General features: G+C 72.8%; 38 protein-coding genes, 1 tRNA gene and 5 pseudogenes (1 of these 44 only partly in view). 27 read left to right on the plus strand and 17 right to left on the minus strand.

Annotation, left to right across the window (positions count from 1 at the left end; all coding sequences use genetic code 11):
* The 4 genes from AB0N31_RS08260 to AB0N31_RS08275 all read left to right on the plus strand — a co-directional run.
* Positions 1-747, plus strand: partial view of a zf-HC2 domain-containing protein gene (locus AB0N31_RS08260; RefSeq protein WP_366057577.1) — the 3' portion only. Its footprint begins 306 nt before the window's first position; only the last 747 of its 1,053 coding nucleotides appear in the window; its start codon lies beyond the left edge, outside the window; the stop codon is at positions 745-747.
* Between the two features lie 146 nt (positions 748-893).
* Positions 894-1,679: an ABC transporter ATP-binding protein gene (locus AB0N31_RS08265; protein ID WP_366057578.1), complete on the plus strand. Its 786-nt coding sequence runs from the start codon at positions 894-896 to the stop codon at positions 1,677-1,679.
* Positions 1,676-3,010, plus strand: coding sequence for a hypothetical protein (locus AB0N31_RS08270; RefSeq protein WP_366057579.1), 1,335 nt, complete (start codon positions 1,676-1,678; stop codon positions 3,008-3,010). Before AB0N31_RS08265 ends, AB0N31_RS08270 begins: the two co-directional genes overlap by 4 nt.
* Positions 3,007-3,612 carry a hypothetical protein gene (locus tag AB0N31_RS08275; protein WP_366057580.1) on the plus strand — a complete coding sequence of 202 codons (606 nt, stop codon included), beginning with the start codon at positions 3,007-3,009 and terminating at the stop codon, positions 3,610-3,612. Before AB0N31_RS08270 ends, AB0N31_RS08275 begins: the two co-directional genes overlap by 4 nt.
* 71 nt (positions 3,613-3,683) lie before the next feature.
* Here AB0N31_RS08275 and AB0N31_RS08280 read toward each other — a convergent pair whose 3' ends face one another.
* Positions 3,684-4,220 (minus strand): HNH endonuclease, encoded by a 537-nt coding sequence (locus AB0N31_RS08280; protein WP_067244152.1) that lies wholly within the window; start codon positions 4,218-4,220, stop codon positions 3,684-3,686.
* Between the two features lie 315 nt (positions 4,221-4,535).
* On the opposite strand from AB0N31_RS08280, the gene AB0N31_RS08285 reads away from it, so the two are divergent.
* The 14 genes from AB0N31_RS08285 to AB0N31_RS08350 all read left to right on the plus strand — a co-directional run bounded on the left by AB0N31_RS08285 (position 4,536) and on the right by AB0N31_RS08350 (position 23,823).
* The gene (locus AB0N31_RS08285; RefSeq protein WP_366057581.1) at positions 4,536-5,642 is read left to right on the plus strand and encodes a mechanosensitive ion channel family protein; all 1,107 of its coding nucleotides are present in this window, start codon (positions 4,536-4,538) and stop codon (positions 5,640-5,642) included.
* Positions 5,643-5,911: 269 nt separating this feature from the next.
* A complete protein-coding gene (locus tag AB0N31_RS08290) occupies positions 5,912-7,123 on the plus strand; it encodes an ROK family transcriptional regulator (RefSeq protein ID WP_366057582.1) in 1,212 nt (403 codons plus the stop codon).
* A 73-nt stretch (positions 7,124-7,196) separates the two neighbouring features.
* On the plus strand, positions 7,197-8,540 hold the full coding sequence (locus AB0N31_RS08295; RefSeq protein ID WP_366057583.1) for an ABC transporter substrate-binding protein: 1,344 nt from the start codon (positions 7,197-7,199) through the stop codon (positions 8,538-8,540).
* Positions 8,541-8,542: 2 nt separating this feature from the next.
* Positions 8,543-9,484 carry a sugar ABC transporter permease gene (locus tag AB0N31_RS08300; protein ID WP_366057584.1) on the plus strand — a complete coding sequence of 314 codons (942 nt, stop codon included), beginning with the start codon at positions 8,543-8,545 and terminating at the stop codon, positions 9,482-9,484.
* Positions 9,485-9,488: 4 nt separating this feature from the next.
* Positions 9,489-10,379, plus strand: a complete 891-nt coding sequence (locus AB0N31_RS08305; protein WP_366057585.1) for a carbohydrate ABC transporter permease — start codon at positions 9,489-9,491, stop codon at positions 10,377-10,379.
* Between the two features lie 7 nt (positions 10,380-10,386).
* Positions 10,387-11,652, plus strand: coding sequence for a 6-phospho-beta-glucosidase (locus tag AB0N31_RS08310; protein WP_366057586.1), 1,266 nt, complete (start codon positions 10,387-10,389; stop codon positions 11,650-11,652).
* Positions 11,643-12,614, plus strand: coding sequence for a BadF/BadG/BcrA/BcrD ATPase family protein (locus tag AB0N31_RS08315; RefSeq protein ID WP_366057587.1), 972 nt, complete (start codon positions 11,643-11,645; stop codon positions 12,612-12,614). Before AB0N31_RS08310 ends, AB0N31_RS08315 begins: the two co-directional genes overlap by 10 nt.
* A 292-nt stretch (positions 12,615-12,906) precedes the next feature.
* On the plus strand, positions 12,907-14,262 hold the full coding sequence (locus AB0N31_RS08320) for a hypothetical protein (protein ID WP_366057588.1): 1,356 nt from the start codon (positions 12,907-12,909) through the stop codon (positions 14,260-14,262).
* Positions 14,263-14,276: 14 nt separating this feature from the next.
* Positions 14,277-15,305 (plus strand): glutamate ABC transporter substrate-binding protein, encoded by a 1,029-nt coding sequence (locus AB0N31_RS08325; RefSeq protein ID WP_366057589.1) that lies wholly within the window; start codon positions 14,277-14,279, stop codon positions 15,303-15,305.
* 60 nt (positions 15,306-15,365) lie between these two features.
* The gene (locus AB0N31_RS08330; RefSeq protein ID WP_366057590.1) at positions 15,366-16,697 is read left to right on the plus strand and encodes a hypothetical protein; all 1,332 of its coding nucleotides are present in this window, start codon (positions 15,366-15,368) and stop codon (positions 16,695-16,697) included.
* Positions 16,694-19,300, plus strand: coding sequence for a tetratricopeptide repeat protein (locus AB0N31_RS08335; protein WP_366057591.1), 2,607 nt, complete (start codon positions 16,694-16,696; stop codon positions 19,298-19,300). Before AB0N31_RS08330 ends, AB0N31_RS08335 begins: the two co-directional genes overlap by 4 nt.
* Before the next feature lie 3 nt (positions 19,301-19,303).
* Positions 19,304-20,662 (plus strand): protein phosphatase 2C domain-containing protein, encoded by a 1,359-nt coding sequence (locus AB0N31_RS08340; RefSeq protein ID WP_366057592.1) that lies wholly within the window; start codon positions 19,304-19,306, stop codon positions 20,660-20,662.
* A gap of 144 nt (positions 20,663-20,806) precedes the next feature.
* Positions 20,807-22,153 carry a VWA domain-containing protein gene (locus AB0N31_RS08345; RefSeq protein WP_366057593.1) on the plus strand — a complete coding sequence of 449 codons (1,347 nt, stop codon included), beginning with the start codon at positions 20,807-20,809 and terminating at the stop codon, positions 22,151-22,153.
* A gap of 47 nt (positions 22,154-22,200) precedes the next feature.
* On the plus strand, positions 22,201-23,823 hold the full coding sequence (locus AB0N31_RS08350; protein WP_366057594.1) for an FHA domain-containing protein: 1,623 nt from the start codon (positions 22,201-22,203) through the stop codon (positions 23,821-23,823).
* A gap of 43 nt (positions 23,824-23,866) precedes the next feature.
* Here AB0N31_RS08350 and AB0N31_RS08355 read toward each other — a convergent pair whose 3' ends face one another.
* Entirely contained in the window at positions 23,867-24,877 is a 1,011-nt protein-coding gene (locus tag AB0N31_RS08355; protein WP_366057595.1) for a methyltransferase domain-containing protein, read from the minus strand.
* 128 nt (positions 24,878-25,005) lie between these two features.
* Here AB0N31_RS08355 and AB0N31_RS08360 point away from each other — a divergent pair, with 128 nt between their 5' ends.
* Complete coding sequence (locus AB0N31_RS08360) at positions 25,006-25,419, plus strand: globin (RefSeq protein WP_366057596.1); 414 nt, start codon at positions 25,006-25,008, stop codon at positions 25,417-25,419.
* A 52-nt stretch (positions 25,420-25,471) separates the two neighbouring features.
* Here AB0N31_RS08360 and AB0N31_RS08365 read toward each other — a convergent pair whose 3' ends face one another.
* From AB0N31_RS08365 to AB0N31_RS08395, 7 genes are all read right to left on the minus strand, one after another.
* Positions 25,472-26,149 carry a hypothetical protein gene (locus AB0N31_RS08365; RefSeq protein WP_366057597.1) on the minus strand — a complete coding sequence of 226 codons (678 nt, stop codon included), beginning with the start codon at positions 26,147-26,149 and terminating at the stop codon, positions 25,472-25,474.
* Positions 26,146-26,556: a thioesterase family protein gene (locus AB0N31_RS08370; RefSeq protein ID WP_366057598.1), complete on the minus strand. Its 411-nt coding sequence runs from the start codon at positions 26,554-26,556 to the stop codon at positions 26,146-26,148. The genes AB0N31_RS08365 and AB0N31_RS08370 overlap by 4 nt, the downstream gene beginning before the upstream one ends.
* 6 nt (positions 26,557-26,562) lie before the next feature.
* On the minus strand, positions 26,563-28,227 hold the full coding sequence (gene ettA, locus AB0N31_RS08375) for an energy-dependent translational throttle protein EttA (RefSeq protein ID WP_363088315.1): 1,665 nt from the start codon (positions 28,225-28,227) through the stop codon (positions 26,563-26,565).
* A 336-nt stretch (positions 28,228-28,563) separates the two neighbouring features.
* Complete coding sequence (locus AB0N31_RS08380; RefSeq protein ID WP_366057599.1) at positions 28,564-29,976, minus strand: TQXA domain-containing protein; 1,413 nt, start codon at positions 29,974-29,976, stop codon at positions 28,564-28,566.
* Between the two features lie 261 nt (positions 29,977-30,237).
* Positions 30,238-30,702 (minus strand): single-stranded DNA-binding protein, encoded by a 465-nt coding sequence (locus AB0N31_RS08385; RefSeq protein ID WP_366057600.1) that lies wholly within the window; start codon positions 30,700-30,702, stop codon positions 30,238-30,240.
* A 301-nt stretch (positions 30,703-31,003) separates the two neighbouring features.
* On the minus strand, positions 31,004-33,532 hold the full coding sequence (locus AB0N31_RS08390) for a GTPase (RefSeq protein ID WP_366057601.1): 2,529 nt from the start codon (positions 33,530-33,532) through the stop codon (positions 31,004-31,006).
* A 3-nt stretch (positions 33,533-33,535) separates the two neighbouring features.
* Positions 33,536-35,143, minus strand: a complete 1,608-nt coding sequence (locus tag AB0N31_RS08395; RefSeq protein WP_366057602.1) for a dynamin family protein — start codon at positions 35,141-35,143, stop codon at positions 33,536-33,538.
* 321 nt (positions 35,144-35,464) lie between these two features.
* On the opposite strand from AB0N31_RS08395, the gene AB0N31_RS08400 reads away from it, so the two are divergent.
* Positions 35,465-35,537 (plus strand) — tRNA-Arg (locus AB0N31_RS08400).
* A gap of 191 nt (positions 35,538-35,728) precedes the next feature.
* On the opposite strand, the gene AB0N31_RS08405 is transcribed toward AB0N31_RS08400, so the two are convergent.
* Positions 35,729-36,283, minus strand: a complete 555-nt coding sequence (locus AB0N31_RS08405) for a hypothetical protein (RefSeq protein WP_366057603.1) — start codon at positions 36,281-36,283, stop codon at positions 35,729-35,731.
* Positions 36,284-36,285: 2 nt separating this feature from the next.
* Entirely contained in the window at positions 36,286-36,441 is a 156-nt protein-coding gene (locus AB0N31_RS08410) for a hypothetical protein (RefSeq protein ID WP_366057604.1), read from the minus strand.
* 208 nt (positions 36,442-36,649) lie between these two features.
* On the opposite strand from AB0N31_RS08410, the pseudogene AB0N31_RS08415 reads away from it, so the two are divergent.
* Both AB0N31_RS08415 and AB0N31_RS08420 read left to right on the plus strand, forming a co-directional pair.
* A pseudogene (locus tag AB0N31_RS08415) lies at positions 36,650-36,799 on the plus strand (transposase); the annotation flags it as partial.
* A 1,103-nt stretch (positions 36,800-37,902) separates the two neighbouring features.
* Positions 37,903-38,511 (plus strand): hypothetical protein, encoded by a 609-nt coding sequence (locus tag AB0N31_RS08420; RefSeq protein WP_366057605.1) that lies wholly within the window; start codon positions 37,903-37,905, stop codon positions 38,509-38,511.
* 230 nt (positions 38,512-38,741) lie between these two features.
* Here AB0N31_RS08420 and AB0N31_RS08425 read toward each other — a convergent pair whose 3' ends face one another.
* From AB0N31_RS08425 to AB0N31_RS08440, 4 genes and pseudogenes are all read right to left on the minus strand, one after another.
* The gene (locus AB0N31_RS08425) at positions 38,742-38,867 is read right to left on the minus strand and encodes a hypothetical protein (RefSeq protein WP_258572997.1); all 126 of its coding nucleotides are present in this window, start codon (positions 38,865-38,867) and stop codon (positions 38,742-38,744) included.
* A gap of 459 nt (positions 38,868-39,326) precedes the next feature.
* Positions 39,327-39,629 carry a hypothetical protein gene (locus tag AB0N31_RS08430; RefSeq protein ID WP_366057606.1) on the minus strand — a complete coding sequence of 101 codons (303 nt, stop codon included), beginning with the start codon at positions 39,627-39,629 and terminating at the stop codon, positions 39,327-39,329.
* A pseudogene (locus AB0N31_RS08435) lies at positions 39,626-40,080 on the minus strand (UTRA domain-containing protein); the annotation flags it as partial. The pseudogene AB0N31_RS08435 and the gene AB0N31_RS08430, both read right to left, overlap by 4 nt.
* Positions 40,081-40,086: 6 nt before the next feature.
* A pseudogene (locus tag AB0N31_RS08440) lies at positions 40,087-40,341 on the minus strand (hypothetical protein); the annotation flags it as partial.
* 10 nt (positions 40,342-40,351) lie between these two features.
* Here AB0N31_RS08440 and AB0N31_RS08445 point away from each other — a divergent pair.
* Positions 40,352-40,678, plus strand: a pseudogene (locus AB0N31_RS08445) (UTRA domain-containing protein); the annotation flags it as partial.
* Positions 40,679-41,158: 480 nt separating this feature from the next.
* On the plus strand, positions 41,159-41,461 hold the full coding sequence (locus AB0N31_RS08450; RefSeq protein WP_366057607.1) for a hypothetical protein: 303 nt from the start codon (positions 41,159-41,161) through the stop codon (positions 41,459-41,461).
* 64 nt (positions 41,462-41,525) lie between these two features.
* Here AB0N31_RS08450 and AB0N31_RS08455 read toward each other — a convergent pair whose 3' ends face one another.
* Positions 41,526-42,245 (minus strand): 4'-phosphopantetheinyl transferase superfamily protein, encoded by a 720-nt coding sequence (locus AB0N31_RS08455; protein ID WP_366057608.1) that lies wholly within the window; start codon positions 42,243-42,245, stop codon positions 41,526-41,528.
* A gap of 202 nt (positions 42,246-42,447) precedes the next feature.
* On the opposite strand from AB0N31_RS08455, the pseudogene AB0N31_RS08460 reads away from it, so the two are divergent.
* Together AB0N31_RS08460 and AB0N31_RS08465 are read left to right on the plus strand one after the other, a co-directional pair.
* Positions 42,448-42,795: pseudogene (locus AB0N31_RS08460) on the plus strand (alpha/beta fold hydrolase); the annotation flags it as partial.
* Between the two features lie 142 nt (positions 42,796-42,937).
* Positions 42,938-43,087: a hypothetical protein gene (locus AB0N31_RS08465; RefSeq protein ID WP_366057619.1), complete on the plus strand. Its 150-nt coding sequence runs from the start codon at positions 42,938-42,940 to the stop codon at positions 43,085-43,087.
* 104 nt (positions 43,088-43,191) lie between these two features.
* Here the strand turns inward: AB0N31_RS08465 and AB0N31_RS08470 are convergent, their stop codons facing one another.
* A complete protein-coding gene (locus tag AB0N31_RS08470; protein ID WP_366057609.1) occupies positions 43,192-43,572 on the minus strand; it encodes an S-adenosylmethionine decarboxylase in 381 nt (126 codons plus the stop codon).
* Between the two features lie 397 nt (positions 43,573-43,969).
* Here AB0N31_RS08470 and AB0N31_RS08475 point away from each other — a divergent pair, with 397 nt between their 5' ends.
* Positions 43,970-45,421 carry a bis-aminopropyl spermidine synthase family protein gene (locus AB0N31_RS08475; protein ID WP_366057610.1) on the plus strand — a complete coding sequence of 484 codons (1,452 nt, stop codon included), beginning with the start codon at positions 43,970-43,972 and terminating at the stop codon, positions 45,419-45,421.
* The last annotated feature ends 17 nt before the right edge of the window (positions 45,422-45,438 follow it).

Below are 45,438 nucleotides of genomic sequence, written 5' to 3' on the forward strand. Positions count from 1 at the left end.
GCCCCCTCCCCCCGCGCCCGCCTGTGGTCGTCGCGCGCCGTCGGCCGCCTCGCCGCGCGCCGCACCGGCCGCTTCTCCCGCCGGGCGGCGAGCGCCGAACCCGCGCCGGTCCGCGTCCCCCGTCTCGCCCGCGTCCTGTGGGCGGCGGGCCCCGCCGTGCGGGGGGCCTGGTCCGTCGCCGTGGTGGTCGTGGCGCTGGGGGCGGTCGCGTTGGCGTACGGGGCCGGGGTGACCGGCGTGCGGCCGTTGCTGCTGACCCTCGCGCCGGTCGTGCCGGTCCTCGGGGTGGCCCTGTCGTACGGGCCGCACGCCGACCCGGTGCACGAGATCGCCGCGGCCTCACCCGGCGGCGGGCTGCGGCTGCTGCTGACCCGGACGGCCGCCGTACTGCTGGTCTGCCTGCCGGTGCTGACGCTGGCCGGACTGCTGCTGCCCGGCTCGGGCGCGCCGGGCGCGGCGGCCTGGCTGCTGCCGGGGCTCGCGCTGACGCTGGCCTCGCTGGCCCTGGCCGGGTACGTCGGTTCCCGGCCCGGTGCGGCGGTGACCGGCGGGGGCTGGCTGTGCGCGGTGCTCGCACCGGCGCTGGCCTCGCCGTCCGGTGCCCCGCCCGCCCGACTGGCCCGGCTGGCCGAACAGCTCACCGTCGTCCTCGACGGCCCCCACGCCCAGGGCGCGTGGGCGGCCGCGGCGGTGCTCTCCGCCGCCGCGCTGGTCGCCCGGCGTTCCGTCTACGACCGGACGCCCTGACGCACATCCGCTCACGGACCGGCCACCCCGACGCACATACGGTCACCGACCGGCCACCCCGGCACATCCCCCACCCGTCCGACCGGCCACCCCGCCCCACACCCACCGACCGGCACACCTCTGCCCGTCCGCCCGATGGAGATCCCTTGAGCACGATACGAGTGACCGGGCTGCGTGTCCGGCACCGCCGAACCGTCGCCCTCGACGGGGTGGACCTCACCCTGGACCGGGGGGTGCACGGCCTGCTCGGGCCGAACGGCGCCGGGAAGACCTCCCTGATCCGGGTGCTGGCCACGGTCGCGCCGCCCGCCGAGGGGCGGGTGGAGATCCTCGGCGAGGACGTCGGCGAGGCCGGACGGCGCGGCCCGGTCCGCCGCCGACTGGGCTACCTCCCGCAGGAGTTCGGGTACTACCCGGGTTTCACGGTCCGCGAGTTCGTCGCGTACGTGGCCTGGCTGAAGGAGTTGCCCGTCGCCGGCACCCCGGCCGCCGTCGAGAGGGCCGTCGAACGGGTCGGCCTCGGCGACCGCATCGACACGAAGGTGCGGACGCTGTCCGGTGGCATGGTCCGCCGGCTCGGCATCGCGCAGGCCCTCGTCAACGACCCCGACGTGCTGCTCCTGGACGAGCCCACCGCGGGCCTGGACCCCGAGCAGCGGGTGGAGTTCCGGGCGCTGCTGCGCGGACTGGGAGCCTCCGCCACGGTGATCGTCTCGACGCACCTGGTGGAGGACGTGGCCGCCGCCTGCACGGAGGTCACCCTGCTCGACGCGGGCCGGGTCGCCTACCGCGGCACCCCCGGGTCGCTGAGCGCGCTGGGCGAGGAGGGCACCGGCGGCGGGGTCGGCGACAACCCGATCGAGCGCGGCTACACGGCGGCGCTGCGGGCCCACCGCGCCTGCGCCGCACCCCGGGAAGGGGCGGCGCGATGAGCCGCGCGGTCACGGCACCGGGGCGCGCGCCGGTCGCCGTGCACCCGTTGCGCGCCGAGACGCTGCGCGGGTTCGCCCCCTGGGCGGGGCTGGCGGTCCTCGTGACGGCCGCCGGGCTGCTGGCCGCGGTGGCGGACCGCTGGCAGGGCGGCTGGGCCGAGACCCGCGCCGAACTGCACGGCGTCCTGCTGGTCGTCCTGCCGCTGGCCGCGGCGGCGGGCTGTCGGCAGGGCGGGCGGGAGCGCCGGCACCGTACGCAGGAGCTGTGGGGGACGGCCGCGCGCGGGCCGCTGGCGCGGTTCCTCGCGTCGGCGCTGCCGGTGGCCGGGTGGACGACGGCCGGGTACGTGGCGGCGGCGGCCGGGGCACTGCTGGCGACCTGGCCGTACGCCCGGGGGGACGGGCCGGGTCCGGAGCTGCTGCCGGCGGACGCGGTGGCGGTGGCGGCCGCCGCGCTGGTCGGCCAGGTGGTGGGGCGGCTGGTCCCCCTGCGGCCGGCTGCGCCGCTGCTGGCGGTGGGCGGGTACGTCGCGCTGGGCCTGGCGTCGCGGGCGGGCACCGGCGCCGGCCGCTGGCTGAACCCGGCGCTCCCCGTCCCGGAGGACCTGGTTCCGGTGGGGTGGCAGCCCGTGGCCGCGGCGGTGTGGGCGGCCGGCCTCGCGGCGGCCGCCGTCCTGGCGTACGCGGCGCGGCGCCGGTACACCGCCCTGCTGCCGCTCGCGGCGGCGACGGCGGCGGGCGCGCTGCTGGTGCAGGGCGGTGCCGGGCTGTGGCACACCGATCCGGTCGGCGACTGTCAGGTCTGCGACACCTCGACCACGCCGCAGATCTGTGTGAACGCCCGCTACGGAGACCTGTTGCCGCAGGTCAAGGCCGCCCTCTCGGGTGTCACCGGCCGACTGGAAGGCGTACGGAACCTGCCGGTCCGGTTCGAGGACCGGCCGGGAGCGCCCCGCCCCGGGGAGGCGGAGCTGCCCCTGCTGACGCCGATGGGCCGGTCCTTCGTACGGGGCGGGCTGACCGATCCGGAGCAGTACGCGTGGGAGGCCGTGGCGGCGCTCCAGGACCGTGGCGACTGCGAGGGGCCGCCGGACCCGCGGGTGAGCCGCGCGGACGACGCCGTGGAGAACCTCCTCGCGCCGAAGCCCGCGCAGGAGCACTTCGACGCGCTGGACGCCCACGGCGACGAGGCCGCCCGCGCCGGACTGCGCGAGCGACGGGCCGCCCGTGCGCGCCTCGCGTCGATGGCCGCGGACGAGCGCCGCGCCTGGCTGACGGAGTACTTCGCCACGGCGGGCGACTGCGATCCGGACGGGGTGCCCGCACTGTGACCGGAGTCCTGCTGTACGCCCGTTCCCGCGGCCTGTCCTGGACACCGGCCGCGCTCGCCGGGGCGGTCGTCCTCGCCGGGTGGGCGGCGCTGCGGACGGGCGCCGCCGCCCCCGATCCGGCTCGGGTGAGGGTCCTGGTCACCCTGGTCCCGGTGCTGGCCGCCGCGGTGATCGGCGGGAGCCTGTCCACCCCCTTCGACGAGCTGGACCGGACGGCGGTACGCCCGTGGTGGCCCCGCCGGCTGGCCCACCTGCTCGGCCCGGCCGCGCTCGCGGGCGCGCTGCTGGCACTCAGCGTCCTCGGCGCCGGTCCGGCCCTCGGCCCCACTCCCCTGCTCCGCAATCTGCTGGGCTGCACCGGCGTCACGGCCGCCGCGGCGGTCGTGCTGGGCGCCCGCCTGAGCTGGCTGCCGGTCCTCGGCTACGTCGGCGCGGTGATCCCCGCGTCGGCCGGCGTGGCCGGCCGGGCGGTCACGGTGTGGGCCTGGCCGGTGCAGCCGGGCGACCGGCCGTGGTCGTGGGCGGCGGCCGGCACGGCGTTCGTACTGGGCACCGCCCTGTTCGCGGCGCGCGGCGCGCGCCCGGCGGCCGCACCGCGCTGACCGGCGCGGAGCCCGCCCCGAAGGGCCCCGTGGCGTATCGGTGCCACGGGGCATGCAAAAGCCCGGATCGGTCAGGCGGAGATGCCGTCGATCCGGGCCAGGGCGTCGTCCGCGCCGTACGGTTGCAGGTACGGCAGCCAGCGCGGGTCCCGATGGCCGGTCCCGATGATGCGCCAGGCCAGACCGGTGGGCGGGGCGGGTTTGTGCCGCAGCCGCCAGCCGATCTCGACGAGGTGGCGGTCGGCCTTGACGTGGTTGCAGCGCCGGCAGGACGCCACGACGTTGTCCCAGACGTGCTTGCCCCCGCGGCTGCGCGGGATGACGTGGTCGACGCTGGTTGCGACGCCACCGCAGTACATGCACCGGCCCCCGTCGCGGGCGAAGAGCGCCCGTCGGGTGAGCGGAACGGGCCCCCGGTAGGGAACCCGGACGAATCGCTTGAGCCGGACCACGCTGGGTGCGGGTACTGTGACGGTCGCGCTGTGCAGAAAGGCGCCGGACTCCTCCAGGGAGACAGCCTTGTTCTCCAGGACGAGGACGAGCGCGCGGCGGAGCGGTACGACGCCGAGCGGCTCGTACGACGCGTTCAGGACCAGGACATGCGGCACGGATGCCTCCTTGGGCGTCGGCGGCGCGTGGCTCGCGCCGGGACGATCTCAGGTCAGTCTCCCCTCTTGCCTGGTGGACGCGCCACCATGTCCCGGTAACGGGCTGGGAGTGTTTTCGACCACACCTGAACACATCCCCCGCACCCCGACCTGTTCAAGCGCGGGCGGACACGGTCCCTCCTCCGGACATCCCGCCGAAGCACACACGATGCCCCGTTAGTGTGGTGCCCCTGCCCCTGCGGTGACCTTTTCGTGACCTGGACCACCTTGACCGCCGCGCCGGAGGGAGCAGTGCCGCACCTGGAGGTACCTGCCGTGTCCTTGTCCGCCGTCCTGAGGGCCGCCGGTTCGTCGCCGTCGCCGACCCCGTCGGAGTCGCCGACCGCCGTGACCGTCCCGAGTCTCCAGGACGCCCAGGAGAGCGCGACGAACGCCGCCAGCTGGGTCGAGGAGAACTGGTCGACCTGGCTCGCGATCGGCCTGCGGGTCCTGCTGATCCTGGTGATCGCCGCGGTGCTGCGCATGGTGGTGCGGCGGGCCATCACCAAGTTCATCGACCGGATGAACCGCACGGTGCAGGCGGCCGACGGCACGGCGCTGGGCGGTCTGCTGGTCAACGTCGAGCGGCGCCGGCAGCGGTCGCAGGCGATCGGCTCGGTGCTGCGGTCGGTGGCCAGTTTCCTCATCCTCGGCACCGCCGCCCTGATGGTCCTCGGCGCCTTCGAGATCAACCTGGCCCCGCTGCTGGCCTCCGCCGGTGTCGCGGGTGTGGCCATCGGTTTCGGCGCCCGCAACCTGGTGACGGACTTCCTGTCCGGCGTGTTCATGATCCTCGAGGACCAGTACGGCGTCGGCGACAAGATCGACGCGGGCGTCGCCTCCGGCGAGGTCATCGAGGTCGGGCTGCGCGTGACCAAGCTGCGCGGCGACAACGGCGAGATCTGGTACGTCCGCAACGGCGAGGTCAAGCGGATCGGCAACCTCTCGCAGGGCTGGGCGACGGCCGGGGTGGACGTCACGGTCAAGGCGTCCGAGGACCTGGACCGCGTCAAGGCCACCCTCGTCGAGGTCGCCGAGAAGATGAACAAGGAGGAGCCCTGGAACGAGCTCCTGTGGAGCCCGATCGAGGTGCTCGGCCTGGACAGCGTCCTGATCGACTCGATGGTGGTCCGCGTCTCCGCGAAGACGATGCCCGGCAAGTCCCTGACCGTCGAGCGCGAGCTGCGCTGGCGGATCAAGCGCGCGTTCGACGCGGCGCACATCCGCATCGTCGGCGGCGCCACGGTCCCGCCGGAGCAGGACCCGGACAACGACCCGACGGCCGCCGTCGCCGCCCCGTCGGCGTACTCCAACCCGGGTTCGCCGCAGGCGGCGGCGGCCTCCCCGCTGACGCCCCTGGCGCCGCCGGGAGCGCCGAAGTAGCGCAAGACCCGCGGAACGCCCGTCCCCGTCGAGGGGGCGGGCGTTCCGGCGTTCCCGGCCCGGACACGGCGTCCGCTCCTTCGTGTTTCCGTGCCACCGCCGCCCCCTTGACGCCTTCCGGACACCGGGCTTACCTTCCCTGCAGCAGATAGGAAACTTTCCTAACAGTGATCGGTGCGAGGGGCGTCGGGCCTTCGACGGCCCCTCGATGGACTTCGCTCCGGGATCACTGAAAAGCTGGGCGGTCGAGAGAGGCAGGTGCAGACCCCATGGCAGGAACCGCCGGAACGCCGGGCACGCCGCGCGTCCTGCGTGCCATGAACGACCGCGCCGCACTGGACCTGCTGCTGGCCCACGGCCCGCTGTCCCGCACCCGGATCGGCAAGCTCACCGGCCTGTCCAAGCCGACCGCCTCCCAGCTCCTGGCCCGTCTGGAGGCGGCGGGGCTGGTCCTGGCCACCGGCACCACGGAGGGACGGCCGGGACCCAACGCCCAGCTGTACGAGGTGAACCCGGCCGCCGGTCACGCCGCCGGCCTCGACGTCACCCCCGAGCGCGTCCTGGCCGCCGTCGCCGACATCACCGGCCGCACGGTGGGCACGTACGAGGTGCCCACGCCGGGCAGAAGAGGCGCGGGGGCCGTCGTACGGCAGGTCACCGAGGCGCTCGACGGGGCGGTGAAGGCCGCCGGGCTCGCCCGGGACGACGTGCGGCGGCTGGTCGTCGCCACGCCGGGGGCCTTCGACCCCACCACCGGCCGGCTGCGCTACGCCTCCCACCTGCCGGGCTGGCACTCGCCCACGCTGCTCGACGAGCTCGCGGCGGCCCTGCCGATGCCGGTGGAGTACGAGAACGACGTCAACCTGGTGGCCGTGGCCGAACAGCGGCTCGGCGCGGCCCGCGGACACGAGGACTTCGTGCTGCTGTGGAACGAGGGGGGCCTCGGCGCCGCCCTCGTCCTCGGCGGCCGGCTGCACCGCGGCTGGACCGGCGGCGCGGGCGAGGTCGGCTTCCTGCCCGTGCCGGGCGCACCCCTGGTCCGGCAGGTCACCAAGGCCAACAGCGGCGGCTACCAGGAACTCGCCGGTTCCCAGGCCCTGCCGGAGCTGGCCCGCGAACTGGGCGTCACCGGCATTCCCCCGGGCCCGTACGCCGAGACCGCCGCCGCTCTCGTCGCACGGGCCGCCGCCGAGGACGACGGCCCGCTGCGGGAACTGCTGGGCGTCTACGCGACCCGGCTCGCGACCGGTCTCGCCTCCCTCGTCTCCGTCCTCGACCCCGAACTCGTCGTCCTCAGCGGCGCCTGTCTGACCGCCGGCGGCGAGGCGCTGCGCGCCCTCGTCCAGGCCGAGCTGGAGGAGCTGGCCGCGTCCCGGCCGAAGCTCGTCGTCGGCGAGGTCACCGAACGGCCGGTGCTGCGCGGCGCGCTGGAGAGCGCGCTGGCGGCCACCCGCGACGAAGTGTTCGACACCTCGCGCTGACCGGCCCCCCTGCCCATCCCCGCCGTCACCCTCGTCACCCTCATCGCCACGCCCGTCCCTGGGAGGCCCCGTCATGCCCGCACGCATCCCCGAAGCGGCCCGGAAAGCGGCTTTCGCCCTGACCGCGTCCCTGGCCCTGCTCGCCACCGCCTGTACCGGCCAGGTCCCCTCGGGTGCCGACGACGACGCCTCGAAGGAGACCACCCTCACCTTCTGGCACGCCTGGAGCGCGCCCGGCGAGGTGAAGGCCGTGAAGGACCTGGTCGCCGGGTTCGAGAGGACGCACCCCGGCATCCACGTGGACGTCGTCGGCAACATGACCGACGACAAGATCAACCAGGCGCTGCGGGCGGGCGGTTCGAAGGCGCCGGACGTGGTCTCGTCGTTCACCACCAACAACGTCGGCAGGTTCTGCTCGTCGGGCGCCCTGGTCGACCTCGACCCCTTCTTCGAGAAGGCGGGCATCGCCCCGGAGACGACGTTCCCGAAGGCCATGAACGAGTACACCCGGTTCGAGGGCGACCGCTGCGCGGTCCCGCTGCTGGGCGACGCCTACGGCCTCTACTACAACAGAACGGCGTTCGAGAAGGCGGGGATCAGCGGCCCGCCGAAGACCTGGTCCGAGTTCGAGACCGTCGCGAAGAAACTGACGATCCCCCGGGGCGACACCTACCAGCAGCTCGGGTTCATGCCGAACTACCACGGCTGGGAGACCACGACCGAGCACTACCTGGGCCAGTTCTCACCGACCTACTTCGACCGGGACGGCCGGTCGACCATCGCCACCGACCCGGCCGTCGAAGCCGGTTTCGTCCTCCAGAAGAGGCTCGTCGACTCCCTCGGCGGCTACCGGAAACTGGAACGGTACCGGGCCGGCCTCGGCGACGAGTGGGGCACCGAGCACCCCTTCCACACCGGCCAGGTGGCCATGCAGCTCGACGGCGAGTGGCGCCTCGGCATGGCCCTGGACACCGAGCCCGCCTTCGAGATCGGCGTGGCCCCGCTGCCCGTCCCCGACGACCGGGCGGACCAGTACGGCAAGGGCTACATCACCGGCACCATCGCCGGCATCGCCGCGACCAGCAAGAAGCAGAACGCGGCCTGGGAGCTGGTGAAGTACATGACGACCGACACGGACGCGGTGGTCGGCTTCTCCAACGCCATCCACAACGTGCCCTCCACGCTGGCGGCGCTGAAGTCGCCGAAGCTGACGTACGACCCGCGCTTCAAGACCTTCCTGGACATCGCCGCGAACCCGAACTCCACCACCTCCCCGGCCTCGGTCAACGGCGGCGTGTACCTCACGACCGTCCAGCAGGTGGGCTACGACTACGAGAGCGGCAGACTGAAGGACCTGAAGGCGGGCCTGGAGAAGGCGGCCGCGCAGATCGACACGGACATCGCGCAGGCGCGGTAGCCGTGAGCACCCCCACGCTGAGGTCGAAGCGCCGCCGGGCGGCGCTGCGCACCACTGCCTTCCTGTCGCCGTGGCTCATCGGTTTCGCGCTCTTCTTCGCCTACCCGCTGGTCTCCACGCTCTCCTTCTCGTTCATGCGCTACGACGGCTTCCGGCCGCCGACCTGGGCCGGGACGAGGAACTGGACCTACGTCTTCGAGCACTACCCCTACTTCTGGTCCGCGCTGCGCAACACCCTGTGGCTGGTGCTGGTGACGGTCACCCTCCGGGTCGCCTTCGGGCTCGGGATCGGCCTGCTCATCACGAGGATCAAGACCGGCACCGGGGTCTTCCGCACCCTCTTCTACCTGCCCTACCTCGCCCCGCCGGTCGCGGCCACCATGGCCTTCGCCTTCCTGCTCAACCCCGGTACGGGTCCGGTCGACTCGATCCTGGAGGGCATCGGCGTCCCGGCGCCCGGCTGGTTCAACGACCCCGCCTGGTCGAAGCCCGCTCTCACCCTGCTCGCCCTGTGGGGCATCGGCGACCTGATGGTCGTCTTCATGGCGGCCCTGCTGGACGTGCCGAAGGAGCAGTACGAGGCGGCCGGCCTGGACGGCGCGTCGGCCTGGCAGCGGTTCCGCTACGTCACCCTGCCGAACATCTCGCCGATCGTGATGTTCGCCGTGGTCACCGGCGTGATCCAGGCCATGCAGTACTACACGCAGCCGCTGATCGCCGGGAAGGTCGCCTCGGGCGTCATCCAGGGCGCGGGCACCACGTTCGAGCCCGGCTACCCGGACAGGTCGACGCTCACCCTCCCCCAACTCGTCTACAACCTCGGCTTCCAGCGTTTCGACTACGGCTCGGCCTGCGTGGTGGCGCTGGTCCTCTTCGCCCTGTCGACGGCGTTCACCGCGTTGCTGATGCGGCGCCGGGGCGGGCTCGTGCAGGCAGGTGACTGACCCCATGGCGCACGTACCGGACAAGCCGGCGGAGCCGGCCTCCGCCACGCCGGCGGAGCGCACCGCCCGCCGCCGGAGCCTGCTGGAGTGGATCGCCGTCCACTCCCTCGGCGTCGCCGCCGCCCTCTTCTTCACCCTCCCCTTCGTGTTCGTCCTGCTGACCTCCCTGATGAGCGACTCGCAGGCACTCAGCCGAGACCTGGTCCCGGACACCTGGCAGTGGGACAACTACCGGCGGGTCCTCGACACCCCCGGCTTTCTCACCTGGTGGCGCAACACCCTGGTCTACGCCGGCCTCGGCACGGTCCTGACCGTGGTGTCGTCGGTCCCGGTGGCGTACGCGCTCGCCAAGTTCCGCTTCCGGGGCCGCAATCTGACGCTGATGCTGGTCATCTCGATGATGATGCTGCCGCCGCAGGTCGTCGTGATCCCCATGTACCTGTTCTGGGCGAAGCAGCTGGACCTGTCGGGCACGCTGTGGCCGCTGATCGTGCCGATGGCCTTCGGCGACGCGTTCTCCGTCTTCCTGCTGCGGCAGTTCCTCACCACCATCCCCGACGAGTACGTCGACGCGGCCAGGGTGGACGGCTGCGGCGAACTGCGCACCCTGCTGCGGGTGGTGATCCCGATGGCCAGGCCCGGCATCGCCGCCGTCGCCCTCTTCCAGTTCTTCTACGCCTGGAACGACTACTTCGGCCCACAGATCTACGCCTCGGAGAACCCCGGTGCGTGGACACTGAGTTACGGCCTGGAGTCCTTCAAAGGAGCGCACCACACCGACTGGAACCTCACCATGGCCGCCACCGTGCTGGTCATGGCCCCCGTGATCCTCGTGTTCTTCTTCGCGCAGAAGGCGTTCGTCGAGGGCGTCACCCTGACCGGAGTGAAGGGTTAGCACGGACATGAAACTCACCGTGGTCGGCGGAGGCTCGACCTACACGCCCGAACTGATCGACGGCTTCGCCCGCCTGCGGGACATCCTGCCGATCGAGGAGCTGGTCCTCGTCGACCCGGCGGCCGAGCGGCTGGAGCCGGTCGGCGGGCTCGCCCGGCGCATCTTCGCCCGGCAGGGCCATCCCGGCCGCATCGTCACCACCGCCGACCTGGACGCGGGCGTCGACGGCGCCGACGCGGTCCTGCTCCAGCTCCGCGTCGGCGGTCAGGCCGCCCGCGCACAGGACGAGACCTGGCCCCTGCAGTGCGGCTGCGTCGGCCAGGAGACGACCGGCGCCGGCGGCCTGGCCAAGGCACTGCGCACGGTCCCCGTGGTCCTCGACATCGCCGAGCGGGTCCGCCGCGCCAACCCCCGCGCCTGGATCATCGACTTCACCAACCCGGTCGGCATCGTCACCCGCGCCCTGCTGCAGGCCGGGCACCGGGCGGTCGGGCTGTGCAACGTGGCCATCGGCCTCCAGCGCAGGTTCGCCGGCCTGCTGGGGGTCGCCGCGTCCGAGGTCCATCTCGACCACGTGGGCCTCAACCACCTCACCTGGGAGACGGCGGTGCGCCTCGGCGGCCCCGGGGGCGAGGACGTCCTGCCCGCGCTGCTGACCGGCCACGGCGACGCGATCGCCGCCGACCTGCACCTGCCACGCCCCCTGCTGGACCGGCTCGGCGTGGTCCCGTCGTACTACCTGCGCTACTACTACGCCCACGACGAGGTCGTGCGCGAACTGCGCACCAAGCCCTCGCGGGCCGCCGAAGTGGCGGCCATGGAGCGCGAGTTGCTGAAGATGTACGGCGATCCGACGCTGGACGGGAAACCGGCGCTGCTCGCGAAACGGGGCGGCGCCCACTACTCCGAGGCGGCCGTGGACCTGGCGGCCGCGCTGCTCACCGGCTCCGGCAGCCCCCACCAGGTGGTGAACACCCGCAACAACGGCACGCTGCCCTTCCTGCCCGACGACGCGGTGATCGAGGTCCAGGCCGCGGTCGGCCCCGGGGGCGCCTCCCCGCTGCCGGTGACGCCGGTGGACCCGCTGTACGCGGGCCTGACGGCGAACGTCACCGCCTACGAGGACCTCGCCCTGGACGCGGCGCTGCGCGGCGGCCGCGACCGCGTCTTCCGGGCCCTCCTCGCCCATCCCCTGATCGGCCAGTACGCGTACGCCGAGACGCTGACCGACGAACTCCTCGCACACAACCGGGAGTACCTCGCGTGGGCCTGACCGCACGTGTCCTCGCCATCGACGCGGGCAACAGCAAGACCGACGTGGCGGTCGTGGCGGCCGACGGGGAGGTGCTCGCCACGGCCCGCGGCGGCGGCTTCCGGCCGCCCGCGGTGGGTGTGGGTCCCGCCGTGGACGCCCTCGCGGACGCCGTGACGCGCGCGTACGCCGCCGCGGGCGTCACCTCGGTGGCCCACGTCTCGGCCTGCCTCGCCAACGCCGACCTGCCCGTCGAGGAGGAGCAGCTGGCGGCGGCGCTGCACGAGCAGGGCTGGGGCGGAACCGTCGAGGTCCGCAACGACACCTTCGCGATCCTGCGGGCGGGCGTCGCCGAGCCTCGGGGCGTGGCCGTCGTCTGCGGCGCCGGCATCAACTGCGTCGGCCTGCGCCCCGACGGCCGCACCGCCCGCTTCCCGGCACTCGGCCGGATCTCCGGTGACTGGGGCGGCGGGTGGGCCCTCGCGGAGGAGGCCGTGTGGCACGCGGCCCGGGCCGAGGACGGCCGGGGTCCCGCCACCGCCCTGGCGCGCACCCTCCCGGCCCACTTCGGCCTCTCCACGATGTACGCCCTCATCGAGTCCCTCCACCTGGAGCGCGTCCCCGCGTCCCGCCGCCACGAGCTGACCCCGGTCCTCTTCGCGACGGCCTCCGGCGGTGACGCGGTGGCCCGCGCGATCGTCGACCGCCTGGCGGCGGAGGTCGTCGGCATGGCCGCGGTCGCCCTGGCCCGCCTGGACCTCCTGGAGGAGGAGACCCCGGTGCTCCTGGGGGGCGGAGTCCTCACGGCGGGCCACCGCCTGCTCGACGACGGCATCGGCGAACTGCTGGCCGCCAGAGCGCCGAAGGCGGTCCCGAGGGTGGTACGGCAACGCCCGGTGCTGGGAGCCGCGCTGCTGGGCCTGGACGGACTGGAAGCGGGCCCCGCCGCACAGGCGAGGCTCCGCGCCCACTTCGAGGACTGACCGGTGCGGGGTCTCCCGACGGTCCGCACGCCCGCGGCAGGCGGACCCGGCCCTCCCCGCACACGTGACCGCCGCCACCGCCGGGGCGGGGAACTGCGCGACCGGCCACGAACGACCCGCACCCGCCCACAGCCCCGCCCCGCCCCGCCCCGGAACCGAACACGCACCCAGGACGTGTTCACCGGCAGGGGTGAGCCGCGATCCGGTCGGGATCCGGCGGCGCCCGGTGCGCCGCACCGCGTCGAGCGGCGATACTGGCGCGGACAGTTGACCATGGGGGAGGTCAGGAAACGTGGCAAACCCGCCGACAACCGGCACGGCGGCACCGCCCGGCCGCCGGACGGCATTCGCCGAGGGTGTCGACCAGTTGCGCTCCGCCGCGACCACCGAGCCGGGCAGGCTCCGCGTCATCGGCGCCGTCCTCGCCCTCCTCGTCGTCGCCTTCGGCGCCGTCACCGCCTGGCAGACGAGCGACCGCGCGGCCGCCGCCGACGACGTGCTGCACAAGAGCCAGCCGCTCAGTTCTGCCGCGGCGGACATCTACCGTTCGCTCGCCGATGCCAACACGGCCGCGTCCAGCGGCTTCCTGGCGGGCGGCCAGGAGACCGCCGAGTCGCGCAAGCGCTACGAGGACGACATCGACACGGCCGCCGCGAAGCTCGTCACCGCGGCGAACAACTCCGACGCCGGTTCCCCCTCCACCGCGGCGATCACGAAGCTCAACACCCTGCTCCCGGAGTACAAGGGCCTCGTCGAGCGCGCCCGCACCTACAACCGGCAGGGCTTCCCGGTGGGCGGCGCGTACCTGCGCTACGCCCACCAGAAGATGCAGGACGAGATGCTCCCGGCCGCCGAGGATCTCTACCAGAGGGAGAACCAGCGCCTCCAGGACGACTACGCGGCGGCGAAGCCGTACCCGTGGACGGCGATCGCCCTCGGCGTCCTCGCGCTGGCCGCCCTCGCCTGGGCGCAGCACCGCAACTACCGCCGTACGAACCGGGTGCTGAACCACGGCCTGGTCGCGGCGTCCGCGGCCTCCGCCGCCGTCCTGCTGTGGCTGGTCGTCGGCCACAGCGTGGCCCGCGCGGGGCTGAACGACTCCTACGACCACGGCGTCCGCTCCCTCGACGTCCTGCACGACGCCCGTATCGCCTCCCTGAAGGCGCGGGGCAACGAGAACCTCACCCTGGTGGCCCGCGGCGCCGAGACCGTGAAGGTCGGCGACACGACGGTCGACGCCTACGACCACGACTTCACCGAGGAGATGGCCACCCTCGGCAAGGGCCTCGCGGCGGCGGCGAAGCTCGCCGACGACCGGGCCGGCGAGGAGCCGGTCGCGACGGCGGAGGGCGACATGGCGGAGTGGAAGAAGCGCCACGCCGCGGCCCGGGCCCAGGACGACAACGGCAACTACGAGCAGGCACTGGCCCTGGTGATCGGCGCGAAGGGCGCGACCGGCGCGTGCTTCGACGGTGTCGACGCCAGCCTGGCGACCGCGCTCGACCACGAGCGGCACGAGTTCAGGCAGGCGGCCGGCGACGGCCTGGACGCGATGGCCGGGCTGCCGCTGGGCGCGGCCGTCCTCGCCGTGCTGGCGGCGGCGGGCGCGGTCCTCGGCATCGGCCGCAGGCTGTCGGAGTACCGGTGAGAGGGGGCGTGACGATGCGTGCTCGACGGATACGGGCCGGTCTGCGGGGCTGGGGCGGGGTGGGCGCGATGGCGGTCGTCTGCGTCCTCGCCCTGGCGTTCGTGCTGCTGCTGCCCCGGACCCAGTCGAAGGGCGACGGCAGCACCGGCACCGGCGGCCCCGGCGTCGCCGAGGGCAGCCCGGCGGCGGACTCGACGTGCCGGGCGCCCGAGAAGCAGACGCTGGCGCCGTCGGCCGCGGACGGTCCGACGATCACCGCGATCAAGGCCCGTACGGGCGAGAAGCGCAAGCTGATCGTCGGTGTCGACCAGAACAGCTACCGCTGGGGCTACCGCGACCCCAACACCGTGGGCGCCGCGCTGGAGGGTTTCGACATCGACCTGGTGCGGCGGATCGCCGAGGACATCCTGGGCGACCGCGACGCCGTCCAGTTCAAGGCGATACCGACCAACCAGCGCATCCCGGCCATCCAGGAGGGCCGGGTCGACATGGTGGTCCGCACCATGACGATCACCTGCGACCGGATCGAGGACGTCGCGTTCTCCGCGCCGTACTTCAAGACGGGCCAGCAGGTGCTCGCCCCCAAGGTGTCGACCGTCACGGGCTACGACGGCACGCTGGCGAAGAAGCGCATCTGCACGGCGGCCGGTTCGACCGCCAACACCCGGCTGACCGACGACGTGAAGGCCGGGAAGCTGCCCGCGACCGCCGACGTCTCCGCCACCGTCCCCAATCAACTGGACTGCCTGGTGCGGCTGCAGCTCGGCGAGGTCGACGCCGTCGTCACCGACGGGGCCCTGGCGGCGAGCCAGGCCGCGCAGGACCCGACGGTGGAACTCAAGGGCGCCGCGTTCACGACCGAGTACTACGGCGTGGCGATGAACAAGGACGCGGACGATCTGGTACGCCGGGTCAACCAGGTCCTGGTGGCGTACCGGGCGAACGGCTGGCAGCGGTCGTACGCCCACTGGCTGTCGGCGACACTGGGTTCGGACCCGGCGACGTCGATGCCGCCCGCGCCGCAGTATCTGCGCACGAGTTGACGGGACGGCCGGCGGACGGCGGACCGAGCAGGAGACGGACACAGCGACGAGAGGTGATCGATGGGCGTCACGGGACCCCCCGGGCCGGTGATGGACCGGGACGAGGTCGACCGTGCGCTGGCGCGGCTCGGCGCGGAGCACGAGGCGATCGAGACCTCGCTCCTCGCCCTCCAGGACCACGCGGGCCGCAGACTTCTCGAAGGCGCCGCGCTGACCGGCGTCACCGAGGAGCGCTGGGCGTCCGCGGAGGCGTCGATCACGCTGCTGTGGACGTACTTCGACGCGTACACCGACGCGTTGCGCTCCGCGCGGGACATCCGCTCGCGGCGCCGCTGGTCCAGCCGTGAGGACCTGGTGGAGCTGACGGAGCTGCTGCGCGGCGAGTCCGTCACGGTCGCCGGCCCGGCCGCCGCCGCGGCGAACGCGCCGACCCTGACCGGCACCGGCAGGCTCAGCGAGAGCTTCTCGCTGGCCACCCTCGTCGACCGGATGAACGAGCTGTACGCGTCCTCGCTGGACCTGGTCGTCACCGCCGACGCGGTGTGGTCCGCGCTGCCCGCCCGGATAGATCTCCTGGCCGCGGAACTCCAGCGCACCCGGCAGCTCGCGCACTCCGTGGGCGTGCGCCCCGGCGAGCATCCGGCGGGCGACGACCTGGAGCGCATCACCCGCACCCTGACCTCGCTGCGCGAGCGGGTGATCTCCGACCCGCTGGCGTTCTGGGTGCCCGCGCAGGGCAGTTCGGCGCCGGGCGGCGGCCGCCCCGACACCACGGTGTACGACCGCGAGGCGCGCGCCCTGGAGGACGTGCGCCGGGAGATCGACGCCGTCCTGACGGTCCGTCAGGACGCCGAGCAGCGGCTGGTGCGGCTGCGGGACGTGCTCAGCCGCGCGGACCGGACCCTCGCCGAGGCGCGCACCGCGCGCGGCGAGGTGCTCGCGAAGATCGCCGCCACCGAGGTGCCGGTCGTCAGCGGCCCGCCGACCGTGCTCCAGGAGCAGTTGGCGACGGCGGCCGAGTACCGCCGGCACGCCCAGTGGCACCGCCTGTCCCCGCTCCTGGAGTCCCTGGAGCGCAAGGCGGAGGACGAACTGCTGCGTGCCCGAGAGTCGTTGACCGCGGTCACCGCGCCGCTCGCGGTCCGCGCGGAACTGCGCGGCCGGCTCGACGCGTACAAGGCGAAGGTCGCCCGGCACGGGCTCGCCGAGGACCCGTTCCTCATCGAGCGCTACGACGCGGCCCGGCGGATGCTGTGGAGCGCGCCCTGCGATCTGCGCGTCGCCGAACAGGCGGTCCTGCGCTACCAGCAGGCGGCCGCCGAACTGCTGGCCGCGCCGCGCGTGCCCGAGCAGGGCGGCCCCGAGGACCACAGGGGGGAGCAGAGGTCATGAGTCAGGCAGGGCAGACGTGCCAGCGACCGGGCTGCGAGGGCTCGTACGAGGACGTGGGCGGCGGCGAGCTGTACTGCGACACCTGCGGTCTGGCCCCCGTCGTCGCGTCGGGGGGTCCCCCCTCCGGGGGAGGCCTGGTCGGTTCACCCCCGACCGGCATGACCCGCAGCGGCAGGGGCTCGACGGGCAGCGGCGGTTCACGCTCCAGCGCGCGCAGTGCGCGCACCTCCTCGCAGTCGTCGAAGTCGCGCCGCTCGGTGTCCGGGCGGCTCTCGCGGTCGCTGTCGGGCGCGGCCGGCGGCCGCTCGGTGTCGGTGCGCAGCTCCGGTTCCACGGCCGGTTCGTCCGGGCGGGCCCGCCTCGGGGCGGGTCTGGTCGCGGTGCCGCAGGTGCCGCGCCCCGACCCGCGCGCGATGGTCCTCGACAACCCGGAGGTGCCCGAGCGCAAGCGGTTCTGCTCGCGCGCCGACTGCGGCGCGCCGGTGGGCCGGGCGCGCGGTGCGCGCGAGGGCCGCACGGAGGGCTTCTGCACCAAGTGCGGCCACCCGTACTCCTTCGTCCCCAAGCTGGGGGCCGGCGACGTCGTGCACGGCCAGTACGAGGTCGCGGGCTGTCTGGCGCACGGCGGCCTCGGCTGGGTCTACCTCGCCGTCGACCGGGCGGTCTCCGACCGCTGGGTGGTCCTCAAGGGCCTGCTGGACACCGGCGACCAGGACGCGATGGCGGCGGCGATCTCCGAGCGGCGCTTCCTCGCCGAGATCGAACACGCCAACATCGTGCGGATCTACAACTTCGTCGAACACCTCGACCAGCGGACCGGATCGCTGGACGGGTACATCGTCATGGAGTACGTCGGCGGCAAGTCCCTCAAGGAGATCGCCAACGCCCGCCGCACCCCGGACGGCAGGCGCGACCCGCTGCCGGTGGAGCAGGCCTGCGCCTTCGGCATCGAGGCCCTGGAAGCCCTCGGCCACCTGCACAGCCGCAACCTGCTGTACTGCGACTTCAAGGTCGACAACGCCATCCAGACCGAGGACCAGCTCAAGCTCATCGACATGGGCGCCGTGCGCAGGATGGACGACGACGAGTCGGCCATCTACGGCACGGTCGGCTACCAGGCCCCGGAGGTGGCGGAGGCCGGCCCGTCGGTGGCGAGCGACCTCTACACGGTCGGCCGCACCCTGGCGGTGCTCACCTTCGACTTCCAGGGCTACACCACGGCCTTCGTGGAATCCCTGCCCGACCCCGACTCCATCGAGGTCTTCCACCGGTACGAGTCCTTCTACCGGTTCCTGGTCCGTGCCACCGACCCCGACCCGGCCCGCCGGTTCGCCTCCGCCCAGGAGATGGCCGAGCAGCTGACCGGTGTGCTGCGCGAGGTCGTCTCGCTGCAGTCGGGACGGGCCCGGCCCGCGCTGTCCACCCTGTTCGGTCCCGAAGTGCGGGTCACGGACGCGGAGTTGTTCCCGAAGCTGGACGCGGAGGTGTCACGGCTGGGGTCCCGGGCCGTCGCGTCACGGCGGGGCCCGGGCCGGGCGGCCGGCTCGGGCGGCGCGGCGGCGGGCGGAACCGGTGCGGCCGGGCTCGTGCCCTCGCCCCGTCTGCCCGGCGCCGCTCCGGCCGGTACCGGGCCTGCCGGGGCCGACGGTGCCGCGGCGGGGCTGGTCAGGCCCGTCCCCGCGCCCGCCGCCGGACTCGCCCTGCCGGTCCCGCACGTCGACCCCTCCGACCCCAACGCCGGTTTTCTCACCGGTCTGCTGGCCTCCGCGCCCGCCGAGCTGATCACCGCCCTCGCGGCCGCGCCGGCCCCGTCGGTGGAGAGCCGGCTGCGGGAGATCCGCGCCCGGCTGGAGAACGGCGACTTCGAGGCCGCCCTGAGGTCGCTGGCCGAGCTGGAGGGCGAACGGTCCGACGACTGGCGGGTCGTCTGGTACCGGGGCGTGGCCTCGCTGGTCACCGGCGACCGGGCGGGCGCCGCGCTCGCCTTCGACGCGATCTACGACGCCTTCCCCGGCGAGCCGGCGCCGAAGCTGGCGCTCGGCCTGTGCGCGGAGGTGCTGGGGCAGCTGGACAACGCCGCCGAGTACTACCGCCTCGTGTGGTCGACCGACCCGAGCTTCGTGAGCGCCGCGTTCGGACTGGCACGCGTCCAGCTCGCGGCGGGCGACCGCCGAAGCGCCGTACGGACGCTGGAGTCGGTGCCGGAGTCCTCCATCCACTACACCGCCGCCCGCGTCGCGGCCGTCCGTGCCCGGCTGCGGCAGCGGACGGCGGCCGCAGCCGACGTGCCCTTCCAGGAGGACCTCGCCGCCGCCGCGGCGCAGGTCGAGGCGCTGGACGCCTACGGACTGGATCCGACGCGCCGGGAGCAGCTGTCCACCGAAGTCCTCGGCTGCGCGCTGGACTGGATACTCTCCGGTGGCCGGGGCGGCACCGGCCCCGGCGACCGGCGGGCGCTGCTCGGCAGCGACCTGGACGAGCGGGGGCTGCGCTTCGGACTGGAGCGTTCGTACCGCATGCTGGCCCGGTTGGCGACCGGCGCCGAGGAGAGGATCGACCTGGTGGAACGTGCCAATCGTTACCGCCCCCGGACGTGGGTGTAGTTGATGTCCCAGATCCCCAGGCAGGCCTCCCTGCCCACGTGCCCGAGCTGTGCGGAGCCGATCGACGCGGGTGACCGTTTCTGCGGGGCGTGCGGACACGACCTGTCCGCCGTGCCGGCACGCCCGCAGGACACCCCGACGCTCACCATGAGCGCGGCGGAGGGGCCGGCCGCGCGGGGCGCCGACGGTGCGCCGCCGGGTACGGCCGGTGCGCCGCCGCTCCCGGCCGGTGCGCCGCCGTCGACGGTCCCGCAGCCGCCGGCCGTCCTGCCCGCGCCCGTCGCGGCCCCCGTCACCGCGCCCGTCGCGGCGGCTCGTGTGCCGGCGGGCGGGCCGGTGGCGCCGACCGCCGCCGACCCCGCGGTTCCCGCCCCCGGGGTCCGGTTCGACCAGCCCTCCGAGCCGGAGGAGTACCCCCTCCAGGCGCCGGACCCGCGGCTGGCCGTCGCCAAGGTGTGCGTGGCCTGCCGGGCGGGCCGGGTGGACGACGACGGGTACTGCGAGAACTGCGGGCACGCCCAGCCGCGGGAACGCGACCGCATGGAGCAGGAGTCGGGCCCGGTCGCCGCCGTCAGCGACCGCGGCCTGCGCCACCACCGCAACGAGGACTCCTTCACCGTCGGCAGCACGACGCTGCCCGACGGCGGCTCCGCGCTGGTGGCGATCGTCTGCGACGGTGTCTCCTCCGCGACCCGCCCCGACGACGCCTCGCACGCCGCGGCACAGGCCGCCGGACGGACCCTGCTGGCGGCCCTGCCGCAGGGCGCGCACCCGCAACAGGCCATGCACGAGGCGATCGTGGCCGCCTCGCACGCGGTCAACGCGCTCGCCGAGGAGCCGGCCACGGCCCGCGAGCACGCCCCGCACCAGAACGCCCCCGCCTGCACCCTCGTCGGCGCGGTCGTCACCGCGGGCCTGCTGGTCGTCGGCTGGGTCGGCGACAGCCGCGTCTACTGGGTCCCGGAGGACCGCGGCGCACCGCCCGCCCGGCTCACCGAGGACGACTCCTGGGCCGCCCAGATGGTCTCCGCGGGTCTGATGAACGAGGCCGAGGCCTACGCCGACGAGCGCGCCCACGCGATCACCGGCTGGCTCGGCGCCGACGCCTACGAACTGGAGCCGCACACCGCCGCGTTCAAGCCCGACCGGCCGGGCATGGTGATCGTGTGCACCGACGGCCTGTGGAACTACGCCGAAGGGGCGGGGGAGATGGCCGAGGCGCTCCCCGCGGACGCCGCCGCCCGCCCGCTGCACGCCGCCCGGGTGCTCGTCGGTCACGCCCTGGACGGCGGGGGCCACGACAACGTAACAGTGGCCGTCGTGCCGTTCCCCGCCCCCGCGCAGGGGGCAGGATCGGTCTGAGGCCACGCACGGACAGAGCGCCGGCCGGGCCCGTGGGCGCGGGCCGGCCGGTGCGCGGGGAGGCGCGGACGGACCGGAGGGGACCGGTCCGTCCGCGTCGTCACCCCGCACGCCGTGGGAGTTTCCGAGGGGGAGGGAAAAGGCATGGCCAATTTCTCGAAGTCGAACGTGCCGCGGTTCGCGGTGGACGTCTACCAGAACGCCTACCTGCCGGAGGGCGGCCGCGAGGTCAACGCGATCGTGACGGTGACGGCCACCGGCGGCGGCACCGTCGGCACCGGGGTCGCGGCACCACACCTGTACGCGCCGGGCGCGGGCCCGTCCGCCGCCGTGGTGATCATGGTCGACTGCTCCGGTTCGATGGACTACCCGCCGACCAAGATGCGCAACGCGCGCGACGCGACCGCCGCCGCCGTCGACACGCTCCGCGACGGCGCGCACTTCTCGGTGATCGGCGGCACGCACGTGGCCACGGAGGTCTATCCGGGCGGCGGGCGCCTCGCGGTGGCCGACCCCGCCACCCGCGAGCAGGCCAAGCAGGCCCTGCGCCGGCTCAGCGCGGGCGGCGGCACGGCCATCGGCACCTGGCTGCGGCTGGCCGACCGGCTGCTGTCCACCGCCGACGTCGCCATCCGGCACGGCATCCTGCTCACCGACGGCCGCAACGAACACGAGTCGCCCGAGGACCTCAAGGCCGCGCTGGACTCCTGCGCGGGCCGGTTCACCTGTGACGCGCGCGGCGTGGGCACCGACTGGGAAGTGAAAGAAGTCACAGCGATCGCCTCCGCCCTGCTCGGCACCGCCGACATCGTCGCCGACCCGGCCGGGCTCGCCGCCGACTTCACGCGGATGATGGAGACGGCCATGGGCAAGGAGGTCGCGGATGTCGCCCTGCGGCTGTGGACCCCGGCCGGCGCGGCCGTCCGGTTCGTCAAGCAGGTCGCGCCGGCGGTCGCGGAACTGACCGGCAGGCGCACCGAGTCGGGCCCGCGTTCCGGCGACTACCCCACGGGTTCCTGGGGCGACGAGTCCCGCGACTACCACGTGTGCGTCGAGGTCCCGGCGGCCGGCGTCGGCCAGGAGATGCTGGCCGCGCGCGTCTCCCTGGTGATCCCGGAACCCGGTGGCACGGTGCGGAACCTGGGCGCGCAGGGCCTCGTACGGGCCGTGTGGACCGACGACATGACGGCCTCCACCTCGATCAACCCGCAGGTCGCCCACTACACCGGGCAGGCCGAACTGGCCCAGGCCATCCAGCAGGGGCTGGATCTCCGCAAAGCGGGTGATATGGATGGAGCAACGGCCAAACTGGGCCGGGCCGTTCAGCTCGCGAGCGCGTCCGGGAACGCGGATACTGCGAAACTGCTTGCGAAGGTGGTGGACGTGGTCGACGCGCCGACAGGTACTGTGCGATTGAAGGCGAAGGTCGCGGAGGCCGACGAGATGACCCTCGAGACCAGGTCCACAAAGACTGTTCGTGTAAAGAAGTGACCTAGCGGACGCTAGAGGAACACCGAAGGAAAGGGGGACGCGCCGACATGCCGACCTGCCCGAACGGACACCAGTCGGGTTCCGACGACTGGTGCGAGGTCTGCGGTCACCGCATGGCCGGTGCCGTACCTCCGCCCCCTCCCCCGCCGCCCCCGGCCGGCGGGGGCTACGGCTTCCCGCCGCCCCCGCCGGGCGCCGGCGGCCGTCCCGACAACCGGCACCTGTCCGCGGTGCCGAACGCCGAGCCGGAGCTGTGCCCGCAGTGCCGCACGCCCCGTGAGGGCGGCGCGCCGTTCTGCGAGGAATGCCGGTGGAACTTCCTGACCAACACGGCGACCTCGTACACGCCCGCCGCCCCGCGCCCGCCGGGTCCCGGCGGGCCAGGTCCCGGTGGACCGGGAGGTCCCGGCGGATTCGGCAGACCCGGCGGTCCTGGCGGTCCTGGCGGTCCCGCCGGGCCCGGAGCGGGTCCGGACGCGCGGTTCCAGCCTCCGCCCCCGTCCTTCGGCGGGAGCGACGCGTTCGACTACCAGAGCTCCCGTCCCTCCCAGGTGAACCGTCCCGCCGAGCCGATCCCGCCGGGCCCGCCGTTCGGCGGCGACCCCTCGCGGCCTCCGGGCCAGGGGGGCGGCCGGCCCTTCGGCCATGAGCAGGGCGGCCAGAGCGGTCCCGGTGGACCGGGTGGTCCCGGCAACCCCGGCGGCGGTCGGCCGTTCGGTGGTCCGCCCGGCGGGCCTCAGGGGCAGGGGCACGGGCCGGGTCCCGGCGGCACGCCGGGCGGCCCGGCCGACGGCCCCGGTGGCGGGTCGCCCGCGGGCGCCTACGGGCGTGACCCGTCGGGTGTCCCCGGCGACCCCTTCGGACGCCGCCCCGGCCCCGCGAACCCGTCCTCCGACCCCTTCGCACGCGAGCCCTCCGGCCCCGGCGGTCCTGGTGGTCACGGCGGCCCCGGCGGCGGCTACGGCGGTTCACCGCAGTCCGGCGGTCCGGGTGGCCCCGGCGGTCCTGGTGGTCCCGGTGGCCCCGGGGGACGCGCCCCGCAGGCCTTCCAGCCGTCCGGCGGCCCGCAGGCCCCGGCCGGTTACCCGCAGGGGACCGGTCGGCCGCAGCAGCCGTCCGGCCCGTCCTTCGGCGGCGGTGACGACGACTGGGTGCTCTCCCCGCCGTCCCACACCGGTCCCGGCGGCAACCAGGGCGGCGGCTACGGCTACCCCCAGCCCGGCGGCAACCAGGTCCCGCCCGGCCAGGCCTTCCCGCAGCAGCCGGAGACCTGGACGGCGACGATAGGCACGGACCGCGAGTACTTCATGGCGATGATGCACCGCTCGGGACCGGAGGCCGCGGGCCTGAACCTGCCCGCCTACTCCCCCGAGCAGCAGCGCACGCTCGACGGCAACCAGATCACCATCGGCCGCCGCCGGCACTCCACCGGTGAGACTCCCGACATCGACCTGTCGGTGCCGCCGGAGGACCCGGGGGTCTCGCACCAGCACGCGGTGCTGGTGCAGCAGCCCGACGGCAGCTGGGCCGTCGTCGACCAGAACTCGACGAACGGCACGACGGTCAACGGTTCCGACGAGCCGATCCAGCCCTTCGTGCCCGTCCCCCTCCAGGACGGCGACCGCGTCCACGTCGGCGCGTGGACCACGATCACGGTCCGACGGGGCTGAGTCCCGCGGGGGCCGAGCCCCGGCGGGGCCGGCCCCGGGAGGGTCAGGTCCCGACGAGGCCGGGGCCCGACGATCCCGGCAGGGGCCAGGCGTACGGTCCCTCCGGATCGTCCAGCCACGCCCACATCTGCCCGCGCCCCACGGTGACGCCGTACCGGTGCCGTCCGGGCCTGCCCTCGCGCTCCCACAGCGCGTACGCCTCCTGGGGGTCGAGGGTCTCCCGGGTGAGGGCCAGCAGGAAGCGGAACAGCTCGTCCTCCCTGACCCTCGGCGGCACCCCGCCGAGGGCGACCGGCTCCGGCGCGGGCCGCTCGGTGCCGCGCAGCGGAACGAAGTAGGCGGGGGTGTGCAGGAAGTTCCCCTCGGCCTGCCCGGTCTCCCCCACCGTCAGCGCGAGCAGCCCGGTGGCCAGCGGGGTCAGGATGCGGCCGCCGGGACGGCACTGGGCGACCCAGGCCCGTGGGACCGACGCCAGCTCGCAGGTCGCGACGATCCGGTCGAAGGGCGCGCGTTCGGGAACCCCGCGGGCGCCGTCGCCGGTGACGACGGTCGGCCGGTAGCCGGCCTCGGCGAGGTGCCGCCGGGCGGACTCGGCGATCTCCGGATCGAGGTCCACGGTGGTGACCCGCTCGTCCCCGAGCCGGTACGACAGCAGCGCCGCGTTGTATCCCGTGCCGGCACCGATCTCCAGCACCCGGTCCCCCTCCCGCACCCGCAGCTCGGCCAGCATCTCGGCCATCAGCGAGGGCTGGCTGCTCGAGGAGACCAGGTCGCCGTCCCGCAGCCGGGTGGCCAGTGGTACGTCCTCGTACGCGCCGCGCACCCACCGCTCGCGGGCCCGTGGATCAGCACTCTCACCCCAGCGCCGCTCGTACCCGCCCGCGCCGCCGGCGTAGTAGTACGGCACGAAGAGATGGCGGGGGACGACGGCGAAGGCCCTCCGCCAGGCCGGATCGGCGGCGAAGGCCCCGCTCGCCTCGATCTCCCGCACCAACGCCGCCCGCTCGGAGGCGGCGAGCTCCTCCAGCTCCTTGCCGAGCGCATGCGTTGCCATACGTCCACTGTGCGACGCGGGAGCCCATGGGGCGAGTGCCCGCGCCCGCCGGCCCGGAGGCGCGGTGAGCAAGGGCCCCGTGCCGGAAGGTCCTGGGCCTGGAGTACTAGGTCCCCGGGTCTGAGACCATGGGGGACGTGAAAGAGATCCGGCGCGGCACGCTTCAGGAGCAGACCTTCTACGAGCAGGTCGGCGGGGAGGACACCTTCCGCCGACTGGTCCACCGTTTCTACGAGGGAGTGGCCGAGGACCCGCTCCTGCGGCCCATGTACCCCGAGGAGGACCTGGGCCCGGCCGAGGAGCGGCTCACGCTGTTTTTGATCCAGTACTGGGGCGGCCCCACGACGTACAGCGAGAACCGCGGCCACCCCCGGCTGCGGATGCGGCACGTGCCCTTCACCGTGGACCGGGCCGCGCACGACGCCTGGCTCAGGCACATGCGGGACGCGGTGGACGAGCTGGGGCTGTCCGAGGAGCACGAGCAGACGCTGTGGAACTACCTGACGTACGCGGCGGCGTCCATGGTGAACACCGCGGACTGAACCGGCGTACGGAGGCCGACGTGCGCGGGCCGGGGCCGGGGCGTACGGCCGCTCAGCGCACGCTGAGGCCCAGGCCGCCGAACCCCGCCCGCCGTACCGCGATCGAGCCGTACGGCGTCCGCAGCCGCAGCCATGACCCCGAGGAGTAGAGCCCGGTGTCCCGGGCCGCGGTGGCCGGCCGCAGGAAGCCCAGCGACTGGGCCGCGTGCACCGCGCGCACGGGCAGGCCGGTGTCCCCGACCGTCCGGGACCAGATCTCCCGCCCGATCCGGTCGAGTTCGGCGCGCGTACGGCGCTCGGCCTGCAGCTCCTCGGTACGACGGCGGAACTCCGCGACGGCCGCGCCGACCATCGCGCGCAACTCGTCCGGCGCCGGAAGGCCCGCCAGCGGCTCCCAGCCGCCGCGGGGCGGCAGTACGCCCGCCCAGGGCGGCCCGGTCACCGCGGCGGGCACGGCGGCCGTGGCCGCCGTCTCGTCGACGCTCTCCAGCAGCTCCCCCGCGGACACGGTCACGTCCAGCGTGACGTCGAGGCCGTTCTCGTACGGCTTCGCCAGCCGGACCGCCCGGACCGCGAGGACCTCGAAGGACGGTGGCCGTCCGAAGACGGCCAGCGCGGTACCGGCCGCCTGGAGCCGGACCGCCGCCGCGCGGTCGTAGTGGAGCAGCCGGGAGAGGAAGGCTGCGAGATCCGCCGCCTCCCCCTCGTCGGCGAGGTGGAGCACCGTCATGCGGCGACGGCCTCCTTGTCGTCGTCCCGGTACTCCTCGAGGAACTCACGCTCCTCGTCGGTGATCCGGCGAGGCCGCTGCGTCGCGAAGTCGAACGGCACGATCACCGTCGACGCGCTGACGTAGACCTGGTCGCCGTCCTTCACCTCGTAGGCGATGGTGAAGGACGCGGCGCGTATCTGCGTGATCCACAGCTCGATGTCCACGGGTCGGTGCCGGTGGACGAGCTGCCGCTTGTAGTCGATCTCGTGGCGCGCCACCACGGACCCCTGCTTGAAGTCCTTCTCCGGGCGGAACAGGAAGTCGATACGGGCTTCCTCCAGGTAACGGAGAAACACCACGTTGTTGACGTGGCCGTACGCGTCCATGTCCGCCCAGCGCAGCGGGCAGCGGTAGATGTGCCGCAAGAAAGATCAGCCCCGGGTCAGCTTCTTGTAGGTGGCGCGGTGCGGACGGGCCGCGTCCGGACCGAGCCGCTCGATCTTGTTCTTCTCGTACGACTCGTAGTTGCCCTCGAACCAGAACCACTTGGAGTCACCCTCGTAGGCGAGGATGTGCGTGGCGACCCGGTCCAGGAACCACCGGTCGTGGGAGACGACCACGGCCGCACCCGGGAATTCGAGCAGCGCGTTCTCGAGGGAGGACAGGGTCTCGACGTCGAGGTCGTTGGTCGGCTCGTCGAGGAGCAGCAGGTTGCCGCCCTGCTTGAGGGTGAGCGCGAGGTTGAGACGGTTGCGCTCGCCGCCGGACAGGACGCCGGCCGGCTTCTGCTGGTCCGGGCCCTTGAAGCCGAAGGCGGAGACGTAGGCCCGCGAGGGCATCTCGACCTGGCCGACGTTGATGTAGTCCAGCTCGTCCGAGACGACGGCCCACAGCGACTTCTTCGGGTCGATGCTCTCGCGGCTCTGGTCGACGTACGAGATCTTGACGGTGTCGCCGACCCTGATCGAGCCGGAGTCCGGCTCCTCCAGACCCTGGATCATCTTGAAGAGCGTGGTCTTGCCGGCGCCGTTCGGGCCGATGACGCCGACGATGCCGTTACGCGGCAGCGTGAAGGAGAGGTCGTCGATGAGGACCTTCTCACCGAAGGCCTTGCTGAGGTTGTTGACCTCGACGACGACGTTGCCCAGACGCGGGCCCGGCGGGATCTGGATCTCCTCGAAGTCCAGCTTCCGCATCTTGTCGGCCTCGGCGGCCATCTCCTCGTAGCGCGCCAGACGCGCCTTGGACTTGGCCTGACGCCCCTTGGCGTTCGACCGCACCCACTCCAGCTCCTCCTTGAGGCGCTTGGCGCGCTTGGCGTCCTTCTGGCCCTCGACCTTGAGGCGGGAGGCCTTGGACTCCAGGTAGGTGGAGTAGTTGCCCTCGTAGCCGATGGCGCGGCCGCGGTCCAGCTCGAGGATCCAGCCGGCCACGTTGTCCAGGAAGTACCTGTCGTGGGTGACGGCGACGACGGTGCCCGCGTACTTCGCGAGGTGCTGCTCCAGCCACTGGACGGACTCGGCGTCCAGGTGGTTGGTGGGCTCGTCGAGCAGCAGCAGGTCGGGGGCCTCGATCAGCAGCTTGCACAGCGCGACGCGGCGCTTCTCGCCACCGGAGAGGTTGGTGACCGGCCAGTCGCCGGGCGGGCAGCCCAGGGCGTCCATGGCCTGCTCCAGCTGGGCGTCCAGGTCCCACGCGTTGGCGTGGTCCAGGTCGTCCTGGAGCTTGCCCATCTCCTCCATGAGCGCGTCCGAGTAGTCGGTCGCCATCAGCTCGGCGACCTCGTTGAAGCGCTTGAGCTTGCCCATGATCTCGGCGGCGCCGTCCTGCACGTTCTCCAGGACCGTCTTGGACTCGTCGAGCGGCGGCTCCTGCAGCAGCATCCCGACGGAGTAGCCGGGCGACAGGAACGCGTCGCCGTTGGACGGCTGCTCCAGCCCGGCCATGATCTTGAGAACGGTGGACTTACCGGCACCGTTCGGACCGACCACACCGATCTTCGCGCCGGGCAGGAAGCTCAGCGTCACGTCGTCAAGGATGACCTTGTCGCCGTGCGCCTTGCGCGTCTTGCGCATGGTGTAGATGTACTCAGCCAAGAGAAACCGTCCGGCAGCTTGAATTCTGGCAGTGGGCAGATACACCCCATCTTGCCGGACGGCTACCCCTGGGGGGAAACCCGATCGACCGTGAGGCTCTGACCTGGGGTTTCGTTGTAGACGGTGGTGTCCGCCGCGTCCCGGTCGGCCGTCGTCCCCGTCCCGGTCGGTCGTCGTCCGGTGACTCCGGGGCACGTCGGAGGGCCCGGGACGGCCCGCAACACGTCGTCACGGGGCAGCTCCAGCTGGAGCCTCGTCCGCCGACAGGGACGACAGGGACAGGGATCGGCACCGGCGGGCCCCTGAGGGGGCCGTGGGTGCCGCGGTGGGTGCCGGTCAGCCCCGCGCGTCGTTCTCCTTGCGGCCCACGAGGACCAGGACGGTGCCGCCGATGACGACCAGGCCGATCGCGGTGCCCGCGATCAGGGGGGTGACGTCGGAGCCGCCCGTCTGGGCGAGGTCGGTGCCCGAGGAGGCGGTGCCGCCCACCGTGGCCGGACTCGGTTCGGTGAGCGTCTGGGTGGCCAGGCCGGACTCGGCGGCTCTGGTGCGGCAGTCGAGGACGCCGGTGAAGCGGCTCTGGGTGCCCTGCGGGCCGGTGATGGTGAAGTCGTAGGCCTGATCCTCCTGGAGGGGGATCGTCACCGTCTGGGACGTGCCGGCGGGGATGCTGTGCCGCACACCCATCAGTTCGAAGGTGAAGGCCTGGTCGCCCTGGTTGGCCGCGATGAGATCGACGCCGTTCCTCGTGCAGTTCTTCGCCGCGGAAAGGGCCGGTACGGCGCCGGCCCCGGCCCAGGTCGCGGACGCCGTCGCGGAGACGGTCGATTCGCTGGAGCCGGCCAGGATCTGGGTCTGGCTGCGGCTCTCGGAGGTGAAGGCGCGGCCGACGGGGACGGTGGTGGAGGCCTGGACGGTCAGCTCCGCGGCGCCGGCCGCGGTGGCGGCGGGCACGTCGAAGAACAGCTCGCTGCCGTCCTGCGCGGAGGTGACGGGCTTGCCGTCCCTGCCGACGATCCGGACGCCGGTGGTGGCCGAGTTCAGCGGCGGTGACACCGTCACGGCGCTCGCGCCGGTCCGAACGGTGACCGGGCCGAGCAGTTCGCCGGGACGTCCGGAGACCGCGGCACCGTCAAGAGTCAGTGAGGCCTGGGGTTCCGCCACGGCACGGGCGGCTTTCTGGAGGTGGTCCGCGAGCCGTTCGGCCTGCGGGTCGACGGCCTCGACGTCCGCGCCGTCCGAGTAGCGCCAGATCGCCACCTGGGTCCCGGCCGCCGCGTCCTGCTCGGTGAGGCCCCCGGCGATACCGGCCTTCTTGGCCAGCGTCGCCAGGTTGTTGACCTGGGGGTAGGAGTTCTGCAGGATCCAGCGGATGCGGCCGGCGTCCTTGTTGACGGCCAGTGAGGTGCCGCTCCAGGGAGTCTCCTGGTACTTGGCGTCCTTCTGCGTGGGGTTGTGGAGGTCGACGCAGTAGGTCTGGAGGGTTCCGCCGCCCTCGACGGACATCTCGAACAGGCCGGCCGAGACCTCCTGGTCCCCGCTCTCGTCGTGCAGCACGGCGGCTCCGTACGTCTTGAGGCCGCCTATCGTCGCCGTCGCTCCGCCCCGGGTCTGCGCCGTCGTCTCGGCGGCGGCCGGGCCCGCGGCGGCGAGGACCCCGGCGGCGACGAGCCCGGACACGAGCGTCCCCGCCGCGAGGCGCACCGCGCCCCGTCCGCGTCCGAACGGCGCGGAGAACGAAGAAATCACGTAATTTCCCTTCCAGCAGGACCCGTTGACGTGGGGGGATGGGTCCCACCAGCAGAATCAGAAGCCCCGTGAGCCACGTTCGGCATCCTAGAGAGGCGGGCGTACCGGCCTTCCCGGTCAGGTCGTCCGATGGGTGATCCGACTCGGAATCGTTATCCCCAAGATCGCGCCCGAGCAGGGCTTATCGACAAATCAACCCACCACGCAGGGTCGTATCCGCCGATAAGCCGCTGATCAGCCAGACCGGCACGCTCCCTGACATCAGGTCACGGCTGCCGGCTCGCGTCGCCGCGGTGATTCCGGCTCCGCCGGGGTCTGCCAGTCGGGTTCCGGCTGCGCGGGTGCGCCGGCCGCGGCGGCCGACTCGGGCCTGGCCGCGCGACGGAAGGCCGAGGTGCCGCGGGCGAGGTCGTGACCGATCGCCACGGCGTCGATGTCGGCCGACGTCCTGTTCTGTCCCTCGCGCGCTTCCGCGCGCACCTTCAGCCGACCCTGCACGATCACCGCTTCACCCACGTTCAGCGACGCGGCCACGTTCGCCGCCAGCTGCCGGTTGGCCCACACCGTGAAGAAGTTGGTGTGGCCGTCGGCCCAGGTGTTCTTCTCCCGGTCCCAGTAGCGCGAGGTCACCGCCAGCCGGAACCGCGCCGACGGTCCCGCCGACAGCTCCCGGTACACCGGCTGCGTCGCCACGTTCCCCACCGCGCAGACCATCGTCTCGTTCATCGAGGACCCCTCCCTCACCCGGGCGTCGGCGCCGGGCGGATACGCGTACGGGCCCGTCCCGTACGGCTGTGTCTGCCGGGGCGGCGGCGGCCGCGAGGCGTACGCCCCGAGCCGCTCACCGCCACCGTCGCCACGACCGCTTCGCCACGATCGCCGCGAAACCAGACTGCCTCCGCCGGGCCGAGCCCGCCGAGCGCTGTGGATCACCACCCGCCTGTGGAAAAAGCCGTCACCCGGACGGGGGTCCCGCGTCGCACCGCCCCCGGGCCGACGCCCCGGCCCGCGCCCGCACCTCCCCTTCTCACCTGGCCAGCGCCTGTGCGCCCATCACCCTGCCGTACTGCTCCCGCACCTCCCGGTACCGCAGCAGCTCGGCGGCCACGGGGTCCAGGACCCTCGCCCTGCCGCACCCGGCGGCGGCCTCTCGCAGGCGCCGTTCCGCGTCCTGGCCGTATCTGCGTGCGGGGCCGCGGGCCGCGATCCGGCAGCTCCACTCCACCAGCGGGCCGCCGATGATGCCGGCCACCATCAGCAGCACCGGCACTCCCAGGTTCGGCGACATGAACCCGGCGATCTGGCCGACCAGCCACAGTCCGCCGAGCACCTGCAGGACCGTCATGGACGCCTGCGCCAGCACGGCCACCGGCCACCAGCCCGGCCGCGGCGGGCGCCCCTCCGGCACCCCGGCCCGCGCGGTCAGCTCGTCCAGTGCCTCGGACAGCCCCTGCGCACCGCGTACGGCGGCCTCCCGTACCGCCTGCGCCCACGGCGCGGGCAGCCCCGCCGAGGCCCGCTCCGACACCGTGCGCACCGCCTGCTCCACGCGCTGCCGCGCGGTGGCCTCCTCGTCGGCCTGCGAGCGGACCCGGACGCTGCCGGTGGGAGGATCGCTGCGGTCCTGGCACCACCGCCACAGCCTCAGCCACGGCGTCCCGCACGCGCGGTTGGCGTTGCGCAGCCAGGCGCGTTCGGCGGCCTCGCCCGCGGCCGTGGCGCCCACCGCGTCCGCGAGGCGGGCGGCGAAGTCGTCCCGGGCCTCCTCGCTCAGGCCGGTGCACCGCGTCGTCGCGTAGACGGGCCGCAGCTGCCAACCGGCGGCGTCGACATCGGCCGAGATGCGCCGCGCCGCGGCACCGCGCTCCGCGACGAACTGACCGAGCAGTTCGCGCAGTTCCCCGATGCCGTCGCCGGTCAGCGCGGACAGCGCGAGGACGGTCGCGCCCGGTTCGCCGTACTCGCCGAGGGCGACGCCGTCCTCGTCCAGCAGCCGCCGCAGGTCGTCGAGGACCATCTCGGCGGCCTCGCCCGGCAGTCGGTCGATCTGGTTCAGGACGACGAACATGACCTCCGCGTGTCCCGCCATGGGCCGCAGGTAGCGCTCGTGGAGCACGGCGTCGGCGTACTTCTCCGGGTCGACGACCCAGATGACGGCGTCCACGAGGGCCAGGACCCGGTCGACCTGTTCACGGTGCTGCACGGCGGCCGAGTCGTGGTCGGGCAGGTCCACCAGGACGAGTCCGCGCAGCTGGGCCTCCGCGTCCGCGCTCTGCACCGGGCGGCGACGCAGCCGGCCCGGGATGCCGAGCCGGTCGATCAGGGTCGCCGCGCCGTCGCTCCAACTGCACGCGATGGGGGCGGCGGTGGTGGGCCGCCGTACGCCCGTCTCCGAGATGGTCACCCCGGCGAGGGCGTTGAACAACTGGGACTTGCCGCTGCCGGTGGCCCCGGCGATGGCGACCACGGTGTGCTGTCCGGAGAGCCTGCGCCGGGCAGCCGCCTCGTCGAGAACCCGGCCCGCCTCGGAGAGCGTCCTGTTGTCGAGCCGCGCGCGGGAAAGCCCCACCAGTTCCCGCAGCGCGTCGAGCCGGGAGCGCAGGTGGCCGTCGTAGGCCAGGGGGGCCGCGGCGGCCTGGGAGCTGCCGGACCGGACCTCCAGGGCGGCGGCCTGCTCGGCGGCGGTGGCCTCGCTCACGCGACGCGCGATGAGACCGTCGCCCCAGGGTTCACCGGAACCGGGGGCCTCCTGCGGGGGGTGGGCGCCGCGGTCCCTTCCCCGGCTGTCCTGGCCGCGTACGGGGGCCTGGGTCTCCGGCGGGTGTGCGGGACGGTCGCTGCCGGGCGAGCGTCGGGAGCGTTCGCCGTCCGGCACGCGCGCGGGGCTTTCCTCGCCCCCACGTGCGGGGCTGTCCTCGCCCCGCGACCTGTCCCGCACGCGCGTGTGAGGAACGGCTTCGGCCCTGGACCGATCGTGCGAGGACTCGGCCTCGGCCCTGGACCGGCCGCGTGAGGAGTCGTCGCCCTTCCGTGCGGATGCGGGACGATCCTTGTCCGGCACCCGCACGGAAGGGCCGTCGTCTTCTCGCGCGGCCGGGGACGACTCGGCTTCGGGCCCGGTCCCCGACCGGGCGCCCGCGGACTCGTCGGTCTCGTGCGCTCGCGCCGGACGGTCGTCCGCGTCGGCGGGCGTCGAGGAGCCGCCCTCCACCGCCTTCGCGGGAGGACCGCCTTCGCTCCCGTCCTCGGACACGGCTCCCTCGGCCGCACCGGCGGAGGGGCCTTCTCCCGCCGCCTCGGCGGAGCGCTCCCCCTCTGCCGTGCCTGGGGCCGGCCGCCCTTCGCCCACCTGCTCGTCCTGGGTGCCCTGGGGGTCCCGGGGTTCCTCCCGACCGCCCGAGGACGAGGCACCGTCTCCCTCGCATCCCGCCTGCATCGACCGCCCCTCACGCCCCTCACACTCGGCGAGTTCCATGTGATCCATGTGATCCATGTGATCCGTGCGGCCCGTGTGGTCGGTGTGGTCGGTGTGGTCCTGGTTCGTGACGGCGGTCACCGGTCACCTCTCCTTCTGTAGTACGGACAGCGCGGCGATGAGTTCGGCCTGGGGTTCGACGTGGACGTCGAGTCCGTCGAGCGGGGCGAGCCGGCGCTCGCGTTCGTTGTGCATGACACGGTCGAGGTGTTCGGTGAGCAGCCGCCCGCCCCGGTCGCGCAGCCGCAGCGCGCCGTGGGCGCCGATCCGCTCGGCGAGCCCCTCGCCCGCCGAGCGGGCCCTGCGACCGCCCAGCAGGACGGTGGCGACGAGGGCTGCGACGAGTTCGGGATCGGGTGCGGCGCCGCGTTCGAGGTGGCGCACCTCGTCCTCGGCATACTCCTCCAACTCGCGCCGCCAGCGCCGTACGGCCATGCCGATGCGGTGTTCGGCGGTCTCCAGGGAGGTGTCGCGGTCGAGCAGTTCGGGGGCACCAGCGGCCGGTTCGAGACGCCATGCCTCGTCGACCCGCTCGTCGGCCGCGGTGACGGCGCACAGCAGGAGCGCGGCCAGGCTCTCCACGAGGGCGTCGAGCAGTTCCCCGGCGGTGCAGTCCAGCGGGAAGGCCCGCCAGCGCTTGAGGGCGTCACCCGCGAGCACGGCGCCGCTCTGCAACCGGCCTCGCACGCGCGCGTATTCGCTGTCGTACGCCCCGTCGACGGCCGAGGTGAGCCGCAGTGCGGCCGCGTACTGCGCGGCCGCGGCGCCGGCCAGTTCGGGCATCCGGGAGTTGAGCGAGTCGAGGACGCCGTACGCCGTGCGGGCCATCACGTCGTGGCGGGCGGCCCGGTCCTGTGCGTGATGGATGAGCCAGGTGCGCAACGGTGCCACCGCTGTGGCCGGAAGCAGCCCTCCGCCCCAGGCGGACTCGGGCAGTTCGGGCACGGTGAAGCGCGGTACGTGACCCAGGCCGGCCTTGGTGAGCAGGGCGCCGTACTGGCGGGACACCTCGGAGACGACCTGGTGGGGTACGCGGTCGAGGACGCTCACGAGCGTCGCGTTGTACTCCTTGGCGGTGCGCAGGAGATGCCAGGGCACGGCGTCGGCGTACCGTGCGGCCGTGGTGACCATGACCCAGATGTCGGCGGCGCAGATGAGTTCGGCTGCCAGGACACGGTTGTCGGCGACCAGGGAGTCGACGTCGGGCGCGTCCAGGAGGGCGAGGCCGGGCGGAAGGGTCTCAGCGGTCTCGATGCGCAGCAGGCGTCTGCCGTCCTCGCCGGGCAGCAACAGGTCGTCCGCGGGCTCCTGATGGGGCACCCACACGCGTGTGAGGTCGGGCAGCACCCGCATGCCGCTGAACCAGTGATGGTCCTCCGGATGGCACACCAGTACCGGCGTCCGGGTCGTCGGCCGCAGCACTCCCGCTTCGCTGACTCTTCGCCCCACCAGGGAGTTGACGAGCGTCGACTTGCCGGCGCCGGTGGATCCGCCCACGACGGCCAGCAAGGGTGCTTCGGGCTGTCTCAGCCGGGGCACCAGATAGTCGTCGAGCTGGGCGAGGAGTTCGTCGCGGTTGGCACGCGCGCGTGGCGCCCCCGCCAGGGGCAGCGGGAAGCGTGCGGCGGCGACACGTTCGCGCAGGGCGGAGAGTGCGTTGAGCAGCTGAGGCCGTACGTCCAAGGTCACCACATGCGAAGAATGCCTAATTTCGGGGGATTTATGAAGCACATAGACATGCCTGCGCGCCGATGGGACACAAGGGACGGAAGGTGCGACCGGGACAGAGGTACAGCGCAGGCATAACGAGTGCACAACACCCGGCGCCCCAGACGCCAAAAGCGGTGCACGATTCGCACCTGCCTGCGATTATCAGGACCGCTTCACTGAACCTCCACATCGAGCCACGGAGGCGAAGCACGCAGGACAAGGAACCGGGAGCCCTATCCTTGTCCCCGGCAACGTCACGGATCGTCCCGCACCCGGGCACCGGGTACGAGGCCACCACAACCGGCCCCCGTAGCTCAGTGGATAGAGCAGGCGCCTTCTAAGCGCTTGGCCGCAGGTTCGAGTCCTGCCGGGGGCGCAAGTCTCCGCCCTCCCCTTGGGAGGGCATTTTTGCTGGCCGGAGCAGGTTTCACCCGAAACGACGAAGCCCCGGACGCTCTCCCGGCGATCATGGAGAGGGTCCGGGGCCGTCCGGTTGTCACCGGGTTTTTGCGGGTGGCTGTGTCGAATACGTGTCGAAGTTTTCGGCGGAGCTCTCGGTGCGGAGCCTCATCCCGTGCCGGGCGGTTCGGGGAGATCTCCCGCGGCCTCAAGGCGCCGTTTCAGATCGGGCAGCTGCCCCTCGACGCACCGCGCGTACGTGGCCGGCAGCACCGGCACGCTGTTCCCGGCCCATTCGGCCACCTGCGCGGGCGGGATCCCGTCGTTGAGCCATTTCGTGAGGCGCGTGTGCCGGTTGTCGTACACCCGCCTGCCGGTGGGCGACTCGAAGACGTGCGGAGGCAGGACGGCCTTACGCGCGCTGCGCCACGCCCGGCGGATGACCGAACCCGCGAGGACGCCTCCCGTCTCTCCCCGGAACAGCAGATCCCCCGGTTTGAGCCGCTCGTCCTCGATGTGCCGGCGCAGGATGCGCGTCAGGGCGGGGTGCCCCGGCGCGGCGCGCGTCTCGCCCTCGGCACGGCCCTTCAGGTCGCGTTCCTCGTGGATCTCCCCGGTGTCGGTCCACTGCCTGCCGACCTCCGGGGTCGCCGTGTGGATCAGCAGCTCACACCACTGGTCCTCGGCGCCGGGACCGGGAAGCGTCACGTCGTGCACGCGCATGGTTACGGCTTCCTCCGGCCGCAGGGCGCAGGGAGCAGGGCGCAGTAGTACAGCGTGGCGAAGAACGCGTGCAGCCGCGGTCCCCCGCGCGGCCGGCGCCGGATCCAGTCGAGGAGCGCCGCCGCCTGGTCCGCGTTCATCAGGGACCGCTTGTCCACGGCGTTGCCGGTCCTGGTGACGGCCGTCGACTCCTTTCCCTTTGAGCTCGTAACACGATCTTGTTGAGGTGCCCTGGTCGGGCGTGACCGATGTGACGATTCGGCCGTTCGGGAGAGTGTGAGTACTCGGCCATGGATGGTGGATGACGGCTTGTGGATGCTGATCGAGCCGCTGCTGCCGCCCTGACCTGAGCGATCACCGGGGCCGCAGCCGGTGACGGACCGGCTGTGTCTGCAGGGCATCCTGTACGTGCTCCACGACGACATAGCCTGGCAACTGCTGCCCCTGGAACCGGGGTTCGGCTCCGGACAGACCTGCTGGCGGCGTCTGGAGCGGTGGCAGCGGGCCGGGGTCTTCGACCGGCTGCACCGCATTCTGCTCGCCGAGCTGGATGCGGCCGGCGAACTCGACTGGTCCAGGGCGTGTGTGGACGACTCCCACATCCGTGCGAAAAAGGGGGAGCCGACACCGGTCCGTCGCCGGGCGGAGAGCTCCGATCGCGAGGTTTCTGCAGGCGGCCATCGCCCTGGGGGTGTTTCCGGTCCGCAACTGGGAGGCGTACTCGGCGAAGGTGACCTCCCTGACGTGGTGCAGGGCCTTGACGGTCCAGTGCCCTCGGATCAGTCGGGCGAGCCGAGCCGGGCCGGCCTGCTCAGCGGTGAGGCCGGTGACCGCGTAGCGGGACCAGCGGGTCGACGGCCGTGCCGAGCCGTTCGAGCAGGGCCGGCGGTGCGTCGGCCACCCATTCACTCACCGCGAGCAGGGATCACGCCCCGGCGAGGACCGCGCAGGCCGTCAGTGCCAGGGGCGTCACGAGAGGGTGCCGTCCTCCCCGCGGATCCCGCGGGCCCGGGACCTGCGCGAGGCGTTCCAGCAGATCCGGAAGATCGCTCCCGGACACTTCCGGATGCGGTCTGAGCTGTTCAAGGCAGGGGAGATCAGAGATGGTGCGTCGGCAGGCAGGGGCAGTCCAAGGTCACAGAGCGTAGAGAACTCCACGATCGCGGACGTCCGTGCCTGTTGTGTGCCGAACCCCGCCCAACATGACGAGACGTCAGCAACCGGGCGTCAGCCGACTACGTCGAAGTCCTGACCGAAGAGGGCGCAGCAGTACGCGACTTCCGGTTGGTTTCCGCTGCGCCCTTCGAGATGCACGACGAATGGATCGCCTTACCTCGCCGTCACCTCCCGAAGGAGATATGGGCGATATCTACTGTAAACTCTCTTTTAGTTCCTCTGCGCTACCCAACGCACCGAAATGCAACCGCCAGTTGATCCCCAACACCGTGACGAGGGAGACTATCTGGCGGATGCGTGTTCCCGACCGAGTGGCACTCGCTTCGGTATCCTCCCGTGCAGGCCATCGGAGGTCATTTACCCAAGGATTACTGGGCAGTTGACCTCAGGGTTTCGTGGTAGCGTCCTTGTTCGGAGGGACAGTGCAACCTGAAAGGGAAATCGTGAACACGGAGAAGATCGCCGCTCGCCGCCTCTCGCTGGAAGAGGTGACGAAGCTCGGCGTGAAGGACAGGATCTTCGTTTCCGCCGACACGGCAGAACTCAAGCTTCCCGACTGCTATGTCCCTGCTTTTCTGACCAAGTCCGGTGAGAATTTCGAGGGCGGCTCGATCACGGCGATAACCGTATTCCAGGAAGAGGTCTCCTGCCTTCCCGACGACGAGAATGAAGCCGGAATCTACTTGGCCGACGAGAACGGCTCGGTGACCATCGAGGTCCTCCAGTCCGCCGGTGTCGTGCTGGACCTGGCACTTTTCGTCCCCGGTGGGGACAAGGGGGCCCTCACGGCCCTTTACGCTGCGGCCCGGCAGGCGTTCGGCGCCGACATCGTGCAGATCTGGCGCCAGGGCCTCAAGGAGGTTCCCGACGTGAAGGTCGACATCTTCGAGGAGCAGATTCCCCGGGGGCGCAAGGGGAGCGACAGCCCCAAGCGTGACCGTCGCGCGATCGACACCTACCCCACCCGTGCGGACTTCATCGAGTTCTCCGCGGGGTGGAAGCCGGTCGTTGAGATTCACAGGCCGATTGTTGACGACACCCCGACCATCTGAGGCGGTGTTACCTCTCGTTCTCGGCCTGAGAGAACGCCGAGAACGCCTGCGCCGGACCCGGTCGACCCCTGAGCGGCCCAGGGAGCCGTCGGAAAATAACTCACGAACGCCGAAGTGCCGTTCCACTCGATGACCTCGCGAGACAGCCCGCCTGACCAAGGTCAAAGTCTGAAGTTATTCTGTGACAGCCCTCAGGGCTTCGGCGTAGTCGCGTGACGTCCGCCTCGCGCTCAGGCGAGGCCGAGGAGCGTGAGGGGTCGGCGGGCGTCACGCGCATTGCGGCGGCGGCCGGAGGCGATGTTCTTCGCGCCGTTCAGCCGTAGGGCCCCGACCGCGAGGTTGCGCCAGGTTGCCATAGCGCGGGGTGCGCTGTCGCTCCGCCATCGCGCACGCGGTCAGGTCGAGGAAGACGGTCGGCGCGTGCCGCACTCCTCGCAGCCGGATCATCTGCTATCAGCCAGAACGCCCAGCCCAGCCGCTCATCCCATGCACGAGCGTCGTCCGCATCTGCACCTGTCCTTCAGCCACGCAGGGGATCATCCCCCGGCACCGTCGGCCGGCTCCGCTCGACGGCGCCCGGAGACGCAGGCCACCGAGGCGCAATGGACATGAGACAGGAACCGTCCGCTCGCGCCCCCTTCACCGCAAGTGGTCACGAAACGGACGCCCGCCGGCTACGCCGAAGCCCTGGGGTGCCCGCGGTCTCAGCGGTAGCCGGCATAACGCCGCGGGGAGGGGAACCGAGTCGTCTTCGGGCTCCCTCCCCGGTTGAAACGGAGGGTCGTCGGCGGCAGGCGTTGCTTGCGGCCGCTGTTTCAGGAGCGGTGCGGTTCGCTCACTCCCAGAAGGTGACCGCGGCTGGTTGCGACGCGGAGCACGTCCCGGAGAGTCCCGGTCAGTTCCCCGGTCAACCGCCGCAGGTCCTCCGGGTCCGCGTCCTGGTCGTCAAGAGTGTCCGAGGCGTGCTCCAACAGGATCGCCGCCGTGTCGAGTTGGTCCGCTTCGATGTTGTCCGCCAGGCGGGACATGTAGCCGCCCTTGTCATCCGTGCTCAGGTAGCAGGGCTTGCCCTCCGGGCCCGACCACGGGAGCAGGCGAAGTTCGTTCCGTGCTGTCATCCTGGCGTCTGCCTCTCGTCGGGCATGTGGTGGGTGGTGAAGACCGCGTCGGCCCGATCCCCTGGGAAGACCAGCAGGCCCGCCTCGACCACTCGGCCGGTGAGGTCGGTCGCGACGCGCGTGATCGCCAGAACCGGCGTGACGGAGTTGGTCCGCAGGGTCGATGACTCGTCCGGCATCGGCGGACGGGCGCAGACCGTTTCCCGGACAGCAGCCGGCGGAGGGCCGAGTACGGCGAACCTCTTGGCCGCCTCCGGGCACGGGCATTCGTCGTCGAGCACCCCGGTCGGCACCAGGTCGCACGGGATGTAGATACGGGCCAGTCCGTGCGGTGACTCCCCCTCGTGGCTGACCAGAAGAACTCCGCGAGTGGGCTGCCGGTCGGCACCCTCAGCAAGGTCGTCAGGTGTCCGTCGGCTTGGACCGTGGCGGTGCGAACGGTGACACATAGGGCCGCTACATCGCCCGTCGCGGGGACCGCTTTGCGTACGACCGCCCAGAGGGTGCGGCCGTTCATGCTGGTGGCGAGGAGGCCGAAGCGGTCGGCTTCCGCCACCACGTCCAGGACCTCCCGCCATGACTCGGCGGAGAGCGCGTCCGGCACCTCCGCTTCCACCGACGTGTGCCGGGGGTGTTCCTCCACTCGCGTGAGCAGCCCGAGGGCGGACAGCCGGGCGGCGAGGGCCGCCGCGCTAACTCCCGAAGCGGGCACAGGACAGCCTCCGGCACCGGCGGAGATCGCGGCACGGCTGGGCATCGCCGAGGGCGAGCTGTGCGTCCGTACGACGTACGAGTTCCTGGCGGACGGCAGGCCCGTGCAGCTGTCGACGAGTTGGGAGCCGTACGACCTCACCGCCGGCACGCTCGTCGTCCTCCCCGAGGGAGGGCCGCACGCCGGGGCGGGCGTCGTGAACCGCATGGCCGCGCTCGTCACGCACATCCGGCGGACGTACTACAGCGACGAGAGGCGGCCCGTGGAGACGGCGGACATCGTGGTTCCCGCCGCCCACTGCGAGATCGTCTACGAGATCCCGATCAACCGTCCATAGCGGTCGGCCTGCGGGACCCGGGAAAGCAGGTCTGCGGGTGTCGCGCCTACCTTCAGCGTCGGATGTACCAACCCGCCACCAGCACGATGAGAATGGCAACCACGAAGGCCCACAGGGTCGTTGCTCCGTGATACGAGCGGTAGGCAATCAGAGCAAGCATGTTCAAGCGGATACCCCGGGCTTGTGGCTTCAGCCGACCCGCGTCGCCCGCCCCTGTGCCGAATGCGTGTCGAAGGCGCCGCAGATCCGCGGTCGTCAGCCGAAGAACGCGAGGTCAGAGGGCATGCGCCGGTGATCTCACCAAGCGCCTTCCAAGCGCTTGGCCGCAGGTTCGATTCCTGCCGGGGGCGCCCGTCTCCGCCCTCCCCTGGGGAGGGATTTTCGCTGTTCGCGGCGCGTTTCATCGGACGCGACGAAGCCCCGCCGACCCACGCTGTACTGTCCCCGCAGTCGCTCACGGGGAAGGCGGAAGGGGGAAGGATGATCGGACGGTGGCCGACGGCCCTGGGCGCCAACCTGCTGCTCGGCATCCCGGGGGTGGTGCCGATCTGGCTGCTGTGGTTCCTGGCGGCGAGCCGGTACGACCCGGAACCGACGGAGAACGACGGCATGGCCCTCTGGCTGGTGATCATCGCGCCCGTGGTCGGTCTCTACGTGCTGCTGTGGTGGACCGCCAACAGTGCTCTCGCCCGCCGGACCTCACTGTCCGCTCAGACCTACTGGCTGCTCAGCGGCGTCGGCACGTTCTTGCCCACCATCGCACTCGTCCTGCTCCACCCCTGATGCACGCCCGTGATGCACGCCCGGTGCGGGCCGCCGTCGGAGGACCGGCGTCAGAGGGCGGGCGTCAGAGGGCGGGATCCGCCTGTACGGCCACCCGCACGCCGCCCCCCGCCAGTACCGCGACGGCCGCCGTGTGCGTCCCCGCGACCGTCAGGTCCGTCAGGCTCGCCTCGGGGCGCCGGCCGAGCCGCCCGGGCCAGCCGAGGACGGCCGGCGCGGCGTCCGGCGCGGACAGCTCCAGCTCGCGCAAGGGCACATGGAGACCCACGCCGAGCGCCTTCAGCACGGCCTCCTTGCGGGTCCAGGTGCGCAGGAAGGCGGCACGGCGCGCGGCCGGCGGGCGGGCGTACAGAGCTCTCCGTTCGCCCTCACCGAGCGCGGTGCGCGCCGCCGCGTCCACGTCGAGATCGATGCCGTCGTCCTCCACGTCGAGCCCCACGGCGGCGCCCCGGCAGACCGCGACCCCGACCACCTCCCCGCTGTGGGTGACGGAGAAGTCGACGTCCGCGTACGGCGAGCGCTCCGGCACCGCCAGCTCCACCTTGCCGTGCGGCCCGCCGCAGCGCGGGCACACGCGGCGCAGGGGGACGTCGGCGGGAGGCACGCCGAGAAACCCGCCGAGGGCGACACGGCTGAGCGCGCACCCGACCAGGAAACGCGCCTTGTCGGCCGGCCGGGCGGTGGCCTCGTGGCGGGCGCGCTCGACGGCGTCGAGCAGGCCGAGGAGCGCGGGCCGGGCGTCGCCCGTCCGGGCCCACCACACCAGCACCTCGTGCTCCGCCACTGCCACGGCTCCTCAGCCCTTTCCGCCGATCCGCCGATCCGCCGATCCACAGGCACACCGGTCCGCAGGCACACCGGTACACCGGTACGCCCACGGCCCGAACCCCTGCCCGCCCCGCACGACAACGAAGAAAGCAGCCGAATGCGTCTGCACACGGGAGTGGGGGACGGGCGACCGTCTCGCCGTCCTCGTCCACGGCATCATGACCGGCCACCGCACCTGGCACGAGCCGGCGCCGGTCCTCACCGGTCGGGGCTACCGCGTGCTCGCGGTGGATCTGCGGGGTCACGGCGCCAGGGAGCGCGGGGCGTACGCGCCCACGCTCTTCGCCGAGGACCTCGTGGACACGCTCCCGCGTCACCCGGAACTGGCGCGGGGCCATTCGCTGGGGGCGCCGGCCCTGGCCCTGGCGGTGGAGGAGCCGGCGCGGGCCCGCGCTCCAATCGGAGCCGGCCTGGCGGCCGAGCGGGGCGGAGGGCGGGCCGGACCCGGCGTTCTCCACGCTGTTCAAGCGTTCTCCGGACCTGCCGACGAGTTCCTCCCGCCCACGGGACGGCGCCGAGGGCGGTGCGCGGCTCGCGGTCGAGCGGCAGGCCCTCGACGTCTGGGACGAGAACACGGCCCTCGCCCTGTCCGCCCACCGCCTCGCCGACCACACCCCGGAGAAGGCCGTCGTCCCCTCGCTGGTCCGGGTGTCGGACCCGAGCACGCTCGTCAGCGCGCGGGCGCGGGCGGAACTCGTGCGGCGGGGCTTCGAGGTGCGTACGGTGCCCGGCACGCCGCACGCCATCCACCGGGACCGGTTCGACGCGTTCGTCGACTCCCTCTCGGGGTGGCTGTGACGTCAGTACGGCGGGAAATCGGTGCGCCGTGAAATCGATACCCACGGAAAAGTGAAGCACCGCGGAATCGGAATCACGGCGTCGCGGATCGCGTCACGTCCGAGTCAGTGCACCGCACGCAGCATGCGCGTGACATTGATCTTCGTCGGCGAAAGACCGAGTTCCACACTCTGCATCATCCGCTCGCCGTTCAGCCGGCCATAGGCCAGCAGATCGACGTTGGCCAGGCTGAATTCCGGCCAGGTGTGAATGCTCAGGTGGGAGGCCGAAAGCAGCAGAATCGCGGTGACCGCACCATTGGGGAAAACGTGCGAGGACTCGCCGAGCACCTGGGCGTTCCCTTTTTCGGCGGCCGTGCGCAGCACCTGGAGGAGGCGCTCCTCGTCGGTCAGGATGCTGTGGTCGCTCACCCACACGTCTACGGCGTAGGAGCACAAATCATCGACGTTTATACCCTCGGTGGCGAGGCTTGCGGGGTTGGTCATGGGGAACCGGGGGTCGCGATCCGCTGCCCCCGTCTCCTTTCACATAGAGGTGCGCTGGTCCGCGCGTCCGAAGGGGAAGGCACCGAGGCCGAAAAACGACGCTCGATGAGGCCCAGCCTAGCATCCGGGTCGCTCTACGGCTCGCGCGCGCACGCCGTCAAGGGCTGCGGCGCCCCCCTCCTCGCCACCCTCCGAATATCGGCGAAACAATTCTTCGGGCGCCCGGAAAAGAGCTTTCCCATTCCCCCTCTATTTTTCCGCATTACCGGCGTCGCGGCCGGGTCCGGTCGACGCCGCGCCAGCCCGTATACTCGACAGTCCTGGATTCCATCAGCCCGCCCGGAGCAGCTTTGTGAAAAACGCGCCTCGACACCGCCGGAGCATCCCCGCCGATCGAGTGCTCACGGAAGTCGCGGACGCCGTCAGGCTTCAGGAGGGCCCGCCCGGAGTGCGCTCCGTGCTGCGAGCCCTGCGCCGCCTGGCCCCCGCCTCCACGAAGGACATCAGCCGGGCCACCGGCCTGCCCGTCCCGATCGTGGCCGCGCTGGGGAACGAGCTGCGCCGCCGCGATCTGCTCACCAAGGAGCGCCCCTCCCGGCTGACCCCGGCCGGCCTGGACCTGGTGGCCGAGCTGGGCATGGACCTCACGCTCGACGCGACCTGCGGCACCTGCGAGGGCCGCGAGCTGGTGATCCCGTCCGTCCTGGACGAGGCCGTACGACGACTGCGCGCCCTGATGGAGTCCGGTCCCGCCGCCGACATGGCGATCGACCAGTCCCACTGCACGCCCGAGACCAAGGTGCGCCGCGTCCTCGCGCTGCTCGCGGCGGGCGCGCTGCCCGGCGGATCCCTGCTGCTGATCGGGGACGACGACCTCGTCTCGCTGGCGGTCGCCGTCGTCGGGGACGTCCTCGGCGCCCCGATCGTCGAGCGCGTGACCGTCGTCGACATCTCCCCCGAGATCCTCGCCTACGTCCGGAAGGTGTCCGCGGGCCTGGGCACCCGCGTCGAGACGGTCGAGCACGACCTGCGCGAGCCGCTCCCCGCCGAGCTGCACGGCGGCTTCGACGTGGCGATGACCGACCCGCCGTACACCCCGGAGGGCGCCCGGCTGTTCCTGTCGCGCGCCGTGGAGGGCCTGCGCCCCGGCCCCGCACACAGCATCTTCTTCTCCTTCGGCGGCAAGAGCCCGGACGAGATGCTCGAGGTGCAGCGCGAGATCATGGCGCTCGGCCTGGTCACCAACGGCTACATCCGCAATTTCAACGAGTACGAGGGCAGCGGCATCCTCGGCGGGGTCGGCTTCTTCCAGCACCTGCTGACCACCACCTCGACGGCCTCCCGGCAGGGCGCCTACGAGGGTCCCCTCTACACGGGCGACAAGCGGACCCGGCAGCGCGAGTACGAGTGCGTGGCCTGCGGCACGAAGCTCCGTGTCGGACCGGGTGCCCGCTGGACGTCGGTCGCCGCCCTGCGCGCCGACGGCTGCCCCCGGTGCGGCAAGGGCCCTTTCCGCCCCGGCCGCCTGGTCCCGGCGGACGAACCCGGAACCACGGCACCCACCGCACCACCGGCGCCCGCCACCGCGCCGGTGCCGGCACCAGCACCAGCACCAGCACCGACCCAGGCTCAGGCACCTGTGCCGGCACAGGTGCCCGCCGCCGCGGGGCCCCCCCCCCCCCCCCCCCCACCCCCCCCGCCCCCCCCCCCCCCCCCCCCCCCCCCCCCCCCCCCGCCCGCGCCCCCCCCCCCCCCCCCCCCCCCCCCCCCCCCCCCCCCCCCCCGGGGGCCCCCCCCCCCCCACCCCCCCCCCCCCCCCCCCGCCCGGGGGGGGGGGGCGGGGGGTTAATATAAAACCAGGAAAAA

Origin of the sequence: Streptomyces sp. NPDC051051, assembly GCF_040682975.1 — a bacterium.
GTDB lineage: Bacteria > Actinomycetota > Actinomycetes > Streptomycetales > Streptomycetaceae > Streptomyces.

Excerpts from the sequence above, each read along its gene's own strand:
- AB0N31_RS08340 (WP_366057592.1), top strand. The coding sequence starts at position 19,304 with ATGTCCCAGATCCCCAGGCAGGCCTCCCTGCCCACGTGCCCGAGCTGT.
- AB0N31_RS08365 (WP_366057597.1), bottom strand. The coding sequence starts at position 26,149 with ATGACGGTGCTCCACCTCGCCGACGAGGGGGAGGCGGCGGATCTCGCA.
- AB0N31_RS08355 (WP_366057595.1), bottom strand. The coding sequence starts at position 24,877 with ATGGCAACGCATGCGCTCGGCAAGGAGCTGGAGGAGCTCGCCGCCTCC.
- AB0N31_RS08330 (WP_366057590.1), top strand. The coding sequence starts at position 15,366 with ATGGGCGTCACGGGACCCCCCGGGCCGGTGATGGACCGGGACGAGGTC.
- AB0N31_RS08335 (WP_366057591.1), top strand. The coding sequence starts at position 16,694 with ATGAGTCAGGCAGGGCAGACGTGCCAGCGACCGGGCTGCGAGGGCTCG.
- AB0N31_RS08325 (WP_366057589.1), top strand. The coding sequence starts at position 14,277 with ATGCGTGCTCGACGGATACGGGCCGGTCTGCGGGGCTGGGGCGGGGTG.
- AB0N31_RS08430 (WP_366057606.1), bottom strand. The coding sequence starts at position 39,629 with ATGACAGCACGGAACGAACTTCGCCTGCTCCCGTGGTCGGGCCCGGAG.
- AB0N31_RS08295 (WP_366057583.1), top strand. The coding sequence starts at position 7,197 with ATGCCCGCACGCATCCCCGAAGCGGCCCGGAAAGCGGCTTTCGCCCTG.
- AB0N31_RS08425 (WP_258572997.1), bottom strand. The coding sequence starts at position 38,867 with ATGGCAACCTGGCGCAACCTCGCGGTCGGGGCCCTACGGCTGAACGGC.
- AB0N31_RS08405 (WP_366057603.1), bottom strand. The coding sequence starts at position 36,283 with ATGCGCGTGCACGACGTGACGCTTCCCGGTCCCGGCGCCGAGGACCAG.
- AB0N31_RS08270 (WP_366057579.1), top strand. The coding sequence starts at position 1,676 with ATGAGCCGCGCGGTCACGGCACCGGGGCGCGCGCCGGTCGCCGTGCAC.
- AB0N31_RS08345 (WP_366057593.1), top strand. The coding sequence starts at position 20,807 with ATGGCCAATTTCTCGAAGTCGAACGTGCCGCGGTTCGCGGTGGACGTC.
- AB0N31_RS08305 (WP_366057585.1), top strand. The coding sequence starts at position 9,489 with ATGGCGCACGTACCGGACAAGCCGGCGGAGCCGGCCTCCGCCACGCCG.
- AB0N31_RS08290 (WP_366057582.1), top strand. The coding sequence starts at position 5,912 with ATGGCAGGAACCGCCGGAACGCCGGGCACGCCGCGCGTCCTGCGTGCC.
- AB0N31_RS08385 (WP_366057600.1), bottom strand. The coding sequence starts at position 30,702 with ATGAACGAGACGATGGTCTGCGCGGTGGGGAACGTGGCGACGCAGCCG.
- AB0N31_RS08310 (WP_366057586.1), top strand. The coding sequence starts at position 10,387 with ATGAAACTCACCGTGGTCGGCGGAGGCTCGACCTACACGCCCGAACTG.
- AB0N31_RS08470 (WP_366057609.1), bottom strand. The coding sequence starts at position 43,572 with ATGACCAACCCCGCAAGCCTCGCCACCGAGGGTATAAACGTCGATGAT.
- AB0N31_RS08450 (WP_366057607.1), top strand. The coding sequence starts at position 41,159 with ATGATCGGACGGTGGCCGACGGCCCTGGGCGCCAACCTGCTGCTCGGC.
- AB0N31_RS08350 (WP_366057594.1), top strand. The coding sequence starts at position 22,201 with ATGCCGACCTGCCCGAACGGACACCAGTCGGGTTCCGACGACTGGTGC.
- AB0N31_RS08360 (WP_366057596.1), top strand. The coding sequence starts at position 25,006 with ATGGGGGACGTGAAAGAGATCCGGCGCGGCACGCTTCAGGAGCAGACC.